General features: G+C 54.1%; 53 protein-coding genes, 1 pseudogene and 1 riboswitch (2 of these 55 only partly in view). Of the genes and pseudogenes, 29 read left to right on the forward strand and 25 right to left on the reverse strand.

Translation table 11 applies throughout. The features are described 5' to 3' along the window. Positions 1-621, forward strand: partial view of an ethanolamine ammonia-lyase subunit EutB gene (locus HC248_RS00270; RefSeq protein WP_420371993.1) — the 3' end only. It extends 789 nt beyond the left edge of the window; only the last 621 of its 1,410 coding nucleotides appear in the window; its start codon lies off the left edge, out of view; it ends in the stop codon at positions 619-621. Between the two features lie 59 nt (positions 622-680). After that, a complete protein-coding gene (eutC, locus tag HC248_RS00275) occupies positions 681-1,577 on the forward strand; it encodes an ethanolamine ammonia-lyase subunit EutC (RefSeq protein ID WP_168920733.1) in 897 nt (298 codons plus the stop codon). 80 nt (positions 1,578-1,657) lie between these two features. Here eutC and HC248_RS00280 read toward each other — a convergent pair whose 3' ends face one another. Beyond that, positions 1,658-3,844 carry a RecQ family ATP-dependent DNA helicase gene (locus tag HC248_RS00280; RefSeq protein ID WP_168920734.1) on the reverse strand — a complete coding sequence of 729 codons (2,187 nt, stop codon included), beginning with the start codon at positions 3,842-3,844 and terminating at the stop codon, positions 1,658-1,660. 236 nt (positions 3,845-4,080) lie between these two features. Here HC248_RS00280 and HC248_RS00285 point away from each other — a divergent pair, with 236 nt between their 5' ends. The 3 genes from HC248_RS00285 (at position 4,081) to HC248_RS00295 (ending at position 9,126) form a co-directional block, all read left to right on the forward strand. Further along, positions 4,081-5,145 carry a homocysteine S-methyltransferase family protein gene (locus HC248_RS00285; RefSeq protein WP_168920735.1) on the forward strand — a complete coding sequence of 355 codons (1,065 nt, stop codon included), beginning with the start codon at positions 4,081-4,083 and terminating at the stop codon, positions 5,143-5,145. 73 nt (positions 5,146-5,218) lie between these two features. Beyond that, positions 5,219-5,310: riboswitch (S-adenosyl-L-homocysteine riboswitch) on the forward strand. A gap of 16 nt (positions 5,311-5,326) precedes the next feature. Next, complete coding sequence (gene metH, locus HC248_RS00290; RefSeq protein ID WP_238342674.1) at positions 5,327-8,110, forward strand: methionine synthase; 2,784 nt, start codon at positions 5,327-5,329, stop codon at positions 8,108-8,110. Between the two features lie 251 nt (positions 8,111-8,361). Continuing rightward, positions 8,362-9,126 carry an outer membrane lipoprotein gene (locus tag HC248_RS00295; protein ID WP_168920736.1) on the forward strand — a complete coding sequence of 255 codons (765 nt, stop codon included), beginning with the start codon at positions 8,362-8,364 and terminating at the stop codon, positions 9,124-9,126. 87 nt (positions 9,127-9,213) lie between these two features. On the opposite strand, the pseudogene HC248_RS00300 reads toward HC248_RS00295, so the two are convergent. Beyond that, positions 9,214-9,489: pseudogene (locus tag HC248_RS00300) on the reverse strand (response regulator transcription factor); the annotation flags it as partial. Between the two features lie 405 nt (positions 9,490-9,894). Between HC248_RS00300 and HC248_RS00305 the strand changes: the two are divergent. Continuing rightward, a complete protein-coding gene (locus HC248_RS00305) occupies positions 9,895-10,110 on the forward strand; it encodes a hypothetical protein (RefSeq protein WP_168920737.1) in 216 nt (71 codons plus the stop codon). A gap of 516 nt (positions 10,111-10,626) precedes the next feature. Here HC248_RS00305 and HC248_RS00315 read toward each other — a convergent pair. Then, entirely contained in the window at positions 10,627-12,828 is a 2,202-nt protein-coding gene (locus HC248_RS00315; protein ID WP_168920739.1) for a hypothetical protein, read from the reverse strand. A gap of 1,014 nt (positions 12,829-13,842) precedes the next feature. Further along, complete coding sequence (locus HC248_RS00320) at positions 13,843-16,020, reverse strand: hypothetical protein (protein WP_168920740.1); 2,178 nt, start codon at positions 16,018-16,020, stop codon at positions 13,843-13,845. Positions 16,021-17,186: 1,166 nt separating this feature from the next. Here HC248_RS00320 and HC248_RS00325 point away from each other — a divergent pair. From HC248_RS00325 to HC248_RS00355, 7 genes are all read left to right on the forward strand, one after another. Further along, on the forward strand, positions 17,187-17,864 hold the full coding sequence (locus tag HC248_RS00325) for a nitroreductase family protein (RefSeq protein WP_168920741.1): 678 nt from the start codon (positions 17,187-17,189) through the stop codon (positions 17,862-17,864). Positions 17,865-18,587: 723 nt separating this feature from the next. Next, complete coding sequence (locus HC248_RS00330) at positions 18,588-18,800, forward strand: hypothetical protein (protein WP_168920742.1); 213 nt, start codon at positions 18,588-18,590, stop codon at positions 18,798-18,800. A 38-nt stretch (positions 18,801-18,838) separates the two neighbouring features. After that, positions 18,839-19,066 carry a hypothetical protein gene (locus tag HC248_RS00335; RefSeq protein ID WP_168920743.1) on the forward strand — a complete coding sequence of 76 codons (228 nt, stop codon included), beginning with the start codon at positions 18,839-18,841 and terminating at the stop codon, positions 19,064-19,066. A 169-nt stretch (positions 19,067-19,235) separates the two neighbouring features. Further along, the gene (locus HC248_RS00340; RefSeq protein ID WP_168920744.1) at positions 19,236-19,442 is read left to right on the forward strand and encodes a type II toxin-antitoxin system VapB family antitoxin; all 207 of its coding nucleotides are present in this window, start codon (positions 19,236-19,238) and stop codon (positions 19,440-19,442) included. Next, complete coding sequence (locus HC248_RS00345) at positions 19,439-19,807, forward strand: type II toxin-antitoxin system VapC family toxin (RefSeq protein ID WP_168920745.1); 369 nt, start codon at positions 19,439-19,441, stop codon at positions 19,805-19,807. The genes HC248_RS00340 and HC248_RS00345 overlap by 4 nt, the downstream gene beginning before the upstream one ends. A 323-nt stretch (positions 19,808-20,130) precedes the next feature. After that, entirely contained in the window at positions 20,131-21,090 is a 960-nt protein-coding gene (locus tag HC248_RS00350) for a chromate resistance protein ChrB domain-containing protein (protein ID WP_168920746.1), read from the forward strand. 289 nt (positions 21,091-21,379) lie between these two features. Next, the gene (locus tag HC248_RS00355) at positions 21,380-22,297 is read left to right on the forward strand and encodes a Fe-Mn family superoxide dismutase (RefSeq protein WP_168920747.1); all 918 of its coding nucleotides are present in this window, start codon (positions 21,380-21,382) and stop codon (positions 22,295-22,297) included. Between the two features lie 274 nt (positions 22,298-22,571). On the opposite strand, the gene HC248_RS00360 is transcribed toward HC248_RS00355, so the two are convergent. From HC248_RS00360 to HC248_RS00375, 4 genes are all read right to left on the reverse strand, one after another. Beyond that, complete coding sequence (locus HC248_RS00360; RefSeq protein ID WP_168920748.1) at positions 22,572-23,285, reverse strand: anti-sigma factor; 714 nt, start codon at positions 23,283-23,285, stop codon at positions 22,572-22,574. After that, positions 23,282-23,848 carry a sigma-70 family RNA polymerase sigma factor gene (locus tag HC248_RS00365; RefSeq protein WP_168920749.1) on the reverse strand — a complete coding sequence of 189 codons (567 nt, stop codon included), beginning with the start codon at positions 23,846-23,848 and terminating at the stop codon, positions 23,282-23,284. The genes HC248_RS00360 and HC248_RS00365 overlap by 4 nt, the downstream gene beginning before the upstream one ends. 38 nt (positions 23,849-23,886) lie before the next feature. Next, positions 23,887-24,423 (reverse strand): DUF3455 domain-containing protein, encoded by a 537-nt coding sequence (locus tag HC248_RS00370; RefSeq protein ID WP_168920750.1) that lies wholly within the window; start codon positions 24,421-24,423, stop codon positions 23,887-23,889. Between the two features lie 209 nt (positions 24,424-24,632). Continuing rightward, on the reverse strand, positions 24,633-25,604 hold the full coding sequence (locus tag HC248_RS00375) for an MBL fold metallo-hydrolase (RefSeq protein ID WP_168920751.1): 972 nt from the start codon (positions 25,602-25,604) through the stop codon (positions 24,633-24,635). Positions 25,605-25,903: 299 nt separating this feature from the next. On the opposite strand from HC248_RS00375, the gene HC248_RS00380 reads away from it, so the two are divergent. After that, the gene (locus tag HC248_RS00380) at positions 25,904-27,580 is read left to right on the forward strand and encodes a formate--tetrahydrofolate ligase (protein ID WP_168920752.1); all 1,677 of its coding nucleotides are present in this window, start codon (positions 25,904-25,906) and stop codon (positions 27,578-27,580) included. A gap of 80 nt (positions 27,581-27,660) precedes the next feature. Here the strand turns inward: HC248_RS00380 and HC248_RS00385 are convergent, their stop codons facing one another. Next, positions 27,661-29,205: a YifB family Mg chelatase-like AAA ATPase gene (locus HC248_RS00385; RefSeq protein ID WP_168920753.1), complete on the reverse strand. Its 1,545-nt coding sequence runs from the start codon at positions 29,203-29,205 to the stop codon at positions 27,661-27,663. 204 nt (positions 29,206-29,409) lie between these two features. Between HC248_RS00385 and HC248_RS00390 the strand changes: the two genes are divergently transcribed. The 7 genes from HC248_RS00390 to glcF all read left to right on the forward strand — a co-directional run bounded on the left by HC248_RS00390 (position 29,410) and on the right by glcF (position 36,658). Further along, the gene (locus HC248_RS00390) at positions 29,410-30,207 is read left to right on the forward strand and encodes a TorF family putative porin (protein ID WP_168920754.1); all 798 of its coding nucleotides are present in this window, start codon (positions 29,410-29,412) and stop codon (positions 30,205-30,207) included. 72 nt (positions 30,208-30,279) lie between these two features. Continuing rightward, positions 30,280-30,618 carry a P-II family nitrogen regulator gene (gene glnK / locus HC248_RS00395; protein ID WP_168920755.1) on the forward strand — a complete coding sequence of 113 codons (339 nt, stop codon included), beginning with the start codon at positions 30,280-30,282 and terminating at the stop codon, positions 30,616-30,618. A 51-nt stretch (positions 30,619-30,669) separates the two neighbouring features. After that, entirely contained in the window at positions 30,670-32,223 is a 1,554-nt protein-coding gene (amt, locus tag HC248_RS00400; RefSeq protein WP_168920756.1) for an ammonium transporter, read from the forward strand. Between the two features lie 223 nt (positions 32,224-32,446). Then, a complete protein-coding gene (locus HC248_RS00405; RefSeq protein ID WP_168920757.1) occupies positions 32,447-33,385 on the forward strand; it encodes an SMP-30/gluconolactonase/LRE family protein in 939 nt (312 codons plus the stop codon). Positions 33,386-33,460: 75 nt separating this feature from the next. Next, entirely contained in the window at positions 33,461-34,597 is a 1,137-nt protein-coding gene (glcE, locus tag HC248_RS00410; protein ID WP_168920758.1) for a glycolate oxidase subunit GlcE, read from the forward strand. An 11-nt stretch (positions 34,598-34,608) separates the two neighbouring features. Further along, positions 34,609-35,409 (forward strand): YoaK family protein, encoded by an 801-nt coding sequence (locus HC248_RS00415; RefSeq protein WP_168920759.1) that lies wholly within the window; start codon positions 34,609-34,611, stop codon positions 35,407-35,409. A 7-nt stretch (positions 35,410-35,416) separates the two neighbouring features. Continuing rightward, positions 35,417-36,658, forward strand: a complete 1,242-nt coding sequence (gene glcF, locus HC248_RS00420) for a glycolate oxidase subunit GlcF (RefSeq protein WP_168920760.1) — start codon at positions 35,417-35,419, stop codon at positions 36,656-36,658. A gap of 80 nt (positions 36,659-36,738) precedes the next feature. Here glcF and HC248_RS17540 read toward each other — a convergent pair whose 3' ends face one another. From HC248_RS17540 to lplT, 12 genes are all read right to left on the reverse strand, one after another. Further along, on the reverse strand, positions 36,739-36,993 hold the full coding sequence (locus tag HC248_RS17540) for a hypothetical protein (protein WP_238342675.1): 255 nt from the start codon (positions 36,991-36,993) through the stop codon (positions 36,739-36,741). Between the two features lie 42 nt (positions 36,994-37,035). Next, on the reverse strand, positions 37,036-37,167 hold the full coding sequence (locus HC248_RS17765) for a hypothetical protein (protein WP_272953629.1): 132 nt from the start codon (positions 37,165-37,167) through the stop codon (positions 37,036-37,038). Beyond that, the gene (locus tag HC248_RS17545; protein WP_238342676.1) at positions 37,164-37,415 is read right to left on the reverse strand and encodes a hypothetical protein; all 252 of its coding nucleotides are present in this window, start codon (positions 37,413-37,415) and stop codon (positions 37,164-37,166) included. The genes HC248_RS17765 and HC248_RS17545 overlap by 4 nt, the downstream gene beginning before the upstream one ends. A 2-nt stretch (positions 37,416-37,417) precedes the next feature. Then, positions 37,418-37,975, reverse strand: a complete 558-nt coding sequence (locus HC248_RS00430; RefSeq protein WP_238342677.1) for a KilA-N domain-containing protein — start codon at positions 37,973-37,975, stop codon at positions 37,418-37,420. Between the two features lie 46 nt (positions 37,976-38,021). Then, positions 38,022-38,144, reverse strand: coding sequence for a hypothetical protein (locus HC248_RS17770; protein ID WP_272953630.1), 123 nt, complete (start codon positions 38,142-38,144; stop codon positions 38,022-38,024). A 97-nt stretch (positions 38,145-38,241) separates the two neighbouring features. Continuing rightward, entirely contained in the window at positions 38,242-38,502 is a 261-nt protein-coding gene (locus HC248_RS00435) for a hypothetical protein (protein ID WP_168920761.1), read from the reverse strand. A gap of 75 nt (positions 38,503-38,577) precedes the next feature. Then, on the reverse strand, positions 38,578-39,870 hold the full coding sequence (locus HC248_RS00440; RefSeq protein ID WP_168920762.1) for a type II toxin-antitoxin system HipA family toxin: 1,293 nt from the start codon (positions 39,868-39,870) through the stop codon (positions 38,578-38,580). 30 nt (positions 39,871-39,900) lie between these two features. Continuing rightward, positions 39,901-40,323, reverse strand: coding sequence for a helix-turn-helix domain-containing protein (locus HC248_RS00445; RefSeq protein ID WP_168920763.1), 423 nt, complete (start codon positions 40,321-40,323; stop codon positions 39,901-39,903). Positions 40,324-40,431: 108 nt separating this feature from the next. After that, positions 40,432-41,487 carry an alcohol dehydrogenase family protein gene (locus tag HC248_RS00450; RefSeq protein ID WP_168920764.1) on the reverse strand — a complete coding sequence of 352 codons (1,056 nt, stop codon included), beginning with the start codon at positions 41,485-41,487 and terminating at the stop codon, positions 40,432-40,434. A 62-nt stretch (positions 41,488-41,549) separates the two neighbouring features. Beyond that, positions 41,550-42,038 (reverse strand): glutathione peroxidase, encoded by a 489-nt coding sequence (locus HC248_RS00455; protein WP_168920765.1) that lies wholly within the window; start codon positions 42,036-42,038, stop codon positions 41,550-41,552. 56 nt (positions 42,039-42,094) lie between these two features. Beyond that, positions 42,095-42,997, reverse strand: a complete 903-nt coding sequence (locus HC248_RS00460; RefSeq protein WP_168920766.1) for a DMT family transporter — start codon at positions 42,995-42,997, stop codon at positions 42,095-42,097. Then, positions 42,997-44,277, reverse strand: coding sequence for a lysophospholipid transporter LplT (gene lplT / locus HC248_RS00465; RefSeq protein WP_168920767.1), 1,281 nt, complete (start codon positions 44,275-44,277; stop codon positions 42,997-42,999). The genes HC248_RS00460 and lplT overlap by 1 nt, the downstream gene beginning before the upstream one ends. Before the next feature lie 200 nt (positions 44,278-44,477). On the opposite strand from lplT, the gene alr reads away from it, so the two are divergent. Then, the gene (gene alr / locus HC248_RS00470) at positions 44,478-45,572 is read left to right on the forward strand and encodes an alanine racemase (protein WP_168920768.1); all 1,095 of its coding nucleotides are present in this window, start codon (positions 44,478-44,480) and stop codon (positions 45,570-45,572) included. A gap of 86 nt (positions 45,573-45,658) precedes the next feature. On the opposite strand, the gene HC248_RS00475 is transcribed toward alr, so the two are convergent. Beyond that, positions 45,659-46,648 (reverse strand): 2-dehydropantoate 2-reductase, encoded by a 990-nt coding sequence (locus tag HC248_RS00475; protein WP_168920769.1) that lies wholly within the window; start codon positions 46,646-46,648, stop codon positions 45,659-45,661. Positions 46,649-46,923: 275 nt separating this feature from the next. Between HC248_RS00475 and radA the strand changes: the two genes are divergently transcribed. From radA to waaF, 5 genes are all read left to right on the forward strand, one after another. Beyond that, positions 46,924-48,312, forward strand: a complete 1,389-nt coding sequence (gene radA, locus HC248_RS00480) for a DNA repair protein RadA (protein WP_168920770.1) — start codon at positions 46,924-46,926, stop codon at positions 48,310-48,312. A gap of 91 nt (positions 48,313-48,403) precedes the next feature. Beyond that, positions 48,404-48,805, forward strand: coding sequence for a glycerate kinase (locus tag HC248_RS00485; RefSeq protein ID WP_202882399.1), 402 nt, complete (start codon positions 48,404-48,406; stop codon positions 48,803-48,805). A 160-nt stretch (positions 48,806-48,965) separates the two neighbouring features. Continuing rightward, complete coding sequence (locus tag HC248_RS00490; RefSeq protein ID WP_168920772.1) at positions 48,966-49,904, forward strand: branched-chain amino acid transaminase; 939 nt, start codon at positions 48,966-48,968, stop codon at positions 49,902-49,904. 13 nt (positions 49,905-49,917) lie between these two features. After that, a complete protein-coding gene (locus tag HC248_RS00495) occupies positions 49,918-50,127 on the forward strand; it encodes a zinc-finger domain-containing protein (protein ID WP_168920773.1) in 210 nt (69 codons plus the stop codon). A gap of 80 nt (positions 50,128-50,207) precedes the next feature. Then, positions 50,208-51,230, forward strand: coding sequence for a lipopolysaccharide heptosyltransferase II (waaF, locus tag HC248_RS00500; protein ID WP_168920774.1), 1,023 nt, complete (start codon positions 50,208-50,210; stop codon positions 51,228-51,230). 245 nt (positions 51,231-51,475) lie between these two features. Here the strand turns inward: waaF and HC248_RS00505 are convergent, their stop codons facing one another. The 3 genes from HC248_RS00505 to HC248_RS00515 form a co-directional block, all read right to left on the reverse strand. Continuing rightward, complete coding sequence (locus tag HC248_RS00505; protein WP_168920775.1) at positions 51,476-52,687, reverse strand: ATP-binding protein; 1,212 nt, start codon at positions 52,685-52,687, stop codon at positions 51,476-51,478. An 89-nt stretch (positions 52,688-52,776) separates the two neighbouring features. Next, positions 52,777-53,484, reverse strand: a complete 708-nt coding sequence (locus HC248_RS00510) for a response regulator transcription factor (protein ID WP_168920776.1) — start codon at positions 53,482-53,484, stop codon at positions 52,777-52,779. A 105-nt stretch (positions 53,485-53,589) separates the two neighbouring features. Then, complete coding sequence (locus HC248_RS00515) at positions 53,590-54,996, reverse strand: AmpG family muropeptide MFS transporter (RefSeq protein WP_168920777.1); 1,407 nt, start codon at positions 54,994-54,996, stop codon at positions 53,590-53,592. Between the two features lie 31 nt (positions 54,997-55,027). Here HC248_RS00515 and HC248_RS00520 point away from each other — a divergent pair, with 31 nt between their 5' ends. Beyond that, positions 55,028-55,867: a M48 family metallopeptidase gene (locus HC248_RS00520; protein WP_168920778.1), complete on the forward strand. Its 840-nt coding sequence runs from the start codon at positions 55,028-55,030 to the stop codon at positions 55,865-55,867. A gap of 410 nt (positions 55,868-56,277) precedes the next feature. Next, positions 56,278-56,795, forward strand: partial view of a hypothetical protein gene (locus tag HC248_RS00525; protein WP_168920779.1) — the 5' portion only. 178 nt of this gene lie beyond the right edge of the window; only the first 518 of its 696 coding nucleotides appear in the window; it begins with the start codon at positions 56,278-56,280; its stop codon lies beyond the right edge, outside the window.

Here is a 56,795-nt window from a genome sequence, read left to right on the forward strand (position 1 = left end):
GGCATCAATTTGGCGCTGCTGGACGAGGCGCGCAGCGCGGCCTTGTCACTCAAGCGCGGCACGGTTGGCGATAACCTGATGTATTTTGAAACCGGCCAAGGCAGTGCGCTATCAGCCAACGCGCACCACGGCGTGGATCAGCAAACCTGTGAGGCGCGGGCTTACGCAGTGGCGCGACGTTTTAAACCGCTATTGGTCAACAGCGTGGTCGGCTTTATAGGCCCTGAGTATTTGTTCGACGGTAAGCAAATTATTCGCGCTGGTTTAGAAGACCATTTCTGCGCCAAGCTGCTAGGCCTGCCTATGGGCTGTGATGTTTGCTATACCAACCATGCAGAAGCTGACCAAAATGATATGGACGTGTTGCTAACGCTGCTGGGCGTGGCGGGCTGCAATTTTTTCATGGGAATTCCAGGGTCAGACGACATCATGCTAAATTACCAAACCACTTCTTTTCACGACGCCTTGTATGCGCGCCGCGTACTTGGTTTAAAGCCTGCGCCAGAGTTTGCTGCTTGGCTGCAGCAGATGGAAATTTTTCTGCCCGACACGCGCGCGCAGTTTCAACTCAACCCAGCTTTAGCGCCGGCTTTTAACCAAGCGCTGTTGCGCTTGTCTTGATTAACGCGTTGTCTTTTACTTGCTCTTTTTTCAAGATCTTCGCCATCACAAAGCGCGCCATGAACACCAAGCCATCGCCCGTCACTGCCAACCCTTGGGAAGCTTTGCGCCAATTTACCGAGGCCCGGATTGCGTTGGGGCGCGCCGGTGTGAGTTTGCCGACGCAAGCGCATCTGGCTTTTCAGCTGGCCCACGCGCAGGCGCGGGATGCGGTTTTAGTTGCACTCGATGCACCGCTGTTGCTGCAGCAGCTTAGCGCCGTCCTGCCAGTGCAAAGCGCAGCCGGTTTAATCTTGCATAGCGCTGCGGTCGACCGCAGCAGCTATCTGCAGCGGCCCGACCTTGGCCGCCAACTTGACGCGGCCTCGCAGCAGGCAGTCAAAAACTTGAGGTCAGCAGCGCAAACTCAAACCGAATCCGATGCGCGTCCCTACGACATAGCTTTCGTATTGGTTGACGGCCTTTCTGCTCAAGCCATCGCACACAACGCCGTGCCTTTTCTTGCTGTGCTGCAAAAGCGTCTGGCATCTGAGAATTGGTCGGTCGCTCCACTGTGCATAGTGCAGCAAGGGCGGGTTGCTATCGGCGACGAAGTCGCGCAGCGGCTAGGCGCTAAATCGGTAGTCGTATTAATTGGTGAGCGGCCCGGCTTGAGCTCGCCCGACAGCATGGGTTTGTATTTAACTTGGATGCCGCGGGTTGGGCTGACCGATGCCAGTCGCAACTGCATCTCCAACGTCAGGCCAGCCGGTCTGCGTTATGAAGAAGCGGCTTACAAACTGCACTACCTGCTGTCGCAGGCGCACCAGCGCCAGTTAACCGGTGTTGCGCTGAAAGACGAAACCTTGGCCGATACCGATGCGCTGCTACTAACTGACCGCGCGCCGCGCAATTTTTTATTATCGGATTCATCGCATGCGCCACGTTTATCGAGCGAGGACATTGAGTCGTCATGATTTAGTCGCTGTCAGCGCCGCCTATTTATGCGGTTAACGACTTTAAAAAAATACAAATGACGCGAACGAAAATAACCTGTTTAGGCGCTCATAGCGCAGACCCGTAAAACTTCTGCACCATAAGCCTCAAGCTTTTTCACACCAATGCCGGCAATGCCTTCTAGGTCAGATAATTTAACTGGCGAGCGTTCTGCAATGGCGCGCAAAGTTGAGTCATGAAAGATCACAAAGGCTGGCAGATTATGTTCGCGTGCAATTTCTGCGCGCCACTCTTTCAAGCCGGCCAAGCGCTCTAGTGCGCCAGCATTGAGCGCCGCTTCTGCAATGCCTTTTGCAGACGTTTTGACCGTTGTTTTTGTGCGCTTGCCTGGCGTTGACGAACTGGCTATCTGTTCGCGCAGCAGCACTGTCGCCAGGCCTTTTAATACTTGGCGCGCTTCGGGCAATAACTGCAAGGTGTTAAAGGCCTCGGTGTCTACCCGCACCATGTCTTTAGTAATGAGTTGGCGCAATACGGCGCGCCACTGGGTCTCGCCCACATCAGTGCCAATGCCAAAAGTGCTCAAGCGTTCATGGCCGTATTGCAAGACTTTTTCAGTTGTTTTACCGCGCAGTATGTCCATTAAATGGCCGGCACCAAAACTGATACCACTGGCTTGATGAACGCGGTAAATACAGCTGAGCATTTTGCGTGCGGCTTCAGTCGCATCCCAAACCGCGGGCGGAAATAAACAGTTGTCGCAGTTTCCGCAAAAGTAATTGTTGACCCCCACGCTTTTCACTTCGTGTAATGCGCTGCCCCCCGAGGGGGCGGAACTTGCTCGGGGCGGCCCGTCGCTGCTTTCATTAACCCCCACGCTTTTCACTTCGTGTAATGCGCTGCCCCCCGAGGGGGCGGAACTTGCTTGGGGCGGCCCGTCGCTGCTTTCATTAACCCCCACGCTTTTCACTTCGTGTAATGCGCTGCCCCCCGTTATCGGCTCAATTTCTAATTTATTTAAGGCTTGAGCACTCGTAGTTTTAGCCCCACTTAAATCGTTGCTATTCTCGTTTTTTGAATTTTCAGATTTGCTTTTAAGCTCCTCACCAAAATACGAAAGCAAACTCGCGCGTCGGCAATGCGTGCTCTCGGCAAGGCTGAGTAAGGCGTCGAGTTTTCCGCGCATGGCTTGCTTGAATTCTTCACTGGCGGCCTCGCTGGTGTCTATCATTCGGCGTTGATTAACCACGTCTTGCAAGCCGTAAGTCATCCACGCATCGGCGCTCAAACCATCACGTCCTGCACGTCCAGTTTCTTGGTAATAGCCTTCTATATTTTTTGGCATGTCCAGGTGAGCGACAAAGCGTACATCGGGTTTGTCAATGCCCATACCGAAGGCAATCGTGGCGACCATAATCATGGCGTCGTCGCGTAAAAATTGGTCTTGCCTTTGTTGCCGCAAGCTACTGTCTAAGCCGGCGTGATAAGCCATGGCTTTCAGCCCTGCGGCCTGCAACATGCCGGCAACTTCTTCCACGCGTTTGCGTGATTGGCAGTAAACAATGCCGGCTTCGGCGGCGTGCTCGGTTTCTATAAAACGCAGCAACTGGCGTGTGGCATCGGTTTTTTCGACGATGGTGTAGCGGATGTTGGGCCGGTCAAAACTGCTGACAAATTCACGTGCTGTTTCAAGTTTTAAACGCTCAACCATGTCTTGGCGCGTGAGTGCATCGGCGGTCGCAGTAAGCGCCATACGCGGCACATCGGGAAACATTTCATGCAGCAAACTCAGCGAGCGGTATTCAGGCCTGAAGTCGTGGCCCCACTGGCTCACGCAATGGGCTTCATCAATCGCAAACAAACTGAGTTTGCCGCGCTGGTTTAGCGAGCGCAGCAAGTCCTTCATGCGCGGCGTGTTGATGCGCTCGGGCGCGGCGTAGAGCAGGGTCAGTTCTGCGCGCAGCAATTGCTTTTCGAGTGCGCTGCTTTCTTCAAACGTTTGGGTCGAATTTAAAAATGCCGCCGACACACCCGCCTCATGCAATGCGCCAACTTGGTCGTGCATCAGCGCGATGAGTGGCGAGACCACAATCGTCACACCATGACCTGCGTTTTGCCGCACTATGGCCGGTATCTGATAGCACAGTGATTTGCCACCGCCTGTGGGCATGAGTACTAACGCATCCCCGCCGGCGATCACATGTTCAACGATGTCACGTTGCGGGCCGCGAAAGCTGTCGTAACCGAATACTTGGGAAAGTATGTTGAGCGGGGTCGGTTGATCCATGGTTTCTGTCGAGTGGGGCAAAGAAGGCAATAGGTGCAACTGTAAAAGGGTAAAAACTAAAAGCCAAGATTTATCACGACAAAAGAGATGCTACAAAAGTTATAGCTAAACCTCGTTGCAGTGTTATTAGTCTGTAATGACAAGGTGACTCTTTTAGGCTTTGCATGGGCGCATTAAGCGCTCGCCGAATTGTCCGTGAATTTTGCGGGCGTTAAACGCCAGCTTAAAATCAAGTTATGAAGCCACTCATTTATACCCGCGGTCAGCAACTGCCAGCCCTGCTTGAAAAACGTATCGCCATACTCGACGGCGCTATGGGCACCATGATTCAGCGCTTTCGCTTAAGCGAAGCCCAGTACCGCGGCGAGCGCTTTAAAGATTTTGCGCGTGATGTCAAAGGCAATAACGAATTGCTCAGTTTGACACGGCCAAGCGTGATTCAAGATATTCACGAAAGCTATCTTGCCGGCGGCGCAGACTTGGTTGAGACGAATACTTTTGGCGCGACCAGCGTGGCCCAGTCCGACTACGACATGGCTGACTTAGCGATTGAAATGAACTTGGAATCTGCCCGCATCGCACGCGCCGCATGTGACAAATATTCCACACCGGACAAGCCGCGTTTTGTCGCCGGCACGCTAGGTCCAACACCCAAAACCGCCAGCATCAGCCCGGACGTGAACGATCCCGGCGCGCGTAACACCAGCTTTGAGATTTTGCGCCAAGCCTATTACGAGCAGACCGAAGCGCTGGTGCAAGGCGGCAGCGATGTGTTGCTGGTCGAGACAATTTTCGACACCCTCAACGCCAAAGCCGCGCTGTTTGCGATTGAAGAATATTTTGAAAATTCTGGCCAGCGCTTGCCCCTCATCATCAGCGGCACGGTGACCGATGCCTCGGGCCGCATTTTGAGCGGTCAAACCGTCACCGCATTTTGGAACAGCGTGCGCCACGCCAGACCGCTGGCGATTGGTTTGAATTGCGCACTCGGCGCGGCCCTGATGCGCCCTTACATTCAAGAGCTGGCAAAGGTGGCGGGTGATACTTTCATCAGCTGCTACCCCAACGCGGGTCTGCCCAACCCCATGAGCGATACCGGTTTTGACGAGACGCCTGACGTGACCTCGCGCTTGCTGCATGAGTTCGCTGCCGAAGGCTTGGTCAACATCGTGGGCGGCTGCTGCGGCACGACGCCCGAGCATATTGCCGCCATTGTGGATGCGGTCTCACCGCTGCCAAGACGCCGTTTAAGCACCGCGCCCGGCAATACCGCTGGTGTGTTTTACCGCGAAACGGCGTAACCTTCAGAGTGTTTTGTAGCGGTTCTTACAGCGCGTTTGTGCTGACCGCCTCGATCAGCGCTTAAAATCTGCACAACCCAAGGAGCGTTGCAGCGAAATGTCTATTTCGTCAGGCTTGGGTTAACGGCGCTAGTACAGCTGCCGCCAAAACGACGCTCACCTTGAGCCCAAAGGTGAGTCCATGTCTGCAACTGAAAATTTCCCCCTAGCCGCCACGCCAGCCCTGCCTGCGGTACCCGCCATGAAGCTGTCCGGCCTTGAGCCCGTGAGCATTGGTGCTGAGTCCTTATTCGTCAACATTGGCGAGCGCACCAACGTCACCGGCTCCAAGGCCTTTGCCCGCATGATTCTCAACGGCGACTTTGAAGCGGCCTTAGTCGTGGCCCGTCAGCAAGTCGAAAACGGCGCGCAAATCATAGACATCAACATGGACGAAGCCATGTTGGACAGCCAAGCCGCGATGGTGCGTTTTTTGAATTTGATCGCCAGCGAGCCCGACATTGCCCGCGTGCCCATCATGATTGACAGCTCTAAGTGGAGCGTGATTGAAGCCGGTCTGCGCTGCATTCAGGGCAAGGGAATTGTTAATTCCATCTCCATGAAGGAAGGCGAGGCGATCTTTCGTCAGCAGGCCAAACTGCTCAAGCGCTATGGCGCGGCTGCGGTGGTGATGGCGTTTGACGAGAAAGGCCAGGCCGATACCTATGCGCGCAAGATTCAAATTTGCGAGCGCGCTTATCGCCTGTTGGTCGACGACATCGACTTCCCGCCAGAAGACATTATTTTTGATCCGAATATTTTTGCCATAGCCACCGGTATTGAAGAGCACGACAACTACGCCGTCGACTTTATCAACGCCACCCGCTGGATTAAAGAGAATTTGCCCGGCGCTAAAGTCTCGGGTGGCGTGTCCAACGTGTCGTTTAGCTTTCGCGGCAATGACCCGGTGCGTGAAGCTATTCACACGGTATTTTTGTACCACGCCATCAAAGCCGGAATGGACATGGGCATCGTCAACGCCGGCATGATGGGCGTCTATGACGACTTAGACCCGATTCTGCGCGAGCGGGTCGAAGACGTGGTGCTTAACCGCCGGCCGGTCTACTTGGCGGGCGAGGCTGAATTAACGCCCGGCGAGCGTTTGATTGAAGTCGCGGAGACGGCTAAAAGCGGTGCCAAAGACGACAGCAAGCGCTACGAATGGCGCGCCCTACCAGTGCGTCAGCGTCTGTCCCACGCCTTGGTTCACGGCATGAATGAGTTCATCACCGAAGACACCGAAGAAGTCTGGCAAGCCATTAGCGCCGACGGTGGCCGACCACTGCATGTGATCGAAGGCCCGTTAATGGACGGCATGAATGTGGTGGGCGACTTGTTCGGTCAAGGCAAAATGTTTTTACCTCAGGTGGTGAAAAGCGCCCGCGTCATGAAGCAGGCCGTAGCCCATTTGCTGCCTTACATCGAAGCCGAAAAACTGCTGCTAGAAGCCGCTGGTGCGGACGTCAGAACCAAGGGGAAAATCATCATCGCCACGGTCAAAGGCGACGTCCACGATATTGGTAAAAACATCGTCACTGTAGTTTTGCAATGCAACAACTTCGAAGTCGTCAACATGGGCGTGATGGTGCCCTGCCACGAAATATTAGCCCGTGCTAAAGCTGAAGGAGCGGATATTGTGGGCCTGTCCGGTCTGATCACGCCGAGCTTGGAAGAGATGCAATACGTGGCCGCCGAGATGCAAAAAGACGATTACTTTCGCCTGAAAAAAATCCCGCTCATGATTGGCGGCGCGACCACTAGCCGAGTCCACACCGCGGTGAAAATATCGCCCCATTACGAAGGCCCGGTGATCTATGTGCCGGACGCATCGCGCAGCGTGAGCGTGGCGCAAAGCTTGCTCTCAGACAATGCCACTAAGTACATAGAAGAGATCAATATCGACTATGAAAAAGTGCGTATTCAACACGCGAATAAAAAACAAATTCCCATGTGGCCATTGGCCAAAGCACGTGCCAATGCGACACCAGTCGATTGGACAAACTACACGCCCAAAGTGCCTAAATTTACCGGCCGGCGTTTGTTTAAAAATTTCGATTTAGCCGAGTTAGCACCCTTTATTGATTGGGCGCCGTTCTTTCAAACCTGGGATTTGGCCGGCCCTTTTCCCGCCATTCTTAAAGACGAAGTGGTGGGTACCGAAGCCGTGCGTGTTTATGCTGATGCCAAACGCATGCTCAAACGTTTGATTGATGGCCGCTGGCTAACGGCTAATGCGGTGGTCGGTTTGTACCCCGCCAACAGCGTCGGTGACGACATAGAAATCTACACCGACGAATCGCGTACCGAAGTCGCCATGACATGGCACGGCCTGCGCCAGCAGACCGAAAAAACAGCGGTTGAAGGCGTGATGCGCCCGAATCGTTGCCTGTCGGATTTTGTGGCGCCAAAGGACAGCAAAATCGCCGACTACATTGGCTTGTTTGCGGTTACCGCTGGCCTTGGCATGGAGAAAAAAGAAAAGTATTTTGAGGACGACAACGACGACTACTCCTCCATCATGCTCAAAGCCTTGGCTGACCGTTTAGCCGAAGCTTTTGCCGAGGCCATGCACCAGCGTGTGCGCCAAGACTTGTGGGGTTATGCGGCTGATGAGAGCTTGGCCGTTGAAGACTTAATCCGCGAAAAATACACTGGCATTCGCCCTGCGCCGGGCTACCCAGCTTGCCCGGACCACAGCGTCAAGCAAGCCATGTTTGAGTTGCTCGGTGCGCAAGACATTGGCATGGCCTTGACCGAAAGTCTGGCCATGACACCAGCGTCTAGTGTGAGCGGTTTTTATCTTGGTCACCCGGATAGCTGCTACTTCAATGTCGGCCGAATTGGCGACGATCAGTTGCAGGACTTGGCCAAGCGCCGCGGCAGCTCGATCGAGGCGATGCAGCGTTTGCTCGCGCCTAATCTGTGAAGATGGTTTGAGCTCGAAACTCCTCTCGTCCTAGCCTTTAGCGGAAAACGCTGGGGTTACGACGCGTGGCGCCAAGCATCACATGACGTTTGTGGGATTTGCGGGATTTGGGGCTTGCGATTTGATGTTTTATTGGCTTGACAAAGATTTGTATGCGAAAACGTCTACTGATGCGTTAAATATTTTTACACTAAGTTACACATCATGCTGCACAGCAATTTGGCAGCTTCCTCTTTGCAAAGGACACTCTCATGACTAATCCCAACCAACAATCTTCTAGCCAATCGTCGTCAAGCGCCAAGCCCTTGTGGATTGCCGTTGGCCTTTTGGGTGCTGCGGTACTGGCCATGGGCGGCACCATGCTTTATCAGCGCAGCCCAGCGGCTGTTGCAAGCACTACTCCGCTGGCTATCACCGCGCCTGCCACCAGTGATACCGCACAAAAGCCGGCCCAAGTGGCGCTCAACGACAGCGCAACAAAACCTGTGGTTCAGCACACTCAGCCGACGCATCGCGATGCGCCAGTCACCAAATCGCCCGCAGTAGTCGCTCATAGCGGCGCTGCGCCGTCCTCGGTTCCTGTGCCTTTACCAGTAGCCCAAGCACGTGCTTGCAATGACTGCGGCTCGGTCGAGAGCGTCACGCCCGTGCAACGTTCCATCAAGCCTTCAGGCCCAGGCATAGGTGCGGTAGCTGGCGGCGTGTTGGGTGCGGTGCTGGGCAATCAGGTCGGTCAAGGCAACGGTAAAACCGTTGCTACGCTATTAGGTGCAGTCGGTGGCGGCTTTGCCGGCAACGCGATTGAAAACAACGTCCGCAAGGAAACGGTCTACGAAGTCAGTGTGCGCATGGAAGACGGATCGCGCCGCAGCATAGAGTTGGCCCAATCACCTAGCGTGGGCAGCCGCGTGACGCTGGAAGGATCTTCCCTGCGTCTGGCTGATGGCACGGTGCTGCGCGCACCGGCAGCGGTGGTCAATCAGCCGCCGTCACAAACGCAAAACCAAAGTCGTTAAGCCAAAGCCAAAGCCAAAGCCAACGCCAACGCCAACGCCAAAGCCAACGCCCGAGTCTGAGTCAAATTCGAGCTTGGTTTGGTGGCGCTAAGACTGCGGTAGTAATTGCGCTGCAACTGCAGTCGCGGCAGAGCGGGTTTCTACGCCGAGTTTTTCAAAAATATGTTCTAAGTGTTTGTTCACCGTCCGCGGGCTCATGCCTAAAATGTCGGCGATATCGCGGTTGGTTTTGCCTTTAGCCAGCCAAGACAACACTTCAGTTTCCCTCGGTGTGAGCGGCACCTCCAAGGCCCGCGCTGGGTTGCTCGCATGGTTTGACACGAACAGCAGCAGCATGGATTCAGACACACCACTTTGACCGATTGCCTAGCTGTCAGACGCGACTCCGAATACCCCGGTTTAGTAAAAATGCTTTGGCCTGCTTTCGATTGCTAAGTTGTTTGAAGCTGGCTAGATATTTTTTAGGGCTGTGATTTGTATTCAGCTAATTTTCTTCAATTGCCAGAAGGTATTTTGCTAACGCCACCGGCTAAAAGCTAAAAGCTAAAAGCTAATGCGCTGTGCGCTGCTATTAGCCGCTGTTATTGGACGCAGACATCGCATACGCATGAGCCATCGCAAGCATTAATTTTCTGCGATATTAAAACCGACAGACCTTGCCGCACTCGCGCCGTATATCCTCACCAAAAGATAACCTTCAGCTGCGCTAGGTTTAAGCCGCCCAGCCCTTGCCCTAGTATTTGAGTGTCGTTTTTTTCACCACTCACTATGCCGCAGCGTAACGCCCCAAATCTCATCAAAAGCTTGAGCGATCTGAATAATTTGTCTGAAATTGTGGTCGATAAGCGCTTGGGGCAAAGAGCGTCGTCAAAGAAGAACCGGCGCAATCGCCATTACGAAAAGCAGTTTCTGCGCAATGCCCTCACGCATGGGCTTGAATCTGAAGATGATGAATCGCCAGGGGACATTGGCCAAGGCCAGTGAAGATAGCTGTGATTCACACCCCCCTGCCAGCGTTAGTGCAATGCCCGCTTTGCGGCCGCGTCATACCGCCTGCGCAGCGCGATGCACATCACCTTGTTCCCAAAAGCAAGGGAGGGAGGCAAACAACTTTTATGCACCGCATTTGTCATCGCCAAATTCATGCAGTGCTGACCGAGTCTGAGTTGGCTCGCCAGTACGCGACGGTAGACGCTTTGCTTGAGCACCCTGAACTCAAAGTATTTGTCTCTTGGGTTAAAACTAAACCTGATGATTTTTTTGTCGCTACTAGCAAGAGTGCGCGAATTAGAAAACGGCGGCGATAGTTTTTTGTAACTAGCTACCGTTCAATCATTTTTTTCTTATTGCTAACAGGGCTATTTCTGGGTTTTCTATGACTTTAGGCTAAGCGGCTTTAAGTCCGAAGTGCAATTTTGAGATTAATCGGGTGGCTTGATTATTGTTGAATCTGAGGGTTTTAGTTATTGCGATGCTTGGGTGCTTATTTTGTCTGCGGGTCTATTTAGATTCACTCTTCCTGTCGTATTGGCGATCGTCTTTAACATCACTATCACTATCACTATCACTATCAATCATCGCTATTGGAAGAAACTGCCGTAATTGAAAGATAAGAGTAGCGCCAAAATCTGCTGGCATTTCTTTCTCCAAAACGCTTAAATTAATGTGTGCAATTTCTGCTTGAATAAAATCACACGTCATATGCGGGCGAAAGTTTTGGTAAAGCGTTAGGTATTGCTGGCGTTGTTCTGCCAGTGCGTAGATTGCCTCATCCCCAATATCTCCAAGAGTGGCTGGATTGGTAAAGACGGTGTGCGGATCTTTTTTGAATTCGCCTTTAAGCCAAGCCAATATTTCTTTGAATTGAATTTCAATTGCTTGCCCGTGATTGAGGATTAGTCCTATCGCTTGCAGCTTGAAATCGCGTGAAATATTAGTTATTAACCGTATCTTCGACAGCTCTTCCTGTGTTGTTTGAGTGCTTAAAAATTCACCAAGAGAATAAATAATTTCTAGCAGTTGGAGCTTTTCTCGTGCTGGTAAAAATTGGCTCTCGATTACTGCAGCTGTGTTGCTGCAAGCGGCATCAAACCCTAAGCGCATGTGTTGTCTATATGGCCCTGGATCAATTCCTTCAGCCATGGGTATAGCCAATAGTTGGTCGCGCAGTGCTTCGCGATCTTCAAGTGGGCGTTGCAAGAGATTAATTCCACTCATCACGGCAGCAGTAAATACAGCCATTTTCTGCGGAGTGGTGTTGGCTTGAACTATGCCGGTTAGTAACGCTAATTGATGTGGCTCTTGGCGACTAGCTGCCTCACCCCAATCACGGAGCGTGTCTATGCTGCGGCGCATAGAAATAGCTGGGATGGCCGCATTCAATGCGTTCAACACTTGGCGGATTTTTTGAGCGTCACCTCGAATTTGTTCGAATAAAAAATTTGTAGTGCTGTAAAAAGCAATTGGCTGCTGAGCAACAACCCATAGCTGCGCAAGCCGCGGCTGCAACAAGGGCCAAATGGCGACATTGATGTGAGGGTTAACGTTCAATAATTGCAGTAATTCCAAGGCATTGTTGGCGACTTCTGGTTCTCCCGCAGTTGTTGCCGCATGGACGAGGCTTTCGCGCCCAGCGTCCCCCAAAGCAGCCCATAGTTCAGTTTTTCTTAGGTCAGAATTGACCGCTAGACTGATCAATAACTGCAGGGCTTCATAGGCCATTGCGGGTTGCGTGGGGTTGGTTACTGCGGCAACGACAGCGGCGTGCCCAGCGGCCCCCAAGGTGGCCCAGAGTTCAGCGGCTACGCCATTAGCGCGAAGAGTTAAACGGTCCAAAAAACGCAGGGCATTCTTGGCCACAGTGGGTTGTTCTGGGTTCGTTGCCGCGGCGACGACAGCTGCGCGCCCAGTCATTCCCAAGGTGGCCCAAAGCTCAGCTTGCATTGCAAGAGATTTCAGCGAAAGGACAACCAATAAATGCAGAGCTTTTGCGGCCACTTGCGGCTGGCCAAGTGTCGTTGCTACAGCAAGGACGCCTGCGCGTCCAGTTACACCCAAGCTGGCCGATAGCGCAGCGGTCCGAGTTGTGGATCCTTCCGCGAGAGTGGACAGTAAACGCAGTGCCATCAGGTTTGTTCGTGGCGACCCCGTGGTCGATACGGCAGTGATGATGTTCGTGTAGCCAGTCATCTCCAAGCTGGCCCAAATTGCAGCTTTTCTAGCTTCAGAGCCAGTCATTAAATTGGCTAACAAAGCCATCGCAGCTGTTCTTTGCGGTTTCGTGGTTGTTGCCGATGCCACGATTGCCGCGTCATTAGCCTTGGTTAAGGTTTCCCAAAGTTGAGATGTTCTGATGACGGAGCCATTGGTGAGATTCGCTAGTAAGGCTATTGAAGCCGCATTCAATTGGCCTGGAGTGGTCGCTAATTTGACGATTGCAGTAAGCTCGGTCACATCAAAATTCGCCCAAATAAAAGCTTTTCTACTTTCGGAATTCGCAGCAAGATTCATCAATAACTCTATTGCTTGCCGTGCCACTTTTGGCTGTGTGATAGCGGTTGCAGCATTAACTACTTCAGACATTCGCCCCTTAAGTTCGCGATATACCACGGCCCTTTCTTCTTGACTCACACATGAGCGTTTGAGTAAATTTTCTAACTCTACTGGATTAATCTGTGCGCTCTGATTTTGATTAATTGACAATGACAGCGAAGTTCTAGCGCTGCTGATTGTTCTGTCGGGTCGGCTGGAGCTACTAGAACTACTCGCTTTAGTTTCATTGCTCACTACAGTTACTAGTCTGACCGAATAGCTTGATAAGTTTCTTTGAGAAACGAGACTGCTCTGATGTGTGGGTGTCCGGATTGCAGGGCTGCTCTGAATGACTACTGGGCTTGGAATAGTCGAAATTTTTCTTTCGGCTTTTTGTCTCAACGTAGGATTTATGACAACCGTTGTATGCAAGAGATTCATGTGTCGTTATCAGTTAAAGTAAATAAAGTTTTATTAATATGGAATAGAAAATATTAAAAAAATATTATTAAATTTGGTTATTTTTACTAGTGTTTATATCGCTGATTAGCCACATGTACAAGCACTAAAAATATGATAATTTATTTTTTAGAAAAAGACTTAAATTTTTACGTATTGAATATTTTTTGGCATGTCAGTACAAAATTTAAACTACGGATTTAAGCCTAAAGTGGAACTCTTAAATTAACTGGGCGAGTTAGTGATAGTGTGATTAACGCTGGTAAAAGCCAAACGCTGATAATGATTAATGACCCTTTTCCACACTGCTTAAATATTTGCCTACGTGTCGTTTAAAAAAGCATTGGCTCTAGGGAATGTATTAATCATTTTTCTAAAATCATTCGTACATTGCGTGCAAACACTCACGACCAGAAACGTGAAGAATTTTGTCCAACACAAACAAACCACTTTTTCTTTGAAGACAAATTTTCTTATCTGTCCATATGCTGCGTGGGGGTGTATATTTAATGACCCTATGAATGGTTTGATTCATCGCTTCATGTCCAACTTGCATGCGCTTCGATTGCATCCTTGACGCTGATTCCGCGGTGGCGATGCATAGACGCAATCGTCGTCCCCAAAAATATTTCGGACATTAAACACTTCATGATTTTTTATGGAGTAGCTACAAATTAATTGCCATTCGGTTGCACTTGTAGCTGGTACCTATCCATCAAAAAAATGCTATTTAGATTCACTCTTGCTATCGTATCGACCATCGTCGTTGACACCGGCATCAATCTTTGCAGTCGAGAGAAACTGTCGTAATTGAAAAATAAGAGTAGCGCCAAAATCCTCCGGCATTTCTTTTGTCGAAACTTGCTGACTAATTTCTGCAATTTCAGCCTGAATAAAATCGCGCGTCATATGTGGTCGAAAATTTTGGTAAAGCGCGAGGTATTGCTGGCGTTGTTCTGCCAGTGCGTAGATTTCAGTATCACTAATATTTCCAAAAGTGACTGGATTAGTAAAGACGGTGTGCTTATCTGTTTTGAATTCGCCTTTAAGCCAAGTCAGGATTCCTTTAAATTGAGAGCTGTTTGCTTTTCCGTGATTGAGGAGAAGTTCTATGGCTTGCAGCTTAAATTCGCGTGACATATGAGGCGTGAACTGTATCTTCGACAACTCTTCCTGTGTTACTTGAGCGCTTAAAAATTCTCGAGAAGAATAAATAATTTCTATCAGTTGCAGCTTTTCTGGTGCTGGTAAAAATTTGCTCTCGATTACTGCAACTGTGTTGCCGCAAGCGGCATCAAACCCTAACTGCATGTGTTGTCTATACAGCGTCGGATCAATACCTTCAGCCAGGGGTATGGCCAACAGTTGGTCGCGCAGTGCTTCGCGCTCTTCTAGTGGGTGTTGCCAGAGATTAAATCCACTCATCACGGCAGCTAAAAACACAGCCATTTTTTGCGCTGAGATGTTGGCTTGAACGATGCCGGTTAGTAACGGTAATTGCGCTGCCTCATGGCGGCTAACTAGTTCACCCCACCCACGAAGCGTGTCTATGCTGCGGCGTATAGAAATAGCTGGGATGGCGGCGTTCAACACGTTTAATGCTTGGCTGGTTCTCTGTGCGTCTCCTCGAATTTGGTTGAATAAAAAAACTGCAGCATCTTGCTTAGCAGCTGACGGCTGAGTAGTAACGGCCCACAGCTGCGCAAGCCGCGGCTGCAACAAGTGCCACAGTTCGACTTTGATGCCAACAGAGCTGGCCGCTAAGGTGGACAATAAAATCAGGGCTTTCTCGGCTGCTGCGGGTTGTGCGGGATTCGTTGCAGCGGTCACGACAGCTGCGCGCTCAGCCGCCCCCAAGGTGGCCCATAGTTGAGCGTCTATGACAACAGAGTTGCCCGCCATAGCGGTTAACAATTCCAGTGCTTTCTCGGCCACTGCGGGTTCTGAGGTGCTCGTTGCTGCGGTCACGAGCGCTGCGCGCTCAGCCGCCCCCAAGCTGGTCCAGATTTCCTCGCCTCTGACGGCAGAGTTGCCCGATAGATTGGTCAACAAATTCAGTGCTTTTTCGGCCACTTCGGGTTGCGCTGTGCTCGTTGCTGCGGTCACGAGCGCTGCGAGCCCAGCCGCCCCCAAGCTGGTCCAGAGTTCCTCGTCTCTGACTTCAGAGCGGACCGTTAAAGCGGTCAATAAAAGAAGTGCTTTGTCGGCCACTTCGGGCTGTGCGGGGCTCGTTGCTGCGGCTACGAGCGCTGCGCGCCCAGCCGCCCCCAAGGTGGCCCAGAGTTCAGTGTCTATGGCGTTAAAGATGCCCGCCATAACAGTCAACAATGCCAGGGCTTTATCGGCCACTGCGTGCTGTGCGGTGCTAGTTGCTGCGGTCACGATCGCTGCGCGCCCAGCCGCACCCAAGTCGGCCCACATTTCAGCGTCTATGACGTCAGAGTAGCCCACTAGATTGGTCAAAAAATTCAGCGCTTGCACGGCCACTGCGGGTTGTGCAGGGCTTGTTGCTGCGGTCACTAGAGCTGCGCGCCCAGCCGCACCCAAGGTGGCCCAGAGCCCAGCGCCTGTGACGTCAGAGTGGTCCGCTAGACTGGCCAATAAATGCAGGGCTTGCTCGGCCACGGCGGGTTGTGCGGTGCTCGTTGCTGCGGTCACGAGCGCTGCGCGCCCAGCCGCCCCCAAGGTGGCCCAGAGTCTAGCTGCTCTGACGTCAGAGTTCTGAGTTAGTTCGTCTAGTAACTTCAGGGCTTGCCTTGCCACTTCTGGCTGCTGGGGATTCGTTGCCGCGTTAACGACTTCAGACATTCGCCCCTCAAGTTCGCCATATACCGCAGCTTGTTCTTCGTGACCAATGCGCGAGCGATTGAGTAATTTTTCTAACTCTTCTGGATGAATCTGCACTCCTTGATGGGTTTTAACTAAAGGTGAGGAAGAGGAAGAGGAAGAGGAAGAGGAAGAGGAAGAGGAAGAGGAAGAGGAAGAGGAAGAGGAAGAGGACGAACTAGCGCTGCTGATTATTCTGCTTGGACTACTTGGACTACTTGGACTACTTGGACTACTTGGACTACTAGCACTACTAGCACTACGCGCTTTTGCCACAGTGCTTTCTAGAGCGAGTGGTGTAACCGAATAGCTTGATAAGCTTTTTGGCGTAACGGTACTGCTCTGGTGCGTGGGTATCCGGCTTGCAAGGCTGCTCTGAATGACGGGGCTTGGATTGGGTGAGATTTTTCTTTTTTTTATTTTTGCTTCTGATTGCAAAGTAGGTTGGCTGTCAGCCTTTCTATGTAATGGATTCATGTGTTGTTACCGGTTGATGTGAATAATGTTGAGCAATATGAATAGAAGATATTTAATAGAAATATTTGATTAAATTTAGTTATTTTTGCTGGCCTTTATAGCGCTGATCGGTCACGCGTGCAAGCACGAAAACGATAGTTATTTGCTTGTCTAGAAAAGACTAAAAATCTTGTTATACGCATTGAATGCTGTATCAGTGATTTGATATTTTTGATGGCGTATAAATACAAAAATTAAACCGCGGCTTCAAGTTTGAAGTGCAATTTAGAAATTTACGGAGCGAGTGATCCGGTGATTGGCGTCAGTCAAAAGCCGAACCTTTGTAACGACGAACGACCCCGTTTCGCACTACGCAATAATTTTTACAAGCGGTTTAAAACAGCGCAGGCCGTAGGAGAGGCGTTAATCACTTCCCTCAAAATATTCGCACATTGCATACAAATACTCACGACCAACAATGTGAAAAATTTTGCTGAATATAAATGCATAATTTTTTTACTTTGATAAAAAAATAAAAGTGATATCCACGTTTGTGATACCTATTTAATTTTCTCGAAACCCCATTGCTCACAAGGTCGTGGATTTTTGTTTTTGGGGAATAAAAAAGTCGCCTCTTTTAATAACTAAATATCTGCATATTTGGGTTGAGTAAAAGACTACGCCTGCCGCCTTGGTGACAGGTTTTAAAGCTCGCTGCGCTAACATCATTTAGGCTCGACTAATCGAGTATTTTTCAGACCAATCCAAGACACGAGGGCAACACGCTTATGGACTTTGACCAAGTGGTGCAAGGCCGCCGCAGCATACGCGGTTACTTGAATAAGCCGGTGCCACAAGCGCTGGTTCGCGAAGTTCTGACGCTGGCAATGCGCGCGCCTACTTCTTTAAACACGCAGCCTTGGAATTTTTATGTGGTGGCTGGCGCGGTGTTAAACCGTATCCGGCAAGGCAATGTCGAGCGCAATCTAGCGGGTGTGCCGCATTCGCGTGAATTTCGTATGGGGCCTGACTACACCGGTGTGCACCGCGAACGACAAATTGGTGTGGCCAAGCAGTTGTTTGCCGCAATGGACATTGCACGCGACGATAAAACCAAACGCCAAGAGTGGATCTTGCGTGGCTTTCGCCAGTTCGACGCACCGGTGTCCATCGTCATCACCTACGACCGCGCCATTCACGGCAGCGACATCGCGCCTTTCGATTGCGGTGGCGTCGTCAATTGCATAGTCAACGCAGCATGGTCACGCGGCTTGGGTACGGTGATCAATAGCCAAGGCATTATGCAGTCGCCAGTGGTGCGGGCCGAGGCCTGTATTCCAGATGATCAAGTGATTCAAACCTGCGTCGCCATGGGCTGGCCTGACGATAGTTTCCCGGCCAACGCAGTCGTATCGCAGCGCAAGTCGCTGGACGAGGCAGCGGTGTTTTTGGGCTTTGACGACTGATCTAGATTGGCGCAAAGCGGGTTTAGGCGGGGCTTTATAAATGACGTTTGACGATACCGATATGCCGCAGAAAAAATCTTTTTGAATTTTTTATGCTGCGACTATTGAGTTAAATTGTCATATTTTCTTGCTGGCCCGCTTGCTAGTAATTGCTGCAAAGTCTTTCCTTTAATGATTGACTATTTCAAAACTTATCAGTCAATTGATGCGGCACACTTTGTGCGCATAGATGCTTGGCTTGCGTGTACTGAAGGCAAACTATTCAAAGTATTTTTTGTCTTGCGCCAAGACTAAACTAGATAAATTTTTTCTCTCTTCACCACCAAGATTGCGCAAATTAAAATGCCTAAGGGTTATTTTTTTGCGTGAAAATTCGTCTGAATTTTAATGACTACGCAGTTTTTTCCGATTTGTGATTCACACCGGCGCTATGTTTTGACTGCATCAAAAAAACCGCAGAATCGTTTAAAAAAAACATTTTCTCTTGATGCTCTAGGTTGGATTAAAAAGCCGTCGCAATCGGCCTTATTTTTTCAGTTGTCGTTGACCGACTGTTTACTTTTTTGACCAAGCCATTTATCTTTCGTCGTCGTCCGCGCGGGAATTAGTGCATGGACGTAATTCGCGCTACAGCTAAGGTCATGTCGGTGGCGTATTTTTTGAAGTTTGCTTTTGGTAAGACAGTTGTGTTGGTGTCCTGCCATGTTTAAAGGAAGTAATCAAATGGACAAACAAGAAATTTGCCCGATTTGCGCCGAAGGCCACATCAGCGCGCAAGTGCAAGAAATTGAAAGCGATTACAAGGGCAACAAGGCCATGCTGCCCTTGCACTACAAGTTATGCGATGTCTGCACGTCTGATTTTGCTGGCGCAGCAGAAGGCAAGCGCAATAAACGCTTGGTGATGGCCTTTCGCCAGCGGGTAGATGGGCTGTAACGGGTATTGAAATCACGGCTTTACGTAAGCAATACCAGTTGACTCAAGGTCAGGCGGCGCGCCTCTTTGGCGGCGGCCCAGTGGCTTTTACCAAGTACGAAAACGACGATGTGGCGCAGGCCGAGTCTATGGATAATTTGCTGCGTTTGGTTCGCCGCAGCGCCGATGTTTTTTGGCTGCTAGCAGAAGAAAAGGCCATGACTGCGGCGCTCACCAAGCACATGACTTCTGAGCCTAGTGTGGCGACTCATTTGCTGGGTAAGTAAGGGCTTAGCTAGCTTTTGGCCGCTTTTTGGCCGCTTATTAATCGGTTTGGTCGCACCGTTTTTTTCTTGAGTTGCAAGCCTGAGGGTAACTGCCCTGCGGTTTAGTTTGTTACGATGTACGTATTGATGTATAAACGCATCATTATTGATGAAGCTACAAGGCACTTTTATGCGCACCACAGTCACTATCGACGATGTTCTTTACGAAAAGGCCCTTGAAGTGGCTGACACCGACATGGATAAAGCAGACCTTTTTCGAGAAGCTATCAAAATTTTTGTGCGAGTAAAAGCCGGCAAGCGTCTTGCCGCTTTAGGCGGCACTATGCCGGATATTCAAGACGTACCGCGTCGCGCGCAGGAGCCAGCTTCACAATGAGCGTGCTCATTGATACATCGGTATGGATAGACTATTTTCGACATGGAAACGATGCGTTGGTCACTTTAATCGAACAAGACTTTGCGCTAATCCACCCCATGGTCATACTCGAAATTGCCTGTGGTACGCCCCCTGCGCCACGCTTAAAGACTTTAAGAAATCTTGGCTTTTTAGAATTCTGTAATCAGGCAAGCATGCGTGAGGTGACGACTTTTATTGAGCACGAAAAGTTGTATGGGCTTGGGTGTGGGTTGGTGGATATGACGTTGCTGGCATCCACACTTATTACGCCAGATACTGAGCTGTGGACGCTCGATAAGCGCCTTGCAGATTTGGCCAAACGTTTTGGCGTAGCGCATCGTTAGGCGCTGCATTAGTCAACTGCAGACCCCAATCGACGGAAATTTCAGCTGTGGCTTTAGATGAGCAATTATTTGGGCTCTGCGCAGCCATCTATACGAATTTGTTGAATAGGAGTGCTTTGACGGCTATGTTGGCAATAGTAAAGATAAAAACCGACAGGACGTAGCCGGTGTTTTTCATCTGCAGATCAGGTCAAAACTTGTCTCGACTCAAGATGTCAAGACACAGGATTACTGTTCTGCACGGTGGTTTAAACCGACCAAATTAAATTAAATTTAGTTTTTTGTATTTGTAGTAATTAAGACATTAATGTAATATTTACTACATGTCTTTATTTGAAACAACTAGTTGGCTTCTTTTAGTCGCCAGTCTCCCCACCACCAGCGCCACGGCACGCATGCGTATTTGGCGTGCCATCAAGGCGCTGGGCTGCGTGCCCATGCGGGACGGCGCTTATCTGCTGCCGGCACTCAGCGCTCATGAAGCTGCGCTCACTGCGTTAGCCGAAGAAACCATTCAGCAGGGCGGGCAAGCATGGCTGGTCAATATTTCTTCTCGGTCCGCTGAGCAGGAAGCCGCTTTCAAGGCCTTGTTTGACCGCAGCGAGGATCACACCACCTTTTTTAACGATCTAAGTTCAGCTCGGCTGGCTTTGGCCAAGCAGTTGCCCGTCGAAGTTAACCGTGCGCTGCGCAAGCTTGGCCGCGACTTCGACGCCCTGAGCGCGGTTGACTTCTTTCCCAGCGACACGAGCTTGCGCACGCAGTCGGCTTGGGCCGATTTTCAGGAAGCGGCAAACGCCGTGCTGTCGCCTGGCGAGCCTCGCAGTGAGGCGGGTCAGATTCTTTTGCGTCCCTTGGCTGATTACCAAGGTCGTACTTGGTCTACGCGCCGACAACTGTGGGTTGACCGGGTCGCCAGCGCCTGGCTGATACAGCGCTTTATCGACACCAAAGCGTGTTTTGTCTGGCTAGACCAGCCCAAGGACTGCCCCAAAAATGCGTTGGGCTTTGATTTTGACGGCGCCGAGTTCTCTCATGTCGGCGACAAAGTCACGTTCGAGGTACTGATGACCAGTTTCGGCCTGCAGGGCGACCGCGGGCTACAGCGCCTAGCAGTCATGGTTCATGCGCTCGATGTTGGCGGCACGCCAGCGCTTGAAGCGGTGGGGTTTGAGGCAATTCTTAAAGGGGCATCGCAGCGTTTGCCTGACGACAGTGCATTGTTGCAAGAAATCGGCAGCGTTCTGGATTCCCTGTATGTGCACTTCCAACAGGAGTCTTGATCATGAACCATCACACAGCCTATTCATTGACGCAGGAAGCGACCACTTGAATGCGCTGGCCGTGTTGCGACTGCCGCTGGTGACCTCCTTGATGACGACTATTGATTGGCCATTGCTGAGCCAAATCGGTATTTTTTTGCGAAGGCTAGCGCTCTTGACAAAGGTTTTGATAAAGGTTCCGAGCTTGTACCCAAACCGTCGGGTGCTGGCTCGTGTCAAAACGCCTGTCCCATTCCCAAGGGGCTGCTTTCGCCCTTTCATTCCACGCCATTAAACAGGAGAAAAAATCGTGACTTTCAAAATTCAAGAATTGAGCATTGATCCTAAAAAGCTGCTGGGTCTGTCGGAAGGCTTGGTGCGCAGCCATCACCAAAACAACTACGGCGGTGCGGTCAAGCGCCTAGCCGCCATCCAAGGTGAGCTGGCCAAACTCGACTGGGCAACAGCACCGGTGTTTCAAGTCAATGGCTTGAAGCGGGAAGAACTTATCGCGACAAACTCGGTGGTGTTGCACGAACTGCACTTTCGCTGCCTAGGCGGCGAAGGCCAGGCGATGGTGCCGGCTTTGGCACTGGCGTTAGCGGCGAGCTTTGGCAGCGTCGAGCGTTGGCGCGAAGAATTTGTCGCCATGGGCAAAGCCTTGGGCGGTGGCTCCGGTTGGGTGCTGCTCACTTTCCAGCCTCGTGACGGCACCTTGGTCAACCAATGGGCGGCCGACCACACCCAGGCGCTGGCCGGTGGGATTCCTATTCTGGCGCTAGACATGTATGAGCATGCGTATCAGCTAGATTTCGGCGCCAAGGCCGGTGACTATTTTGACGCATTCATGGCCAATATCGCTTGGGACGCGGTCTACACCGGCTACCAGCACGCGGTGCACGGCGCCAGCCAGGCTTTTGCCGCTGGGCAGGACGACGCTACCGCTGCAGTGCTTATTGATGTGCGGCGCGCCGGCATGTTCGAGCAGGCCAGCAACATGATCCCCGGTGCGATATGGCGCGACCCGGCCAAGGTGGGCGACTGGGCTGCTGACCTGCCTGCGGGCAGAGAAATAATTGTCTACTGCGTGTTCGGTCATGAGGTCAGCCGAGCCACAGCCATGCGCCTGCGTGGTCATGGCCTCAATGCCCGCTACATGACCGGCGGCATCGATGCGTGGCAAAAAGCTGGCCGTCCGCTAATTGCCAAGCCACTTAGCGTTATTTAATTTTTAATTCATAGATTTAAGAATGCTGTTTCCTCAGTCCTACTAGAGAAAATTGTGTCGCGCCCTGCCAGTTGCTTCGGCGCTTCATGCACGGCAGGCGAGGTACGTTTTGGACGCATCTCGGGCGTGAGGCGGTGTTGGACACCTAGACTCTTGCGCTCTGTTGACCATTTTGTTAGTACGCCACTTTATCGACCGTCAGCGTATGCGGCGAGGCGAATAAAGGCCTCACCAACAACGGCTCAGTAACGGCTAAATAACAGCTAAATGACGGCTAAATCACGGGCACCGCACGGCCCAAAAACTGAATCGGGCCGGTCGGCCTGCCGGTGGGTGAACCGCTAGTTGGCTCTAGCGTCAGCTCGAACAGTTGGTTGGAACGGATCGCTGGCAAAGCGCTGATAGGCACGTTGATGCGCTGACCCGGTTTGACCAGACCGAGCGAGACCGGCGCATCCCAGCCTTCGGCTTTGGTCCAGAACTGCAACGCCTTGTCGGGAGGCACTTCAAAAGTACCCAGTGGGATCAAGCTCACTTGTTGCTTGTCAGACGCTTGAATCACCCAGCCCGGCGCTTTGTCTTGCGGTGCCACCAGAACCACCATGAATTTGGGAACGCTGGTATCTGGTTGACCCACCAGCAGCGCCGTCATCACAACCGTAGCGGCCATGCCACTGGCGGCCAGTGAGCGCCACAACGCGGTGTTGCGCCAAATGCGTTCCCACCAAAGCAGTGCAGGTGCGGGTTGATTCAGACCCAGCGTGTGCTCAAGCCGTGTCCACAGGCGTGGCGGCGGTGTAATCGGCTCTGCAAGATCTGCAAAGGGCAACAGGCGCTCGTTCCAACGCGTGGCAGCTTGCGCCCAGCGGGCGTCAGTGTCGATGCGCGCCTGCACTTCGAGATGTTGCTCCGCTGACAAGGTGCCCAGCACAAATTCGCCGGTTAGCGCGGCTATGTCGTCATCGTTGAAGGGGGCGATGAAGCTCATTGCAGGCACTCACGCAAAGACAAAAGGCTTCGTTTAATCCATGCTTTCACGGTTCCCAGCGGCGCACCAATGTGCTGCGCAATCTGGCTGTGCGAATACCCGTCCACATAAGCATGCAGCAGGCAATTGCGGCGGATCGGCTCAAGCATTTCAAAACAGGTGTGCATACGGTCAGCGGTGTACTCCCAGGCAAAGGCGTCTTTGCTATCACGCCAAGCCTGCAGCGACTCTTCTAGGTTTAAGGTTTCCAGGGTTTCAGGGTCTACCGCATGCTGGCGGCTGTTATCGCGTAGGCTGTTAAGGGCTAGGTTGCGGGCAATGGCGTAAATCCATCCCCGTGCCTGACCGCGCAGTGGATCGAAACTTGCTGCACGGCTCCAGATGTTGACAAAGGCGTCGTGCACGATGTCTTCGGCTTGCGGACGGTTGCGCACGATGCGTTGTACGACACCCAGCAGTCTGCTGCTTTCTTGCGTGTACAAACGCTGCAATGCTTCGCCCTGCCCCTTTGCACAGGCGGCTAAGGCACTCTCATAGTCAAAATCGGTCAGGTCTGGATTCACGCCGGAAAGGATAACATCGGGTCGCAGCCCGAAGCGCTTTAGTTAGCTTTCCAAAAGTTGTAATCAGCCTGATATTGCACCACTTGTTTTTGGCTGACCTGCGCTTGTGCGCAAGGCATGGCCGGGGCGATGCCACCCATGGTGTTGACACGCTGGATATAGGTAATGCCTTGCATTGCACCCATGCCCATGGCCGGGTTGGCCTTGACCAATTGCAAGGGAATGTTGCCCGCGCCGCCCGGAGACACCGCCACTTGTGTGCCGGTTATCTTGGAGCCATCTACCGCTTCCCAGGTCGCGGGTGGTCCGTAGTATTTGCCCACTGTCTTGCCTGCGCTGTCCAAAAGCTTGGCGTCTGGCCCGGCAAATACCCATTCAAATTGGTCGGTGTTGTCTTTTTTTACGCGGCACTCGTACGTGATGCTTCCAGCACCTACGGTTTGCATCGCCACGCGGTGACCGGCTGGCACTTGCACCGCGGTAGCCACGCTGGATTGGTCGAAATTCTGGGCAGTGGCGACGCCGCCAGAGAGGGCTAGAACAGCAGTTGCAATCAGAGTTTGATAGGTTTTCATGGTGCCAAATCGTAAAAAGTTAGAACAAATATGAGTAGACTTTTTCTACCCATATTTGTACTACCCGCCAGTAGAACAATCGGATGCAGCCGGATGCAAAAATAATTCCCCAAGGGCATGGCTGTACGGGCAGCCGATGCGCTGGAAATTAGATACGACTGGTACTACTGACTCTGGTGCGATTGCTGGCCCCTCAGCGCCACTAAGTTTTAGCAGCCTGCTGCACAAGCACCGCTAGCTGCAAACTCCATGGTGCGGCCACTCAGTGGCAGGTATACCGGCACGTTGCTGGCTTTGGTGAACATCTCAGTCTTGGTGCCAGCCCGCAATTTGCCGCCTTCGGTGGCGAGCTCGTTGGCGTGCGAAGCGATCACCGCTTGTGGCTTGACCAATTCGTTGATCACGTAGGCCGCTTCGACTGGGCCGGTGGTGAACGTGCCGCCTATGTTGAGCACCACAAGCCCGGCTTTGTACATGCGGCGCACGACAATTTCTTGCTCAGCGGTGACGCCGGTATCACCCGACAGATAGACCACCAAGCCGTTGCTAAAGGTCACTACAAAGCCGCCCGGCGGGCCCATGTAAGCGGTCAGGCCATTGGCTTCGAGCGCGTCAGCATGGTCTTTGTGCAAAAAGGCCGGATCGAGCCCGTTGGAATGCACCGCCGGTACGCTGGCAATCGTCACGCCGCCAATTTTGCTGGTGGCGCCAAAACGCACCAACTGCACTTGCGCAGGGTCGCCGCCGGCTTCTTTCATCTTCAGCGAGAAATACTTACCCATCTCGCCACCGACTATCAACTTGGACTTTTTACCCACCGCAATGTTGACCGTGTTGGAGCCGGGTGCGATCACTTTGGAGAAGTCGGGACTGCCGCAGGTGCCAGCGTTGGCTGAGGGCTGAATCCGGTCGCCAAGGTGGTCGCCGTGCACGTGGCTGAGCAACACCGCGTCGATTTTGCCCAAGCGGCTGTCGTCTGGGCCACGTACGGTGCGGCCTGCGTCGTACAGAATGCGGGTGCCGTCCGGGTCTTCAAACACCATGGCGCGGTCTAGCGGGCAGAACTCACCCGTGTGGCTGCCCAAGGGAGTCACTTTGACGTTGGGCGAGGCGGTGGTCTGGGCATTGGCAAGGCCAAAGCCCGCCGCAAAAATCAGGGGAAGTAGGGCAGAAAGGCGCATGGTGTTGGGTCTCGGTTATGTGGTTGTGGGAAGAGATCGATGCAAACTGAGCGTTTGCATCACGATAAAAAAATCATTCTAAGTACATAAGTAAATTTTTTTTGGGAGAGGTATTAGGTTGACGGCCTCCTCAATCTACGTACCCGTCGACAAGTTTATGGCTATTTAAAATCGCCTGTTAATGCCGCTTTAGCTAGCCTTGACAAGGTAACTTTTGAACACTTTGTTCACGACTAAATCGATAGCAGCCAGAAAAGTGCTATACGGTCTTGAGCAAAACTCAAGACGAAAGTGACGACATGGCTTCCGATATCGAAATCGCCCAGCAGGCGGTACTGCAACGCGTGACCAAAATCGCCCAAGAAAAACTCGGCATTAGCGACGAACACTTAGAGCCCTACGGCCACTACAAGGCAAAAATTTCGCTCGATTACATCGATAGCCTGCAAGACCGTCCGGATGGAAAACTCATTCTTGTCACCGCCATTAGCCCGACACCTGCCGGCGAAGGCAAGACCACGACTACGGTTGGTTTGGCAGACGCGCTAAACCGTATCGGCAAGAAAGCCATCATCTGCTTGCGTGAGCCTTCTCTTGGTCCGGTCTTTGGCATGAAGGGTGGCGCTGCGGGTGGCGGCTACGCGCAAGTCGTGCCCATGGAGGACATCAATCTGCACTTCACCGGCGACTTTTCTGCCATTGCGCTGGCTAACAACTTGCTCGCTGCGATGTTGGACAGCCACGTCCACCACGGCAACTCACTCAACATCGACGTACGCCGCATCACCTGGAAGCGAGCGATGGACATGAATGACCGTGCGCTGCGCGACATCACTTGCTCGTTGGGCGGTCCTGCCAATGGTTACCCGCGGCAAGACGGTTTTGACATTGTGGTGGCGTCTGAAGTCATGGCAATTTTTTGCCTTGCGACCTCGATGAAAGATCTCCGGCAGCGGCTTGGCAACATCGTTGTCGCTCAGACCAAAGACCAAAAACCCGTCACCGCGCGTGACCTAAAAGCCCACGGCGCTATGACAGTGCTGCTCAAAGACGCCTTCAAACCCAATCTGGTACAGACGCTGGAGAACAATCCAGCCATCATCCACGGCGGACCATTTGCCAATATCGCCCACGGCTGCAACTCGGTGATGGCGACCAAGCTGGGTCTAAAACTGGCTGATTACGTCGTCACTGAAGCGGGGTTCGGCGCCGATTTAGGGGCAGAAAAATTCATTGATATCAAGTGCCGCAAATCCGGCTTGCGGCCTGATGTGGCGGTCATAGTCGCGACCATACGGGCGCTAAAGTTTCATGGTGGCGTGGACGTCAAAGAGTTAGACAAAGAAAACTTGCCCGCTCTGGTTAAGGGCATCGCCAACCTAGAGCGGCACGTCAACAATGTGCGCAACCACTACGGCCTGCCTTGCGTGGTGGCGATTAACCATTTCACCTTTGACACGCCAGCAGAAATTGAATTACTGCAGAAAAAAATGGCGCACCACGAAGCGCCGGTTATCGTCTGTCGGCATTGGGCAGAAGGCGGCAAGGGCGCCGAGGATTTGGCGCGCACAGTTGCCGACTTGATAGAAAAAGTTCCGGCTAACTTTCAGTTTGTGTATGAGGAATCAGACTCGCTGTGGGACAAGGTCACAGCGATTGCGACCAAGATTTACGGCGCTAGCGCAGTCACGGCTGACCGCAAGATTAAAGAGCAGATCAAGAAACTGCAAGACGATGGTTATGCGAACTACCCGGTCTGCGTAGCCAAGACCCAGTATTCGTTTTCCACAGATCCGGAGTTGCGTGGTGCACCGACAAATCACGAACTTAATATTCGTGAAGTACGGCTCGCGGCCGGCGCTGAGTTCATCGTCATGGTGTGCGGCGATGTGATGACTATGCCTGGCTTACCGGCAGTTCCGTCGGCGGAAAAAATCGACATAGACGAAAACGGTCGTGTGGTGGGCTTGTTTTAAGCTGGGAGATTCTCAGTTGTTTGTAGGGCTGTTGGCTTAGCTTTTCATTTAGCGGTTTGAAGGGCGCCGTACATGGCAATTTATAGGGCCGCTTTAGGTGTGTGCATAGCCCGGCGGTATTGCACGGCTTCGGCTAGGTGGGCGATTTCTATGCTTTCGGTGCTGGCTAGATCAGCTATCGTGCGGGCTACTTTTAGGCAGCGGTGCATGCTGCGGCCAGACCAGCCGAGCCGGGTCGCTGCGCTGTTGAGGTACTTGGCGCTGTCTGGAGACAGGCGGCACTGCACATCAATCTCAACGCCGTTTAATGCACAGTTGCTCATGCCTTGTCTGGCTATCGAGCGTTCACGCGAGATAGCTACGCGTTGGCGTATGGCCTGACTGCTTTCGCCTTGCGAATGGTTGAGCAGCGCTTCTGGGCTAATCGAGCCAACCTCCACGTGTAGGTCAATTCTGTCTAATAAGGGGCCGCTGATTCGGCCTTGGTAGCGTGCAATAAGCTCGGGCGAGCAGCGGCACGCTCTTTGTATCGAGCCTAAATAACCGCAGGGGCAGGGATTCATCGCGGCGATGAGCTGGAAACGGGCGGGAAATTCAGCTCGCCGCGCCGCGCGTGAAATCGTTATCGTGCCAGTCTCAAGTGGTTCGCGCAGGGCTTCTAGTGCGGCGCGGGGAAACTCGGGTAATTCGTCTAAAAACAGCACGCCGTGATGGGCGAGCGAGATCTCGCCCGGCCTAGGCGGTGAGCCGCCGCCGACCAACGCTACCGCGCTGGCGCTGTGGTGCGGTGAGCAAGTTGGCCTGACTGCCCACTGCTGGAGTTTGAAGCGCCCGTCTAGTGAGGCGATGGCGGCGCTTTGCAAGGCCTCTTCAATCGTCATTTCTGGCAGAAGTCCGGCAAAGCGCTGGGCCAGCATGGATTTGCCCGAACCCGGCGCGCCCACCATCAGCAGGCTATGGCCACCGGCGGCGGCGATTTCTAGCGCCCGTCTGGCGGCGACTTGGCCTTTGACATCGCACATATCGGCGACCAAGGTTTGCGCGGCACGTGCTGTGGGCGGTACTTGGCGCCAGCCTTTGAGTGGTTCGGGCTCTTGCGTTCCGGGTAGAAACTGGCGCACGACATCTAATAGGTGTGTGGCTTCAAAGATTTTTGCATCGGGTACTAGCGCGGCTTCTTGGGCGCTGCCCGGCGGCAGTACTAAGCGCGGTGCGGTTTCGTTTTGACCAGGGCGCAAGGCCAGACTCATGGCCAGTGCGCCGCGTATGGGGCGCAATTGGCCGCTCAGTGATAACTCACCGGCAAACTCATAGTCTTTGAGTTTGGCGTCATCAATTTGACCGCTGGCGGCCAAAATGCCCAGCGCTATGGGTAAGTCAAATCGGCCCGAGTCTTTGGGTAGATCGGCGGGTGCTAGGTTGACGGTGATGCGCTGGTTGGCCGGAAACTCCAAACCCGTGTTTTGTATCGCTGAGCGGACGCGTTCACGCGCTTCTTTGACCTCGGTATCGGCTAATCCCACCAGTGTGAAGCTGGGCAGGCCGTTGGCTAAATGCACCTCGACGCTGACAGAGCGTGCTTCAAGTCCCAGTAAAGCGCGGCTGCGCACTAAAGATAAGCTCATTCGGGTCTCCTGTGTGGGAATGCGTCAAACAAGTGCGTCTGCAGCGCTCTGTTTTGGTGCGGTTTGCAGTACGTGGCAACCATTAGCTAACGTTTAAAGCGATTCAAAGGCCTACTGACATCCATTCGGCTCCCAGGGTTTTTTGGCACGTTACGTGCTTACAAGGTTTTACTAAGTAATTTAACAACCTCCCCGGAGATTCCCATGAAACTGCTTCCTGTCCAATTCGTGTTGTCTGCTGCTCTGCTGGTTTCAGCTTCTGCTTTTGCCCAAACGGCTGCGCCAGCTGCTGAAGCCGCCGCTGAGCCACTGTCTTTCAACATCTCCTTGACCAGCAACTACAAGTTCCGTGGCCAGGATCAGGACCAGGGCAAGTCTCGCGCTATCAAGCCGGCTTTGCAAGGCGGCTTTGACTATGCGTTTGACAACGGTTTTTACGTTGGCAATTGGAATTCGACGATTAACTGGACTAAATACGCGCTGAGCACCAAAGCCAACGCGTCGGTAGAAGTCGACTTGTACGGCGGTTACAAATTTAAAGCCGGCGCGCTGGACTTGGATGTGGGTGCACTGACTTATATCTACCCTAGCGCCAGCCTGGCCAACACTACCGAGGTCTATTTCGGTGCTGGCTACGGCCCAGTTAGCGCTAAATACTCCTATACCGTGTCCGAAGGCTACTTCGGTCTGGGTAAGGATTCTTTAGTCGGCCAAGGCAAAGGTACGGGCTACCTTTCCTTAGCTCTGGCCCAAGAAGTCGCGCCCAAAGTGACTTTCAAGGCATCTTTAGGTCTGACTAATTTCAAGAGCGCAGCTAACGCTGCGGGTGTTCCCGATTACATGGATTACAGCGTAGGCGCAAGCTACGATCTGGGTAGCGGCATGGCTTTGTCGGGTGCATATGTTGGTGCCAACAAGAAAAGCAATTACTTGTTTGCCGTTGATCCAAACAAGTCTGTCAACAAAGGCACTGTGGTGGTGATGTTGACGAAAACCCTGTAAGCCAATTTGGGCGGTGCATGGCAAAGGGGCCGGTTCCGCTTTTTCATCATCTAATTAGGAGGAAACCTGAAAATGAAACTCATCACGGCCATCATTAAACCGTTCAAGTTAGACGAAGTGCGCGAAGCACTCTCGGCGATTGGCGTTCAGGGCATTACCGTTACCGAAGTCAAGGGCTTTGGCCGGCAAAAGGGTCACACCGAACTTTATCGCGGTGCTGAATATGTTGTGGATTTCTTGCCCAAGGTCAAGATTGAGGCGGCGGTCTCCGACGAATTGGTGGATCGCGTGATAGAGGCTGTCGAAGCCGCAGCGCGTACCGGCAAGATCGGCGACGGCAAGATTTTTGTCTACAACCTCGAGCAGGTTGTGCGTATTCGTACCGGCGAGACCGGCAAGGAAGCGCTCTAAGCGCCCGTCTGAATAGACCCCACACCTGCCCATATCAAAGAGAACATTGACATGAAAAAACTTCTTCTTTCACTAGCACTCGGCCTGAGCCTACTCGGCTCCGGTGCTGCAGCGTTGGCCCAAGCGCCTGCTGCCGCGCCTGAAGCGACAGCAGCTTCCGCTGTGACTGCCAAGCCCGCCGATGCCGTGACTGCACCGGCAGCAAGCACTGCTGCTCTGCCAGTTACCGCCGCTGCGCCAGCTGCCGCTGCATCAGCGCCGGCCGCTCCCGTACCTAACAAGGGCGATACCGCTTGGATGATGGTCTCCACTATTCTTGTGATCTTGATGACCGTACCTGGCTTGGCCTTGTTCTACGGCGGCTTGGTGCGTAGCAAAAACATGCTGTCCGTGCTGATGCAAGTTATGGTGACTTTCTCCATGATTGTGGTGCTGTGGTTTATCTACGGTTACAGCTTGGCTTTTACCGAAGGCAACGCCTTCTTCGGCGGCTTTGACCGATTGTTCATGAAAGGAATCTGGGACAACACTGCCGGTACTTTTGCGACTGCCGCTACTTTTAGCAAGGGCGTTGTGATTCCTGAATTGGTGTTTGCCGCCTTCCAAGCAACTTTTGCCGGTATTACAGGCTGCTTGATCGTGGGTGCTTTTGCTGAACGCATTAAGTTCTCCGCCGTGCTGATATTCATGGTTATCTGGTTCACCTTTAGCTATGCGCCTATCGCCCACATGGTCTGGTTCTGGATGGGCCCTGACGCTTACACCAGCAAAGAAGTGGTTGACGCTATGAATGCCAAAGCTGGCTACCTGTGGCAGACCGGCGCGCTGGACTTTGCTGGCGGCACTGTGGTTCACATCAACGCTGCGGTTGCTGGTTTGGTGGGTGCCTACGTGATTGGTAAACGCATTGGTTACGGCAAGGAATCCATGGCACCTCACAGCCTGACACTGACCATGGTCGGTGCGGCATTGTTGTGGGTTGGCTGGTTTGGTTTCAACGCTGGTTCGGCACTCGAAGCCAATGGTTTTGCAGCGTTGGCCTTTATCAATACCTTGGGTGCTACGGCAGCTGCGGTACTGGCCTGGTGTGTTGGCGAGTCCTTGATGCGCGGTAAGGCTTCTATGCTGGGTGCTGCATCCGGTGCGGTAGCTGGTTTGGTGGCAATTACGCCAGCGGCCGGTAATGTCGGCATAGGCGGTGGTTTGGCGATCGGTGTGGTTGCTGGCTTTGCCTGCCTATGGGGTGTGAATGGTTTGAAGAAATTACTCGGTGCGGATGACTCACTCGACGTCTTTGGCGTGCACGGTATCGGCGGCATTGTGGGCGCCTTGCTGACGGGCGTATTTAATTCGCCAAACCTGGGTGGTCCTGGCTATGTGGCTGATTGGGTTACTGCTACCGGTATTACCGCTGGTGACTACTCCATCGTCTCCCAAGTCTTGGTTCAGGCTAAAGCTGTGCTACTTACCATCGTCTGGTCGGGCGTGGTTTCCTTTATCGCCTACAAGATTGTTGACCTGACGATTGGTCTGCGCGTGAGCGAAGAAGACGAGCGCGAAGGCTTGGACATCTCGTCCCACGGTGAGACCGCGTATCACAACTGATTGAAGTAATGCGCCTAGCAGCGGCTAAAGACCGCTGGCGCTAGCGAATGTCTCCTGAAGTTATTTGCCCGCCGGCGTCAAAACTGGCGGGCTTTTTTTATGCTTTTTTTAAATCTGTTCTGAGGTCTAGAAGTGGCAAGAACCGCGCGGGTTTGTCTTGCGCTTCGACTAACAAGCCCAGCCAGCACGTTAAAGTCAAGCCTCTCTCTTTACTTGGTGCCCCATGCAAATGCAGCCCGTTACCACTCAGCCCGACGCCCTCGGTGAATCCCCTTTTTGGCATCCTGATGAGCAAATGCTCTACTGGCTAGACATTCCCGGTCGACAAATTCGCCGTATGGACCCTAAAACGCAAGTCGTGCAAAGCTGGGCCATGTCGCAAGAACCCGGCTGCATGGCACCGGCGCGTAATGCCCAAGGAGTCGCTAACGGTTTAGTGATTGCTTTGCGTGACGGTATTTATCACGCGCCGCAATGGGGCGGCGCATTGCATTGTTTGGCGCCGGCCAGTCATGACACCGGCAGCACGCGCTTTAACGACGGAAAGGCCGACCCCTTGGGGCGCTTTTGGGCCGGCACGATTTACGAGCCGCGCACTGCTGCTTTAGCCGAACTTTTCTCACTTGATTCCAGAGCCGGCGGTGCTGCTGGTTTGTTGCGCCAGCAGGGCGCTGCTACGGTGGCCAACGGTCTGGCTTGGTCGCCTGACGCTTCACGTCTTTACTGGAGTGACACCACAAGTCACCGCATTCGCGTCTGGGATTGGGATGCGGCTGGTAACCACATGCGCAATGAAAGCGTCTTCGCCGAATGGCCGGCCAAGCCTTTAGGCTGGCAAAGCGGCACGGGTCACGACGCCAGTTATGGCGGTCGACCAGACGGTGCGGCGGTTGATGTTGAGGGTAACTATTACGCGGCTATGTTTGAGGGTGGTCGGATTCTCAAGCTTTCACCTGCGGCTACGCAACTGGCCGATATCACTGTGCCGGCGCGCTGCCCGACCATGCCTTGCTTTGGTGGTCCTGACCTCAAGACTTTGTATGTAACGACTGCTAGTTATGGCCGCTCGGCCGCAGAGCTCAAGGCTTGGCCGCATTCCGGCTGCGTATTTGCCATGCCGCTTGATGTGCCGGGTTTGCCGGTGAATTTCGCCATCGTTTGAGTCGGCAAAAAAACTGCACACAACAGCCTCAAAAAAATCAGCATCGCCCAGTCAGATGCCGCTTACCATCAAATCATGCCAATAGATACAGAAACAATTGCCGACTTTGTCCAACAGGTGCGCAGCGCGGCCGAAACCCGCACACCACTGCGTTTTCGCGGCGGCGGCAGCAAAGACTTTTATGGCCAATCTTTTGACGGCCAAATACTTGATACCCGGCCGCTTTCTGGCGTCGTCAGCTATGAACCCAGCGAGTTAGTCGTCACCGTTGGCGCTGGCACTTCGCTGGCTGAACTCGAAGCTCTGCTAGCCGCGCAAGGCCAATGTCTGCCGTTTGAGCCGCCGCACTTTAACCGCAATGCCGATGGCGTCTCACCGGCAACCGTAGGCGGTATGCTCGCGGCTGGCTTGAGTGGCCCGGCACGCGCCAGCGCTGGTGCGGTGCGCGACTTTGTATTGGGTTTGCAAATCATCAATGGCCGCGCTGAGCATTTAACTTTTGGCGGTCAGGTCATGAAAAACGTGGCGGGCTATGACGTCTCTCGCCTGATGAACGGCAGTATGGGTACGTTGGCGCTGTTAACTGAAATCAGCTTGAAGGTGCTGCCCATAGCGCCCGCTGAAGCGACCCTGGTATTTCCCTGCGACCAAGCCCAAGCCTTGTCTTGGCTACACGGCTGGGGCGCAAAACCCTTGCCGCTTAACGCCAGTTGCTGGATGGAGCAGGGCGGTCAAGGACGACTTTATCTGCGCCTACGCGGCGCGCAGGCTGCCGTTGCTGCGGCTTGCAAAACGTTGGGTGGTGAACGTATGGCGGATGCCGCCGCCAGTGAGTTTTGGCTGGCTTGCCGCGACCAGCGTTTGGCTTGGTTTGAACAACGCACGCCGACGCAAGACTTGTGGCGGCTGTCGCTGCCGCAAACAGCGGCTGTATTGCTACTGCCTGAGTCATGTAGCAGCACCTTGGTGGAGTGGCATGGCGGTCAGCGCTGGATTTGCGCTGAGGCCTCTGACGCGCCCCGGCTGCGTGAGCTCGCGGCAATGGCTGGCGGACATGCAACGCTGTTTAAGACGGCGCTGGACCGTCCGGTTAGCGCGGTGCAACGTTTTGATACTTTGCAGCCAGCGCTGGCACGCATACAGGCCGGCCTAAGGCGCGAGTTTGACCCGATTGGCATCTTTAACCCTGAACGCGCATACCTTAAAAGCTAGAACGCTTTTTTATGCGACGTTTGCGACATCTCAGCGGACAACACCGCACCGACTCGACCAATCGACTGCTGGGGGGAATGCTGGCTTTTAATGCCGGCGCCATCAATGCCGGCGGTTTTTTGCTGATCAGCATGTATACCTCGCACATGACCGGGTTTGCCTCCATGTTGGCGGACAACATAGTGCTGGGTAATTTGACACCCGTGCTCAGCGCCCTAGGCGCGCTGCTAATGTTTGCAGCTGGTGCAGCCTTTACCGCCGTCATGGTGAACTGGTCGCGCCACCACTGGCTGCGCAGCGAGTACGCCATGCCTTTGCTAGTCGAAGCCATTTTGCTGCTGATTTTCGGCTTGATGGGCGCGACGCTGACCCGTCAAACTCCTTTTGCTGTGCCGCTGACTTTGCTGGTGCTGGCCTTCATCATGGGTTTGCAAAACGCACTGGTCAGCAAACTGTCTAAGTCTCAGATACGCACCACCCACATGACAGGCGTGATCACAGATTTGGGTATTGAGCTGGGCAAGCTGTTGTATTGGAACCGTACCGAGAGCCCGATTGCTTCCCGGGTACGCGCCAATCAGATCAAGTTACGGCTGTACACCACACTGTTGCTGTCCTTCATTGGTGGCGGCTTGGTTGGCGCCATCGGCTTTAAATACGTAGGTTTTATCTGGGTACTACCCTTGTCCATAGCCTTGATGGCACTGTCTATCCCACCACTTTTTCTGGATTGGCGGCGCGGTTTCCGGCGCCGCGAAAAGGCCAAGTCTCGGGCCGATGCTGCGCCTGCGACTAACGACACATCTTCATAAAGAAATCATGCAAACAACGCTCGCTCCTGAATTTAAAAATACCGCCGACGGCCAGCAGGCTGAAGCCATTTTGCGTAAGTGCGTGCACTGCGGTTTTTGTACCGCCACCTGCCCGACGTATCAGCTGTTAGGCGATGAGCTCGATGGTCCGCGTGGCCGTATCTACCTGATCAAGCAAGTGCTAGAAGGTCAAACGCCAACGCGTAAAACTCAGATGCATTTAGACCGCTGCCTGACTTGCCGCAACTGCGAGACCACCTGCCCAAGCGGTGTGCAATACGGCAACTTGATAGAAATTGGTCGCAAGCTAGTCGACGAGCGCGTACCGCGCCCACCCGCCGAGAAAGCTTTGCGCTGGGCGCTCAAAGAAGGCCTGCCTTCGCCGCTGTTCGCGCCGGCCATGAAGCTAGGCCAAGCGGTGCGCGGTTTGCTGCCCGCAGCGCTGAAAAACAAAGTACCAGCGCGCCAAGATGCCGGCTCAATACCGACGCGCACGCATGCCCGCAAGATGCTCATGCTCAGTGGCTGCGTTCAGCCGTCTATGCTGCCCAATATCAATAGCGCCACGGTGCGCGTGCTTGACGCGGCTGGCATACAGGTGGTGACAGCGGCCAAGGCGGGCTGCTGCGGTGCAGTCAAGCTGCATATGAACGACCACACTGGCAGCCATGTCGAGATCAAGCGAAACATTGACGCTTGGTGGCCACTGATTGTGGGCGACGCCGACAACGCTGGCGTCGAGGCGATTGTCATGAACGCTTCAGGCTGCGGCGTGACGGTTAAAGACTACGGTCATATTCTCAAAGACGACCCCGTCTATGCCGAAAAAGCCGCGCAGGTCAGTGCTTTGACGCGGGACTTGAGTGAGTTGCTGCCCGAGCTGGTCGAAAAACTCTCGGCGCAGGTTGCCGCCAAAGCCGGTCAAGTCGCTTTTCACCCGCCTTGCACCTTGCAGCACGGCCAGCAGCTGCGCGGCGGTGTCGAGCAATACCTGACGCAACTCGGTTTCAACATCCGTACCGCCAGTTGTGAAGCGCATTTGTGCTGTGGCTCGGCCGGTACTTACTCGGTACTCCAGCCGAAACTGGCGTATGAGCTGCGCGACCGTAAGTTAGGCAATTTGCAAGAGATGGCACCCGAGGTGATTGTCTCGGCCAACGTCGGCTGCATCACGCATTTGCAAAGCGGCACGGCCACGCCGGTGCGGCATTGGGTGGAGTTGCTGGACGATGCTTTGACGCCGGTTTAAGTTTGGTTGTTTGGTGAATGGGCTTGGGCACCGCAAAAGCTGCATTTCCCATGCGCCCAAGTGTGCTCGGTGCGCTCAAACTAGATATTGCCCGCATCACTGGCAAAGCTCGTGGCAATCGGATGCGCGCCATTGGCGTACTTTGAGTAGTACACGCTACGCCGCGCCAGCAAACTGGTCAGGCGCGTGATGCCAATGCCAAATACCTGTTTCGTCAGGATGTGATTCACGCGCTCTTGCAGGTCTGGAATATCTTGCGCCAGCCCCAGGGTGAGCCGACTGGTGATCTCGCGCAGAAACACGCTTGACTTGGTGAACGGGTCCAGAAAGCGCACGGCCTTGCTGGCCCACAGGTCGGCACCACCGTGGTCCGTGGCCTAGGCCAGCGTGTCCAACATACGCCCGGCAAGCCCGGGCAGGGTAAAGACTTCGTCGTTCGACAGGTTGGCAATGCAGGTCAGCACATCGGGGTTGCGTCCGCGCAGGGTGAAGGAAACCTGTTCGTTCATGGCTGTTTGCCTTGGAGCCGCTGCACACCCACATCGGCCAACAGCAGCTTCATTTGCGCTATGGCGGTCTGGTTCAGCAGAGCTAGCCGCTCCGTCTGCGCCAGCTTTTGATGAATGAAGTGCGCGTTCAGCGTTTCCAGATTGGCCAGGCACACCAGTTGCGCGGCATTGGCTTGGTCGCGGATGTTGCCCTTGTTGCCGGGGTTTTCATCACGCCACTGTGCAGCGGTCTTGCCAAACAGCGCCATGTTCAGAAGATCGGCCTCGCTGGCGAGATCAGATTGGTTTGCTGGGCGGTGAGTTGTGGCGGAATCAGTTGGGTTTTGATGGCGTCGGTATGGATGCGGTAATTGATCTTGGTTAGATTGCGGCGAATGTCCCAGCCCAGTTGGTCGCGTTCGGTCTCTTTGAGGCGCTGGAACTCTTTGATGAGGTAAATCTTGAATTCCGCGCTGATCCACATGCCGAACTCGAAAGCAATATCCTGGTGTGCGTAGGTGCCGCCATAGCGCCCAGCCTTTGCGACCAGTCCAATGGCGTTCGTCTGAGCCACCCATTCCTTGGCGCTGAGTTTGTAGTTGTTGAGACCCGCCTGACTTTTAATTGTGGCGAATCCGCCATAGTTGAAATTCGGGTTGTGAACCTGCTCCCAGATGCCCAGAAACTCCACAGTGTTGCGGTTGCGCAGCCAGTCGGAGATAAAAAAGTCACCGTCTTTAGCCCGGATCATGTCCGTGAGGGAGATGAAATCCTTATCGCCCACGCTATAGACCGTGATGCTCGTGCCCTTAACTTCAATTTTGGCCATGTGCCTCATCCTCCTTGTTATGTGACGATATTGCGCAGGGATACGGTCACAACTTGTGACTACATGCCAACTCGCGCACCGTCATGGGCGGGTAGATTTTGATGGGTGTAAAAATTTCATGCTTTAGCTGGGCCACTGCCGCCTCTGAGTACTGCGCGTAGTTTGGCATGTGCTCTTTCTGATGCGTGATTGAACCACACCAACAAATACTCTGAGCAGTCCAAATCAGTGGTTGAAATCGAATCAGCAAAAATCATCACTCGACGTCAACCACAATCAGGTCTTCGCTGAGAGGAAATCCATTGCTTAGCCAATCTGACCCATACGTAAGACTCACGCCCTTGCCTGAGTCGACTAATTTGAGCTTGCCAACGTAGCGCGCCGCAGTCTTCTTTGGGTTTGGCCAAGGTCGCCAGCGTCTGGTCGCGGCCAACCAGCCAGAGTGCGGTTGCAAGCACGCCAAGGCTGACGCTGGGTTCGCCAGCTTCCAAGCGCAAAAGAGTCGCCACGCTGATGCCTATGCCCATGCGTTGTGCGCCTAGTTTCGAGTGATTCTTTGCGGCCTTGCCTTGCCTCGCTGCCGGTTAAATTCAAAAATACGGCTATCTAGCGAAAGGGCTTGGGCGCTGCGGGCGAACTGACGCTGCGTAATGCGCAGAACTAAAGGCTTGCCTTTGTCCCAGCAGCTGCGCACCGTCTATGCGTTCTGCCAGGCTATCGAGATCAGCGGCACAAACGCCGCACTGTGCAAAATGTTGACGCCAGCCATCGACTATGCGGATAAGGTTGACGACAGCCGCTGCGGCTTGTGCTGGGGTGTAGCCAAAGAGTTCGCACTGCGACATGGCATTAGAAAGCGTTGAGTCACGCTGGTCATTGCCGACGATGAATTCTTGAAATCCTTGACCTGAATTCGTTGTCAATACGTCATAGGCTGGCGCAAGTCGATATTTACCTTGGTGCGTCGGCTCGACCACCATGAGTGAGTGGTTTTTCTCATGGTCATCGGTGTTGTCGATCAGGATGTTGAACACCATACGGCGAAACAGCTCCTGCATATCGAGAAGATTCCGACCTTCTTCTGCCACGCCAGCACGCCGCAGCAACTGAGCCAACGCTGGGTAGCCAAGATCGGGCTCCTGCCCGGCAACGCTCTGAGCGCGTAACGCAGTACCCGCTGATAGGCAATGGATGCGTCGCGCGCCTTGTCTATCAAAACGACGTACCGCTAGCGCATGCTCACCGACGAGTTGCACTACTTGTGTTTCCGCCACGGTGATGTCGGCCAGCTTGGCAAGCGTCATGGACGCATGCTCAATAAGTGGCACGTCTATGGGTTCATTGTTGAAAAACTTAATCAGCCATTCTTCACCGGCAATGTCTATGAGCGCTTTGGGCTTGGCGCCACCAAAACTGCCGCCAGCGGACAGTAGCTTGCGCTCTATGTTGCTGATCACTTCCTTGGCGCTGACCTTGTGGACGATTTCGCTTAACTGCTGGGCTTGGTCCAATCGTGGCAGGGGGCTTTTGGGGCGTGGTGTGTATGTTTGGGCTGAGAGCGACACGCCGAGCGCGCCAAAGCGATCGTCGCCAGCGTAAAACAAATACTCCATGAGGGACAGTCGAGCCGGCTTGTCGAGGTACTGTATGACGCGCTCGCCCCAGCGGTCAGGCCGTGCGTCATCGACTGCACCGACAGCCAGACCTTTCCACCTTGGTAAATGCTCGACGTCAACCACAATCAGGTCTTCGCTGAGAGGAAATCCATTGCTTAGCCAATCTGACCCATACGTAAGACTCACGCCCTTGCCCGAGTCGACTAATTTGAGTTTGCCAACGTAGCGCGATGTAGTCGGGTCTGTGAGAAGCCACAGGTAGAGCTGGTCATGTTTCATGCGCTTTTTTTATCCTTAGTCCTTAGTCGTCTATGCTTGTGGCACTTGGTTTGGCGCATCAGCCTTAGTCTGACTGTCTTGAAGGGCTTGCCGTAGCGAGACTTTTTTCAGCTTGGCCTGCGCTGTTGCGCGCACCCTTGCTTTGCCAAGCGCCTCAGCTTGGCGCACGTCTAGCTCAAGCGCGCCGCGGTCTTCTTTGGGTGTGGCCAAGGTCGCCAGCGTCTGGTCGCGGCCAACCAGCCAGAGTGCGGTCGCAAGCACGCCAAGGCTGACGCTGGGTTCGCCAGCTTCCAAGCGCAAAAGAGTCGGCACGCTAATGCCTATGCGTTGGGCCCAAGTTTTGAGTGATTCTTTGCGGCGTAGCCTTGCAACGGCTAGGTCGGCGCCTAGCTGTGCCAGCGCAGCAAGCGTCGCTGGCGGCATTTGTGCAAGAGCGGAACTGGATTTTGACATAACATATAGTTTATCGATTTACGCTATTTCGATCAACTATATGTTAGTTTTAGCTGTGGCTGCCGCCTACAAGCATGGTTTATTGGTTATCCCGATGCGAGTCTGGGATTAAAGCTTACCGATATCAATCACCAGTTTGCCAATATGCGCCTTGGTCTCGAACTGAGTTTGCGCAAGGTGTAGATCAGCCAGTGCAAATGTTTCGGCTACCAGTGGCTTGATAGCGCTAGACGCGATGCGCTGCACCAAGTTGGCAAAGACGTTTTTTCCCAGTACGGTGCAACCGAATAAGCTCAAGTCTTTCAGGTAGATGGTGCGCATATCGAGCGCCACCATATGGCCGCCTATAGCGCCCGCGGCGGCGTAGCGGCCAAACGGTTTGAGCACGTCCAGCAGGCTTGGCCAAGCCGGTCCGGCGACCAGGTCTATCACCACATCGACGCTGTTTTTGCCCAATGCTTGCGCCAGATCAGCGCTGCGTTCGACGCTTTGGTCTGCACCTAAAGCCAGTACGGCATCGAGTTTTGCGGCTGCGGTAAGCGCAATCACGTGCGCGCCTCTGGCTTTCGCCAACTGAATCGTGGCCGAGCCCACGCCGCCCGAAGCGCCGGTGACCAACAGCACATCGCCGGCGACTACGTTGGCACGCGTGAGCATGTTTTCTGCGGTTGAGTAAGAGCAGGGAAATGAGGCCAGTTCCACATCGCTTAGCGGGCTGTTGACCACATGTGCGTGGCGACCAGCGACCACGCAGTATTGGGCAAAACCGCCGTCACATTCAGAGCCAAAGTACCAAGGCTGGTCTAGAGTTTTGCCATCGACTTCCCAAAGACAGGGTTCGACCAACACCCGCTGGTGCAGCAGCTTGGGGTCGGCTTGTGCGCCCACTGCCACCACCACACCGCAGACATCAGCGCCTTGGATACGTGGAAACTTAAACGCGTTGCCACTCCAGCTGGCCGTGCTGCTGTCGTCAGCGGATTTGGCATACCAGCCGATGCGGGTGTTGATGTCGGTGTTGTTCACGCCCGCGGCGCCAACTTTGATCAACACATCGCGCGGCCCTGGTGTGGGCACGGCGATGTCGTCTTTGAGCACCAGCATGTCGAGCCCGCCGTAGCAGGTTAGCTGCATGCCAGTCATGTATTTAGGAATCGGTTTCATCGAGTTCTGATTGGGTTTGGCTGTCATCTAAAGGCCACGAAAAAATAGCCAGTGGGGAAATATCAGCGAGCTAGCGCCGCCTCAATATCTTTTAGCAGGCTGGCTGGCTGGTCCAGCGGCGCAAAACGCTTGATGACTTGGCCGTCTTTGCCGATCAGAAACTTGGTGAAGTTCCACTTGATCGCCGTGCTGCCGAGTAAGCCCGGCGTTTGGTGGGCTAGCCATTGGTAGAGCGGATCGGCTGCGCCGCCGTTGACCTCAATTTTCGCCATCATGGGGAAACTCACCCCATAGTTGCGCTCGCAAAAGCTAGCAATTTCTTTGTTGTCGCCCGGGTCTTGCGCGCCAAACTGATTGCATGGAAACCCCAGCACCGCCAGACCTTTGGCTGCGTGGCTTTTGTGCAGCAACTCCAAGCCGGCGAACTGCGGCGTAAAACCGCATTCGCTGGCGGTATTGACGATGAGTAAGACCTGGCCTTTGAAAGCGGAGAGCGGCGTTTCTTGGCCCTCAATATTGCGCACGCTAAAGTCGTAAACCGATGTTGTCATGAAGATAACTCCCTGTTGGAGGTGTTATTTTGCGCGCTTGAGAAACGCACGTTGCTTCAGTGCGCAGCAGCCTTACCCGGCAGTAATGCAGACAACATCGCCGCCAACACGATGAGACTGCCGCCCAGCAAAATGCGCGGTGTGAAATCGGCAGCGCCCAGCGCTGCGGCAGACAAACTGGCGAACAAAATCTCGGTCAGCATCACCAACGCTGTGGCGCTGGCCGATAGCCTGGCGGCACCATATTGCAAAGCCGCATTACCCAGAAAAAAGGCCAAGCCAAGTCCAAGTGCTACGGGCAATGCTGCCAGCGTTAAAGTCGGCGCGTTGATAGCGACGAGTTGCATTCCCAACAAAGCCGTGCCGCCCGCCATCAGTGTGCCGCCGCCAAACATGGCCAGCATGCGCGAGCCGTTGGGCGTGTAATTGAGTTTTCTCAGCATCGCATTGGTGATGGCAAAGCACAGCCCGCCGGTGATTGCCAACCAATCAGCCAAGCTTTGCGGTATGGGGAACGACGTTTCCGGCGACTTCAAAACGATGAGCACGCCGGTCATGGCCAGCAGCAGTCGCAGCAAGGAGGGCGCGCTGGGCTTTTCCCCTAAAAGCCACCAGCCCACCAACACTGACCAAGCTGGCATCAGATAAAACAGCAGTACGACGCGCACCACGTCGCCCTCGGTGACGGCCCAGTTAAAGCAGACATTGGTCAGACCAGAAATCAGTGCCAGCAACAACAGCGAAGGGTGGTCAATAAGGCCGCGCAGGCTTTTGCTATTGGCGCAAAGCAGCAGCACAAACACCAGCAGATAAATCAGCGCGGTTGACCAAAGCGGATGCAGGCCTTCGTTCTGCAATTGTCGCAACGGCCACCAGGACATGCCCCAGATAGCGGCGTTAAAAACTAACGCGGCGGTCGCTGTCAAGGCGACTGCAGGCTTGGTTGAATAGCTTGTCATCAGTGGTGGTTGTCGCTACGCACAATCGCCATCAGATGCTCAACCTGCTCCTTGTGATGGATGGTGTTGCTGATGTGCCAGCGCCGGATTAACCACATAAAGCCAGCGACCAACACGCCAAAGCCAGTGATCGCACCAAAGGCTGAAAGCCCTAAACCTGTGGATAAGCTGTAGCCTGCGCCCAAGCTGAGTATGCAGGCCTGCTCGTTAAAGTTCTGCACCGCGATAGAGCGTCCCGCCCCCATGAGGTTGTGACCACGGTGTTGCAGCAACGCATTCATTGGCACAACTAAAAAACCACCCAAGCCACCGAGCAAAATTAGGAATGGTGCGGCAACCCAGACATTGGTGATGAAGTTCATGCCTATGACTAAAAGCCCCATGGCAATGCCTAGCGGAATCACACTGGGTGCTTGTTCAAGCCTCATTCGCAGGGACGCGAGCACCGCGCCTATGGCCGTGCCTATCGCGACCACGCCGACTAAGGACGACGCTTGGGTGGTGCTGTAACCCAGCGCGGCGGCACTCCAAGCCAGCACGATATAGCGCAAGTTGCCAGATACACCCCAAAAAAGTGTCGTGGTTGAGAGTGAAATCTGGCCTAGCTTGTCGCGCCACAAGGCCGAGTTGCAGCTCCAAAAGTCAGGTAGCAGCTCAAGCTTGTTGCGCGGCATGGGGCGCATCTCGACGCCAGTCGCTGGAATGCGGGTGTTAAACCAAGCCGCCACTACATACAAAATTGCCAGCACGCAAATCGCTGCTTCTGGCGCGGTGTTGATGTTGGTGTCTATGAGCGGCATATCAAAAGCCAGCAATCGGCTTGAGACCGAATGGCCTATCAGCTGGCCGCCAAGCAGCACGCCCAAAATAATCGATGAGATGGTCAAGCCCTCTATCCAGCCGTTGGCCTTGACCAATTGCGAAGACGGCAGCAGCTCGGTAAGGATGCCGTATTTAGCTGGCGAATAAGCCGCCGCACCCAGACCAACGATGGCGTAAGCCATCAGCGGATGGGTGCCGAACAGCATCATCATGCAGCCCACAACCTTGATGGCATTGCTGTAGAACATCACCTTGCCCTTGGGCTTGGCATCCGCAAAAGCGCCGACAAAGGGCGCCAATACGACATAAAACAGCGCAAACATAGGTACCAATGCCGCTGGCTGCCACTTGGCCGCACCACTGGTTCTGAGCAGTTCTACGGCGACGACAAATAGCGCGTTATCAGCCAGTGAGCTGAAAAACTGGGCTGCCATGATGGTGTAAAAACCGCGCTTCATTAAATTTTTGGGGGAACTGCTTCAGGTCGGTATCAGGTCTGCTGATACCTTAAGAGAAAGGTTAATGTCAATAAACGATTGTGGTTTATAGCATGGGGCTAGGTGTCAGAATGCATAAAGCTAATGAATATCCATGTTTGAACTCGCCGCATGCTCAGATGAGCATACGCGCCCAACTATCAACTCCTCGAAAAGCTGTCATGCCACGCCCGATTCTCGCCACCATACACACCGACGCGCTTACCCACAACTTAGCACGGGCACGCGCCAATGCACCTGATGCCAGAGCTTGGGCTGTCGTCAAAGCCAATGCTTATGGCCACGGTCTAGAACGCGCCTTTGAGGGCCTACGCGCCGCTGACGGCTTTGCCTTGCTTGACTTGGATGAAGCCAAACGGCTAAGGGCGCTGGACTGGCGCGGGCCTATTTTGCTGCTCGAAGGTTGCTTTGACGCACGCGATTTAGAGCTCTGCTCGCGTCTAGGCCTGTGGCACACGATTCATTGCAACGAGCAAATAGACATGCTGGCTGCCCACAAAACCTTGCTGCCACACCGGATTTTTTTAAAGATGAATTCCGGCATGAATCGGCTTGGCTTTAAGCCTGAGCGCTTTCGCGCCGCTTGGACTCGACTCAATGTGTTGCCGCAGGTCGAAGAGATTTCCCTGATGACGCATTTTTCTGACGCCGATGGACCCAAGGGCATAGCGGCTCAACTGAGCGCCTTTAATGCCGTGACCCACGACTTGCCGGGTGAGCGCAACTTGAGCAATAGCGCCGGCCTGATGCGCCATGCGCCAGAGTTAGCACAGGCCTCAGACTGGGTAAGGCCGGGCATTGTGCTTTACGGTAGCTCGTCCGATTTCCCTGAGCACAGCGCTGCTGACTTGGGGCTGGCACCGACCATGACCTTAAGTAGCAAAATCATAGGCCTGCAAAATTTGGTCGCCGGCGACAGCGTGGGCTACGGCTCGCAGTTTGTGGCTGATGCGGCCATGCGCATTGGCGTGGTGGCGTGTGGCTATGCAGACGGTTATCCGCGCCACTGCGGTACCGGCACGCCAGTGCTGGTCAATGGCGTGCGGACTCGGTTGTTGGGCCGGGTCAGCATGGACATGGTGATGGTCGATCTCACGCCCGTGCCGCAAGCCGCTATGGGTAGCGAAGTCACGCTGTGGGGTCGTTCTGCATCGGGCGCTGTGCTGCCGATTGATGAGGTGGCTCACGCCGCCGGCACGGTAGGCTATGAGTTGATGTGCGCGCTGGCGCAGCGAGTGCCGGTGCTGCTGGCTTGAAGCAGAGCAAAACCTCGACCTCAAAATTGGGTGCCAAATGCAAACCGGATGACGCTACGGCTTGCCTCCAGCGTTCACAACTGAGATCACGCTTGGGCTAAAGGATAAAGACCCAGCGTCCTAGCTTTTAACCGGGTCAAACCCAGCAGCGCATTGGTAAACGGCGTGGCCACGGAGGTGAGTTGGCCAAGTTCACGCACTGCCGAGACCAGCGCGTCAAGCTCAAGCGGCCGACTCGCCTCCACGTCTTGCAGCATAGAAGTTTTGACAGCACCGAGTTTGCGCGTGATGGCGAGTCGTTCTTCTGGCGTTTGGTCAATCGCAATGCCCATGCGCGCGCCGATTTCTTTGGCTTCCAGCATCACGCTGCGAATCAAGCCGGCGACTAACTCGTCATCCAAAATACGGTCTATGTTGGCGCCGGTCAAGGCGCTAATCGGGTTCATCGTCATATTGCCCCAGAGCTTGAACCAGACGTCTTTTTGGATTTGTTCGGACAGCGGCGCTTCAAAACCGGCGCGGCTTAGCAGTGCCGCTAAATCACGTCCGCGCTGGCTTTGCCCACCGGCCGGCTCACCAATGATGAGCTTGTTGCCAAAGTGATGGCGCACCTGGGCTGGGCCGTCTAGCGAGCAACTGGCATGAACTACGCAGCCCATGATTTGCGCTGCTGGTATGGCGGCGGCGATGCTGCCCTCTGGATCTACCGATTGCAGCCGAGTGCCGCTAAGCGCCGCGCCAAAGTCTTGCAAAAACCACCACGGCACACCGTTCATGGCGCACAGCACCAAGGTGTTGGGGCCGATTAGCGGCGCAATATTTTTGACCACTTCTGGCAGCGCCGGTGCTTTTACCGCCAACACCACCAAGTCTTGCGGCCCGAGCTCGGCGGGGTCTGCACTACATGCTAGCCTGTGCTGAGTGTGTTTTCCGGCTTGCTGTACGCCGAGGCCTTGCTGCTGCAAGGCCTCTAGCGTCACGCCGCGCGCCACCAGACTGACGTTGCAACCCGCACTAGCAAGCGCGCCACCTAACCAGCCACCAATCGCGCCAGCGCCATAAATACAGACGTTCATGGTTTTTGCTTCCCGACCAAGGTTTGCGCCCTGTCATTTTTGAGGTTGGAAAAAAGCTTTGTTGATGTCATGTTTTGCTTTCTGTTCATGCTTATCAGTTGATATTCAATTGATAAATGCTTGATAGATAGTTGATGAATGTGTATCGCTTGCAGCGAGACCTACTGGACTCTTTTAACTTAAATTTCCTGACACCCTGCAAAAGCGCCGCGTGCTGCAAACATATCGCGGTGTAGCGCTCAAAAAAGCTGGTTGTTTATACAGTAACATAGCCCATGGCCAAAGAAAAAACCGTCTTCACCTGCAACGATTGCGGCGGCACCAGCCCCAAGTGGCTGGGTAAATGTCCGCATTGCAATGCATGGAACACCCTGCTGGAATCTATCGCCGAGAATCCTTCGGCAGCGAAAAACCGCTACAGCGGCCAGTACCAAGGACTGACCAAGGCCTCAGCCGTCATCACCTTGTCCGATATCGACGCCAGCGATATGCAGCGTATCCCCACCGGTCACGAAGAACTCGACAGAGTGCTGGGTGGCGGTATTGTCGAAGGTGGCGTGGTGCTAATTGGCGGTGACCCCGGCATTGGTAAGTCCACGCTGCTGCTTCAAGCGATGGACTCTATGCAGCGCAGCGGCCACCGCACGCTATACGTCACGGGCGAAGAAAGCGGTGCGCAAATCGCGCTGCGCTCTCGGCGTCTGGGCTTAGACGGCTCGCAAGTTATGGTGCTGGCTGAAATTGGCTTAGAGAAAATCCTCGCCACGCTTGAAGCCACTCAGCCCATGATTGCGGTGATTGACTCTATCCAAACCGTCTATTCCGACCACTTGTCGGCGGCTCCGGGTTCGGTCTCACAGGTGCGCGAATGCGCTGCCTTGCTGACTCGCGCAGCTAAGGCCAGCGGCGTGTGCATTGTGCTGGTTGGCCATGTCACCAAAGAAGGCGCGTTGGCCGGCCCGCGTGTGCTGGAGCACATGGTCGATACCGTACTGTATTTTGAAGGCGATACGCATTCGAGCTTTCGCTTAGTGCGGGCGATTAAAAACCGCTTTGGCGCGGTCAATGAAATCGGGGTTTTTGCCATGACCGAAAAAGGTCTGAAAGGCGTGGCCAACCCGAGCGCGATTTTTCTCAGCCAGCACAGCGAACCGGTACCCGGCAGCTGCGTCATGGTCACGCTTGAGGGCACGCGGCCGCTGCTGGTGGAGATTCAAGCACTCGTCGACAACGGCGGGCCTAGCCCGCGCCGACTGTCTGTGGGTCTGGACAAAGACCGGCTGGCCATGCTGTTGGCGGTGCTGCACCGCCATGCTGGCGTGGCGTGTATGGATCAAGATGTGTTTGTCAACGCGGTGGGGGGCGTGCGTATTAGCGAGCCGGCGGCTGATTTGGCGGTGATGTTGGCGATAACCTCCAGTCTGCGAGGCCGGGCCTTGCCCAAGGGTTTTATCGCCTTTGGCGAGGTCGGTCTGGCCGGCGAGGTAAGGCCAGCGCCGCGCGGCCAAGAGCGGCTCAAAGAAGCGGCCAAGCTGGGCTTTACCGTGGCCATAGTGCCCAAAGCGAATGCGCCTAAAAAGGACAGCAAGGATTTCGAAGGTTTGACGATTCACCCGGTCGAGCGCATTGAGCAAGCGCTAGAAGTGGTGCGCAGTTTGGCCTGAACTGGGTCAATCACACAGACGCCGACTTTTTTATTCGGTCTGCGTACTCCCCACAATCGGTTAAGCCTTTGAGGCTGCGAAAATGGTCGCCATGAACTTTCAAAAAATCCTCATTCCCGTCCTTGCCGTTGTCGGCATGGTGGCGGCTTATCGCTTTTATGGCTGGATTGGCGCTGCCGCTGCTGGCAGCGGTTTGGTGATGTGGGGCTTGCTACATTTCACGCGCATGATGCAGGTGCTCAAACGTGCGGCCAACCGGCCGATAGGTTATATGGAAAGCGCTGTCATGCTGAACGCCAAGCTCAAGACCGGCATGACGCTGCTGCATGTGATTGCCATGACACGCTCACTCGGCGAGCGCTTGTCTAACAAGCTAGAGCAACCCGAGGTGTTCCGCTGGAGCGACCATTCAGACTCCAACGTGACCTGTACTTTTGTCAGTGGAAAACTGGCCCATTACGAGTTGTCTAGGCCAGAACAAGCCGCCGACTAGCTGGCGATTTCAACGGTTTCTGCGGCTCTGCGGTGGCCGCTCAGCGCTGACCCGTAAAATCGATTCTTTAGTACGTTTGTCAGTCAGTTAATCAGTCAGTCCAGGCGCAGTAGCGCCGTCCCCTTTTTTTACTTTTTTTACTCATCACAGGATAAGCACCATGTCCCCAGTAGCACCCTCAATGGAAGACCGCGACGGCAAAATCTGGATGGATGGCCAGATGGTCGAATGGCGTGATGCCAAGATACACGTGCTGAGCCACACCCTGCACTACGGCTGTGGCGCGTTTGAAGGCGTTCGCGCTTACAACACCGCCAAAGGCCCAGCGATTTTTCGTCTCGCCGAGCACACGGATCGCTTGTTTAACAGCGCCAAAATTCTGCGCATGGCGATTCCCTTTACCAAGCAAGAAGTCATGGATGCGCAAAAAGCCGTGGTTCGCGCGAATGGTTTGGAGAGCTGCTACATCCGTCCTTTGACCTGGATTGGTTCGCAAAAACTCGGCATCTCGCCTAAAGGCAATCAGATTCATCTGATGGTTGCGGCCTGGACTTGGGGCGCTTACTTGGGCGCAGAAGGCATGGAGCGCGGCATTCGTGTGAAGATTTCTAGCTACACCCGGCATCACGTCAACATCACCATGACGCAGGCCAAAGCGGTGAGTAATTACACCAACTCTATTTTGGCCAACATGGAAGCGCTTGAAGACGGTTACGACGAAGCCTTGCTGTTAGACGCCTCTGGCTTTGTCAGCGAAGGCTCGGGCGAGAACATTTTTGTGGTCAAGGACGGTGTCGTCTACACGCCCGATTTGTCCGCCGGCGCGCTCAACGGCATCACGCGCAATACCGTCTCGCACATCTGCAAAGACTTAGGTCTTGAGCTGATTCAAAAACGCATCACGCGCGATGAGATTTATATCGCCGATGAGGCTTTTTTCACCGGCACGGCCGCAGAGGTCACACCGATCCGCGAGCTCGACAGAATTGAGATTGGCAGCGGCTCACGCGGCCCCATTACCGAGAAAATTCAAGCGGCATTTTTTGACATCGTCAACGGCCGTAATCCTAAATACGCCGATTGGCTGGCACTGGTTTGAAGCGAGAAAAAATATGAGCCAACCTTCTGTCGTCGAATTACTCGCTACCGATCTGAATGCCCAAGGCAGCGTTTTCTGCCCCAATCCCAAGGCTGATATGAAGCTCTGGAACAGCCACCCCAAGGTCTATCTGGATGTGGCGCGTACCGGCAAAGGCAAGTGCGCCTATTGCGGCACGGTCTATCAGCTCAAGGCCGGCGAGCATTTTGATAGCCATCATTAAGCGAACACTGCCGGCCGCCACACAGCTTAGCTGGCTGTCAAACCGCTTGGGTAAAAACATGGGTTCTAGCTATGCGGCCCATGAATAACGCCCCGCTGGATACCGATCGCCCGAACTCTTTAATCATTGCGCCGCAGTGGATAGGTGACGCGGTAATGACAGAGCCGCTGCTGCGCCGCTTGCACGCGCGCGGCGAGCGCTTAACCGTAGGCGCTCTGCCTTGGGTAGCGCCGGTTTATCGGGCTATGCCGCAGGTCGCTGAGGTGATTGAGTTTCCCTTTGCCCACGGTGGTTTGCAGTTCCGCGAGCGGCGCGCTATAGCCAAGCGCGTGGAGGGCCGGTTTGAAACCGCCTACGTGCTGCCCAATTCACTTAAAAGCGCTTTGTTGCCGTTTCTCGCCAGCATCCCTAGGCGCGTCGGCTACTTCGGTGAAGCCCGTGTGGGTTTGCTCACACACCGGCTTAAAAATCCTAAAAGCAAGCCGCCCATGGTGGCGTTTTATTCTGCGCTGAGTGGTGAGTCTGGATTTGACGCCGATAGGCCGCAACTTAAATTCTCGGATCAAGACATTAGCGCGGCGCTGGCCAGACAAGGCTTGCCTGTGTCTGGCTATTACGTGTTTGCGCCGGGTGCAGAGTTTGGACCGGCTAAGCGCTGGCCAGCCAAGCATTTTGCGGAACTCGCTGCTTCGCTGGATTTGCCGGTACTGCTGCTTGGTTCGGGCAAAGAGGCTGAGCTGTGTGATGAAATTGTCTTGCTTAGCAATACGGCCAATAACGCTAAGTGCTTGAGCTTGGCAGGTAAAACTTCCTTGACCGAGGCGCTGTGCCTAATTGCAGCAAGCCGCGCCTGCATTAGTAATGACTCGGGTTTGATGCATGTGGCTGCAGCTTTAGGCGTGCGTCAAGTGGCGATTTTTGGCTCCTCCAGCCCGCTGCATACACCGCCACTGAGTGATCAAGCCAGCGTGCTGTGGCTCAAAAACGATGCCAGTTACCAGTCACCACTCGACTGCGCGCCATGCTTTGAGCGCATCTGTCCCTTGGGTCACACCCGCTGCTTGAATGACATCAGCGCGCAGCGGGTGCGCGACTTACTTTAAACAGATTCTTTAGTAGACAAAAAAAAGCCGCTCTACAGCGGTTTTTAAAATCCCAGTGTTAACTAGAGCCTGTTTTTTTAAACTCTACTTTAAGAGTTTTTACCTTGAAAGTTGTGACAGCAACTTGCTGACTATGCAACATAACAATAATTCTAAGAGTGCTTGCGACCTCAATTCCTTGCTTTTAAAAGGTCTAAACAATACCTGCGGCGATAGTCCTCATCGCCTCGCAATGCGCAGTAGTCTTAGGGTCGCGAAATAGGTAGTTCGACGATAAAAGAGGCACCGCCACCAGGCCTAGCTTCGCAGCGCACGCTGCCGCCATGTCGCTCGCTAATGGATTTGACCAGCGCCAAGCCTAGGCCGACACCACCATGGCGTTCGCTGGCGCCAGGCAGGCGGTAAAAGGGCTCGAAAATGCGTTTTCGCTGTTCGATTGGCACACCTGGGCCGCGGTCATGGACACGGATCACGGCTAGCGTTTGTCCCTGATGGCGCAGTTGGGCTAGCTCTACGTTGACCTCACCATCACTGTAGCGTCTGGCGTTTTCCAGTAAATTGCGCAATAAGCGGCGCAGCAGACGCGGCGAGCCGCGCAGCGTCAGGCTGTGCTCGGACGATGGGGTATTTTTCTGCACGTCTTGAGCGTGTAAGTCGGCGTCGAGTTCAGCATTCACACGTGAGCATTCTTCTGCGGCCAAACCAGTCAGATCTAGACTTTCAAAGGTTTCGGCATCGGCCTGCCGTGCGTCCAGCCGGCTGGCCAATAAAATCTCGTCAATCAGCTGGTCTAGCTCGTTGATGCTGCGCGAGATTTCCTGGCGCTGCGGTGAATCTGCACCACCTAGCAACTCTAGACTCATGCGTATACGCGCCAGCGGCGAGCGCAGCTCGTGTGAGGCATTGGCCAGCAGTGATTTGTGCGAATTCATCAGTGTTTCTATGCGTTCAGCTGCGTTGTTAAAACGCTGGGCTAAAAACGCAACCTCGTCATTGCCGTTGGTACTCACACGCGCCGACAAATCGCCCGCGCCCCAGCTTTCGACGCCGCGTTGCAAGGCTTCTAGTCTGACGGTCAGGCGACGCATCACCGGATAAGCGCCTACTGCTACGGCCAATCCAACAATGATCAGCATCCAGCCAAACCCAAGCGGTAAGCGGCCCCAAGCCGGTAGTGGTGGGCCCTTGGGTCTGGGTAGTAACAAGTTGAGCTGCCGGCCATCTGAGGTGGTGACATCGAACTCAAGGTCTGCGCCGTGTTTGCGGTATTCCTTGGTCTGAGCCGTACCTATGACTTGGCCGGCTGAGTTATGTACCAATACCTCGCGTATCGGCATCTCGTTGGGTGGGCTTGTCATACGCCAAGCAGCACCGACTAAAAAGGTCAGTACTAAAACGGTGGCAACGACGGTCAGCCAGATACGGACATACAGGTGCGAGGTAAAGCGAGTCCACATGGGCGGCGTCAATTTAAGAAGTTATTCAATCTAGAAAAGGCAATTGGATACGCCATACATAAACCAGCGAGCAATTGCTTTTTCTAGGTCTAGTCCTGCTGCTTGGCAAAGACATAGCCAACGCCGCGTACGGTAAGTATGCGCTTGGGATTTTTAGCATCGAGTTCTATGGCGTTGCGTATCCGGCCCATGTGTACGTCAATAGAGCGGTCAAAAGCTTCCAGTTCACGGCCGCGCACCGCCTCCATGATTTGGTCGCGGCTAAGGACGCGGCCGGACCTTTCCGCCATGGCAACGAGTAGATCGAATTGGTAAGAAGTCAACTCACACAAGCTGCCTGAGACCGTCACGCTGCGCGCATCGCGGTCAATTTCTAAGGAGCCAAAGTGCATAGATTTTTGCGTCGCGCTCGGAATCGCCTCGCCGCCCCGGCGCAGCACTGCGCGGATGCGAGCGAGTAGCTCGCGTGGCTCAAACGGTTTCGGTAGGTAGTCGTCGGCGCCGATTTCTAGACCCACAATTCTGTCCATTGGGTCGCCCTTGGCGGTCAACATCAACACGGCGGTGTTGGCAGCTTCGCCGCCTTGGCCTTTGATGCGCCGGCAAACTTCTAGGCCGTCCATATCCGGCAGCATCAAGTCGAGTATGACTAAATCAGGTGGGCTGGCGGCGAGTGCGGCCAGACCGCTATTGCCGTCGGCGGCGTGGGTAAAACCGTAGCCAGACTGGCGCAGGTATTCGCCCACCATATTCGCTAAGCGGGTGTCGTCTTCAATCATCAAAAGCTGTTGTGTCATGAGGCTTGTCTTTCTTAAGGGCAACGCCCGGTTAACTTGATGTTGCACTCGGCTAGGCAATAAGGCTTGAAGTGGTCGTAAAGTTACTGTAAAAAGCCGGCTTGATTACTCATCTTTAGCTATTTGTCGCTGTTTTTGTCTAGACGCCAACCATACCAAGATCAGCACTGGCAAGCCTAGCAAGGCCGTGGCGGTGAAAAACTGGCTGTAGCCAAAGGAATCCACATAACTGCCCGAATAACCGGCTAAAAACTTAGGTAAAAGCAGCATCATGGAGCTAAATAACGCGTATTGCGTGGCCGAGTAATTCACGTTGGTCAGACTAGAGAGGTAGGCGATAAAGGCCGCTGACGCAATGCCGCTGGATAAGTTATCCGCCGAGATCACAAAAATCAGCGCATTCACGTCATGGCCGCGTGAGACCAGCCAAGCAAACAGCAAGTTGCTGCCGGCGCTGAGCACAGCGCCCAACATCAATACCCGCATCACGCCAAAGCGCATAGCTAAGGCGCCGCCTAAAAAGGCACCCACCAAGGTCATGATCACACCAAAAATTTTAGTGACAGCGGCAACCTCATCCTTGGTGTAGCCCATGTCGACATAAAAGGGATTGGCCATGATGCCCATGACGACGTCGCTGATGCGGTAAATCGCGATCAAGGACAGTATCAAGATGGCCTGCTTGCCGTAGCGGCGTAGAAAGTCAGTAAACGGCTCGACTAACGCGCCCTGTAGCCATTCGGCTGCATTGCGTGCAGGTTTAAAAGCTCTGGCCACCGGCTCGGGTGAAAGCAGCACAGTGACCACACCTAGCAGCATAGAAATAGCCATCGCGAAGTAGGCGCTAGCCCAAGCGCTTTGTTGGTAAGCACCAGCGCCAGTGACCTCGGCGCGGGCGGCAATCCACAGCGCACCGGCGCCAGCCCAGATCATGGCCAATCGGTAACCGGTTTGATAGCTCGCGGCTAGCGCGGCTTGACGCTGCACATCGGCGGACTCAATGCGGTAGGCGTCGAGTGCAATATCTTGCGTGGCGGAGCCAAAAGCCACTGCCAGCGCACACCAAATAACCGGTTGCAAATCCAGCCGCGGATCCGTCAGTGCCATCCCAACCAAGGCCGCGATGATGACGCTTTGTGACAGCAACAACCAACTGCGTCTGCGCCCCAGCCAGCGTGTGAGCAATGGAATCGGTAGCCGGTCAACCAGCGGTGCCCAAACCCATTTAAAGCCGTAAGCCAAGCCGACCCAACTCAGGTAGCCAATCGTGGTGCGGTCTATGCCAGCTTCGCGCAACCAAAAGCTCAGCGTGCCAAACACCAAGAGCAGTGGCAGGCCAGCGGAAAAGCCCAGCAGCAGCATGCGCAGCGTAGCCGCTTCGGCATACACCTTCCAGACCTCGCGCCAAGGTTTTTTGACGGGGGTATTCGCAGTCTCTGTGGCAAGGCCAGATTCGCTGTTGAACGACGGATCAGGGGAGTGATGGGCAGTGGGCGTATTTTTTGCTGGCATGGGCGTTATCGTTTTTGACTATTATTGACGCATGTGTATGTTATGTGAGGCCAAACATTCCGCCTGGGCTGGCCGCCGGGGATTTTTACTTGCGTCAAGCGCTGCGGCTGCGTTGGTGACTATGCCAGCTGCGGCGCAAGTTAACGTAGGCGCGCCCTCAACGTTGCGCAATTTAGTGCCAGCCGAAGAGCTAGAAACCGCCGCTGTGCAGCAGTACGCCAAGATGCTGTCCGACGCCAAAGCCAAAAAAGCCCTAGCCTCAGCCACCCATCCGCAGCTAATACGCCTGCGCCGCATCGCCAGCCGACTAGTGCCGCAGACCGTACAGTGGAACGACAGAGCGCGGCAGTGGAACTGGGAAGTTAATTTGCTAGGCAGCGATCAGATCAACGCCTTTTGCATGCCGGGCGGAAAGATCGCTTTCTACACCGGTATTTTGGAACAACTCCAACTCACCGATGACGAAGCCGCCATGATCATGGGCCACGAAATGGCCCATGCACTGCGCGAACACGCACGTGCCCGCATCGCCAAAAGCCAAGGCACCAGCACCATACTCTCGTTAGGTTCACGCCTGCTAGGTTTGGGCCAACTCGGCGAGATGGCCGCCAGTATGGGCACCCAATTGCTGACGCTGCGCTTTAGCCGGGACGATGAAACCGAGGCCGATTTAGTCGGCTTAGAGCTAGCTGCGCGCGGCGGCTTTAATCCGCAGGCATCGGTTAGCCTGTGGCAGAAAATGGCTGCCGCCAGCGGTGGCGCGGGCGGACCAGGTTTTCTCTCTACCCATCCGTCGGGCCCAGACCGGATCCGTCAATTGCAAAGCAATGTGCCCAAAGTGCAGGAGTTGTATTTGCGGGCGCGGGGGTGATGCCTTTTGATGGCGCGGCGCACTTTAGAGCGCTCGCGTGCGCGGTCTGCGAGTAGTCCGCACAAATCGAAGTCATGCTTGTTTCGCGTGTTGGCTATTTTTAGTGGGCAGATTGCGGGGAGCTTTTCTGCGGCGGTGGGGTGTTTCAGATAGGCCAAAAACTACGAAAGCTGCGCCACACGATCCTAATGTTGTGGATGTCACTTGGTATTTTGCTGGTGGATACCCGGGTGACTTGACCACATCATCGTGGCGGGGTGTTCAACACTTTCTATGGCGGAGTGGGTGGTGGTGTGAGTGCGGAGCCTTCGGGCTCTTTTTGCTTTTCATGCTCAAGGATTTTCGCTTCAGCGTCGCAGCTAAAAACTGGAATAAGATAAAGAAATTCGCAACTAAAAAAGGTGTCGTGGATGGCTTGCTCAAGAGGCGCTGCATCGCCTGATCATCATACGCAGCGCCGGCTTTTTGCTGCATCGGCCGGTTTCTGCCAGAACCCTGGTTGCTCAAATGAGTTGTTCATTGATGCTGGCAGTAAGTCGATCCACATCGCCGAGATGGCGCACGTCTTCGCGGCCAATGATGGTGGACCTCGCGGAAACCCCAGCATCAGCCCAGAAGAGCGGGGCGCTTTTGAAAACCTTGTCGTACTTTGCGCGAACTGTCACACCATGGTGGACAAGGCACCAGATGCATTTCCCGACGGGATGATGCTGGGGTGGAAGCGTGAGCATGCTCACAAGCTTCAGGGGCTATTCGGTGCAGTCAAGTTCCACGACCGTGAGGATGCTCGCCGGGTCGTGGAACCTCTTCTGATGGAAAACTATGCAATCTTCGACCAGTACGGCCCGCACATATATGCAGCCCGCAACCCGGAGAGTGGCGCCGCTGAACAATGGAAGCGCAAGATGCTGACGCGCCTCCTACCAAA

This window comes from Polaromonas vacuolata, assembly GCF_012584515.1.
GTDB classification, from domain to species: domain Bacteria; phylum Pseudomonadota; class Gammaproteobacteria; order Burkholderiales; family Burkholderiaceae_C; genus Polaromonas; species Polaromonas vacuolata.

Coding starts and splice junctions, on each gene's coding strand:
- eutC (WP_168920733.1), top strand. CDS start 681: ATGAACACCAAGCCATCGCCCGTCACTGCCAACCCTTGGGAAGCTTTG.
- HC248_RS00280 (WP_168920734.1), bottom strand. CDS start 3,844: ATGGATCAACCGACCCCGCTCAACATACTTTCCCAAGTATTCGGTTAC.
- HC248_RS00285 (WP_168920735.1), top strand. CDS start 4,081: ATGAAGCCACTCATTTATACCCGCGGTCAGCAACTGCCAGCCCTGCTT.
- metH (WP_238342674.1), top strand. CDS start 5,327: ATGTCTGCAACTGAAAATTTCCCCCTAGCCGCCACGCCAGCCCTGCCT.
- HC248_RS00295 (WP_168920736.1), top strand. CDS start 8,362: ATGACTAATCCCAACCAACAATCTTCTAGCCAATCGTCGTCAAGCGCC.
- HC248_RS00305 (WP_168920737.1), top strand. CDS start 9,895: ATGCCGCAGCGTAACGCCCCAAATCTCATCAAAAGCTTGAGCGATCTG.
- HC248_RS00325 (WP_168920741.1), top strand. CDS start 17,187: ATGGACTTTGACCAAGTGGTGCAAGGCCGCCGCAGCATACGCGGTTAC.
- HC248_RS00330 (WP_168920742.1), top strand. CDS start 18,588: ATGGACAAACAAGAAATTTGCCCGATTTGCGCCGAAGGCCACATCAGC.
- HC248_RS00340 (WP_168920744.1), top strand. CDS start 19,236: ATGCGCACCACAGTCACTATCGACGATGTTCTTTACGAAAAGGCCCTT.
- HC248_RS00345 (WP_168920745.1), top strand. CDS start 19,439: ATGAGCGTGCTCATTGATACATCGGTATGGATAGACTATTTTCGACAT.
- HC248_RS00350 (WP_168920746.1), top strand. CDS start 20,131: ATGTCTTTATTTGAAACAACTAGTTGGCTTCTTTTAGTCGCCAGTCTC.
- HC248_RS00360 (WP_168920748.1), bottom strand. CDS start 23,285: ATGAGCTTCATCGCCCCCTTCAACGATGACGACATAGCCGCGCTAACC.
- HC248_RS00370 (WP_168920750.1), bottom strand. CDS start 24,423: ATGAAAACCTATCAAACTCTGATTGCAACTGCTGTTCTAGCCCTCTCT.
- HC248_RS00375 (WP_168920751.1), bottom strand. CDS start 25,604: ATGCGCCTTTCTGCCCTACTTCCCCTGATTTTTGCGGCGGGCTTTGGC.
- HC248_RS00380 (WP_168920752.1), top strand. CDS start 25,904: ATGGCTTCCGATATCGAAATCGCCCAGCAGGCGGTACTGCAACGCGTG.
- HC248_RS00385 (WP_168920753.1), bottom strand. CDS start 29,205: ATGAGCTTATCTTTAGTGCGCAGCCGCGCTTTACTGGGACTTGAAGCA.
- HC248_RS00390 (WP_168920754.1), top strand. CDS start 29,410: ATGAAACTGCTTCCTGTCCAATTCGTGTTGTCTGCTGCTCTGCTGGTT.
- glnK (WP_168920755.1), top strand. CDS start 30,280: ATGAAACTCATCACGGCCATCATTAAACCGTTCAAGTTAGACGAAGTG.
- amt (WP_168920756.1), top strand. CDS start 30,670: ATGAAAAAACTTCTTCTTTCACTAGCACTCGGCCTGAGCCTACTCGGC.
- HC248_RS00405 (WP_168920757.1), top strand. CDS start 32,447: ATGCAAATGCAGCCCGTTACCACTCAGCCCGACGCCCTCGGTGAATCC.
- glcE (WP_168920758.1), top strand. CDS start 33,461: ATGCCAATAGATACAGAAACAATTGCCGACTTTGTCCAACAGGTGCGC.
- HC248_RS00415 (WP_168920759.1), top strand. CDS start 34,609: ATGCGACGTTTGCGACATCTCAGCGGACAACACCGCACCGACTCGACC.
- glcF (WP_168920760.1), top strand. CDS start 35,417: ATGCAAACAACGCTCGCTCCTGAATTTAAAAATACCGCCGACGGCCAG.
- HC248_RS17765 (WP_272953629.1), bottom strand. CDS start 37,167: ATGAACGAACAGGTTTCCTTCACCCTGCGCGGACGCAACCCCGATGTG.
- HC248_RS17545 (WP_238342676.1), bottom strand. CDS start 37,415: ATGGCGCTGTTTGGCAAGACCGCTGCACAGTGGCGTGATGAAAACCCC.
- HC248_RS00430 (WP_238342677.1), bottom strand. CDS start 37,975: ATGGCCAAAATTGAAGTTAAGGGCACGAGCATCACGGTCTATAGCGTG.
- HC248_RS17770 (WP_272953630.1), bottom strand. CDS start 38,144: ATGCCAAACTACGCGCAGTACTCAGAGGCGGCAGTGGCCCAGCTAAAG.
- HC248_RS00435 (WP_168920761.1), bottom strand. CDS start 38,502: ATGGGCATAGGCATCAGCGTGGCGACTCTTTTGCGCTTGGAAGCTGGC.
- HC248_RS00440 (WP_168920762.1), bottom strand. CDS start 39,870: ATGAAACATGACCAGCTCTACCTGTGGCTTCTCACAGACCCGACTACA.
- HC248_RS00445 (WP_168920763.1), bottom strand. CDS start 40,323: ATGTCAAAATCCAGTTCCGCTCTTGCACAAATGCCGCCAGCGACGCTT.
- HC248_RS00450 (WP_168920764.1), bottom strand. CDS start 41,487: ATGAAACCGATTCCTAAATACATGACTGGCATGCAGCTAACCTGCTAC.
- HC248_RS00455 (WP_168920765.1), bottom strand. CDS start 42,038: ATGACAACATCGGTTTACGACTTTAGCGTGCGCAATATTGAGGGCCAA.
- HC248_RS00460 (WP_168920766.1), bottom strand. CDS start 42,997: ATGACAAGCTATTCAACCAAGCCTGCAGTCGCCTTGACAGCGACCGCC.
- lplT (WP_168920767.1), bottom strand. CDS start 44,277: ATGAAGCGCGGTTTTTACACCATCATGGCAGCCCAGTTTTTCAGCTCA.
- alr (WP_168920768.1), top strand. CDS start 44,478: ATGCCACGCCCGATTCTCGCCACCATACACACCGACGCGCTTACCCAC.
- HC248_RS00475 (WP_168920769.1), bottom strand. CDS start 46,648: ATGAACGTCTGTATTTATGGCGCTGGCGCGATTGGTGGCTGGTTAGGT.
- radA (WP_168920770.1), top strand. CDS start 46,924: ATGGCCAAAGAAAAAACCGTCTTCACCTGCAACGATTGCGGCGGCACC.
- HC248_RS00485 (WP_202882399.1), top strand. CDS start 48,404: ATGAACTTTCAAAAAATCCTCATTCCCGTCCTTGCCGTTGTCGGCATG.
- HC248_RS00490 (WP_168920772.1), top strand. CDS start 48,966: ATGTCCCCAGTAGCACCCTCAATGGAAGACCGCGACGGCAAAATCTGG.
- HC248_RS00495 (WP_168920773.1), top strand. CDS start 49,918: ATGAGCCAACCTTCTGTCGTCGAATTACTCGCTACCGATCTGAATGCC.
- waaF (WP_168920774.1), top strand. CDS start 50,208: ATGAATAACGCCCCGCTGGATACCGATCGCCCGAACTCTTTAATCATT.
- HC248_RS00505 (WP_168920775.1), bottom strand. CDS start 52,687: ATGTGGACTCGCTTTACCTCGCACCTGTATGTCCGTATCTGGCTGACC.
- HC248_RS00510 (WP_168920776.1), bottom strand. CDS start 53,484: ATGACACAACAGCTTTTGATGATTGAAGACGACACCCGCTTAGCGAAT.
- HC248_RS00515 (WP_168920777.1), bottom strand. CDS start 54,996: ATGCCAGCAAAAAATACGCCCACTGCCCATCACTCCCCTGATCCGTCG.
- HC248_RS00520 (WP_168920778.1), top strand. CDS start 55,028: ATGTGTATGTTATGTGAGGCCAAACATTCCGCCTGGGCTGGCCGCCGG.